Raw genomic sequence first — 57,671 nt, 5'->3', positions numbered from 1 at the left:
TGGGCGCGGCCCCGCCGGAGGGGCACGGCGTGCACCACTACTACTTCGTGGTGCACGCGGTCGACGTGCCGCGGATCGGGATCCCTCGTGACGCCGGTGGGTCCTACCTCGGGTTCCTGCTGTTCTCGCACACGCTCGCCCGGGCGACGGTGGTCGCCGAGTACGAGCGCTGAGGCGGCCGGCGCCGCTCGTGAGTGGTCGTGGCGGCCAGGACCGCCACGGCCACTCACGAGTGGCGGAGCCGCTCCAGCGCGGCCAGCACGAGGTCCGCGTCCGGCCCGAGGGCGTCGTGGACCTCGCGCTCGACCGCGTCGACACCGGCGCGCAGCGATCCGTGCAGCTCGCGGCCCCGCGCGGCCAGCAGCACCAGCACCCGTCGCCGGTCGATCTCGTCCGGGCGGCGGTAGACCAGGCCGCGTTCCACCAGCCGGTCGACGATCTTCGTCAGCGTCGGCGCCGGCACCATCGCGTGCGCGGCGATCTCCGACATCGGGTGGCCCTCGCCGTCGGCGAGCAGGTCCAGCACCCGCCAGGCGTCCAGGCCCGGGCCGTGCGGCGGCCGCACGAGCTCCTCGATGCGCCGCTCCACCCGGTTCGCGGCGCGGCCCAGCGCGGCGGCGGCACCGGCGGTGCGCGGCTCGGCGGCGCTCAACACGTCCTCCTCGGCAGTCGGGCGTAGTGACGTGGTCGCTGTCATCGTAAACACTGTCACCTCGAACGGATCCGGAGGTGACGCCCGTGACCACCACGCTCGACGTCGCCTTCGTGGTCCCGCGCAGCGGGCCCGCCGGCCTGTTCGGGCCGGCCTGCGAGGCCTGCGGGGACCTCGCCGCCGCCGAGCTGAACGAGGCCGGGGGAGTGCTCGGGCGGGAGGTCCGCCTGCACCCGGTCGACGGCGGCCGCGCACCCGCCGCCGTCGCGGCCGAGGTGGCGGGGCTGCTCGACGCCGGCGTCGTCGGCGCGGTCTCGGGCTGGCACATCTCGGCGGTCCGCCAGGCGCTCGCACCGGTCGTCGGCGGCCGGGTGCCCTACGTCTACGCGCCGCTCTACGAGGGCGGCGAGCGGACGCCGGGGATCTTCCTCACCGGCGAGACACCGGAGAACCAGGTGCTCCCCGGGCTGCGCTGGATGGCCGCGGAGCTCGGCGTCCGCACGTGGTGCGTGGTCGGGAACGACTACGTCTGGCCGCGGGGCTCCGCCCGGGTGGTACGGCGCTGGGCCCGCGGGACGCCGGACGTCCGGGTGCTCGACGAGACCTTCCTCCCGCTGGGCACCGACGACTTCGGTCCCGCGGTCGAACGGGTGCGCCGCTCCGGTGCGCAGGGCGTGCTCATGTTCCTGGTCGGCTCCGACGCGGTCGGGTTCAACCGGGCCTTCGCCGCGGCGGGCGCGGACCGCGGCCGGGTGCGGTTCTCCCCGCTGATGGAGGAGAACATGCTGCTCGCGACCGGGGCGGAGGCCACCCGCGAGCTCTACGCGGCGGCCGGCTGGTTCGAGACGCTCGCGACGGCGTCGGCGCTGGAGTTCTCCGGCCGCTACGCCGCGCGGTTCGGCGTCCGGGCGCCGGTGCCCGGGGCGCTCGCCGAGTCGTGCTTCGAGGCGGTCACCCTGCTCGGCGCGCTCGCCGGGCGCGCCCGGTCGACCGATCCGGCCGCGCTGCTGGCCGTCGCCGAGTCCACGGGGTTCGACGGTCCCCGCGGCGCGGTGTCGCTGCACGACGGGCACCTGCGCCAGGACGTCTACCTGGCCCGTGCGGACGGCCTGTCCTTCGACGTTCTCGACCGGCTCGCTTGACACCAGGTCGTATCGATCGACATATTTCCATCTGACAGTAACTGCGTCGGATGGGGCCCCGCGTGCCGACCTACACCCACCACTGCCCGGACTGCGGCGAGTTCGACCTGGTCCGTCCGATGGCCCGCTCCGGCGCCGGGGCGTCCTGCCCGGGCTGCGGCGCGGACGCGCGGCGGGTCTTCGGGGCACCGGCGCTGCGCGGCGTCGATCCCGCCCTGCGCCGCGCACTCGACGACTCCGCCGCGAGCGCCGACGCCCCGGCCGTCGTGTCCTCGGTGCCCGGCCGGTCGCGGCGCGCCACCCCGGTGACCCGGGACCCGCGCCACGCCCGCCTGCCGCGCCCCTGAGCCCAGCACAGACAGGAGTACCGCCGTGCCCGATGTCGTGTTCACCGTCGACCAGGCGAAGTCCATGCGCGACCAGGCCGTTCCCGGCCACAACCGCTGGCACCCGGACATCCCGCCCGCCGTCACCGTCCGGCCCGACTCGACGATCCGCGTGGAGTGCCGGGAGTGGACCGACGGGCAGATCGGCAACAACGACTCCGCGAACGACGTCCGCGACGTCGACCTGCGCGGCGCGCACATGCTGTCCGGGCCGATTGCGATCGAAGGGGCCGAGCCGGGTGACCTGCTCGTCGTCGACATCCTCGATCTCGGGCCGGTGCCGCAGGAGACCGGCCCGGCACCCGGTCAGGGCTGGGGCTACACCGGGATCTTCTCCAAGCAGAACGGCGGCGGGTTCCTGACCGACACGTTCCCGGACGCCTACAAGGCCATCTGGGACTTCGCCGGCCAGAAGGCCACCTCCCGGCACGTCCCCGGCGTGTCCTACACCGGGATCACGCACCCCGGGCTGTTCGGGACCGCGCCGTCCCCGGAGCTGCTGGCCCGCTGGAACGCCCGGGAGCGGGCGCTGATCGCGACCGACCCGGACCGGGTGCCGGCGCTGGCCCTGCCGCCGCTGGAGGACGAGGTGCTCGGCGGGACGGCGTCGGGTGACGTGCTGGCCGGGATCGCCCGGGACGGCGCACGGACCGTCCCCGCCCGGGAGAACGGCGGCAACCACGACATCAAGAACTTCACCCGCGGCTCCCGGGTGTTCTACCCGGTGCACGTGCCCGGCGCCCTGTTCTCGGGCGGTGACCTGCACTTCTCCCAGGGCGACGGCGAGATCACCTTCTGCGGCGCCATCGAGATGGGCGGGTTCATCGACTTCCACGTCGACCTGATCAAGGGCGGGATGGCGACCTACGGCGTCACCACCAACCCGATCCTGATGCCCGGCAACGTCGAGCCGCGCTACTCCGAGTTCGTGACCTTCATCGGGATCGGCGTCGACCACACCACCGACACCCAGCTCTACAACGACGCGACCGTCGCCTACCGCAACGCGTGCCTCAACGCCGTCACCTACCTGGAGAAGTTCGGGTACTCGGGCCCGCAGGCGTATCTGCTGCTCGGGTCGGCGCCGATCGAGGGCCGGGTGTCGGGCGTCGTCGACATCCCGAACGCGTGCTGCTCGCTCTACCTGCCGACCGCGATCTTCGACGACGACATCCGCCCGTCGGCGGCCGGCCCGGCCCGGCGGGACCGGGGGAGCTGCGCGGTGTCGTCGTGACGCACTACGGCCGCGAGGTCCCGCACGAGGTCTTCGAGATCCGGGAGCTCGAACTGGCCTGCGGCCGGACCCTGCGCCCGGCCCGGATCGCCTACCGCACCTACGGCCAGCTGAACGCCGACCGGAGCAACGCGGTCCTGTACCCGACCTGGTACTCGGGCCGGCACTGGGACAACGAGTGGCTGATCGGCGAGGGCCGGGCGCTCGACCCGGCGCGCTGGTTCGTGATCGTGCCGAACATGCTGGGCAACGGCCTGTCGACGTCACCGTCGACCGTGCCGCACCCCGACGACGGGCCGAGCTTCCCGCCGATCCGGGTGATCGACAACGTCGCGGCCCAGCACCGTCTGGTCACCGAGCTGTTCGGGATCGAGCGGCTCGCGCTCGTGCTGGGCTGGTCGATGGGTGCCGGGCAGACCTATCAGTGGGCCGTCAGCCACCCGGAGATGGTGCAGCGGATGCTGCCGTTCTGCGGGTCGCCGCGCACCGCACCGCACAACCGCGTCTTCCTCGACTCGCTGCGGGCTGCCCTGACCGCCTCGGCCGGGTTCGACGGCGGCCGCTACACGACGCCGCCGGTCCAGGGGCTGCGCGCCTTCGCCCGGATCTATGCGGGCTGGGGGTTCTCCCAGGCGTTCTACTGGGAGGAGCGCTGGCGCGAGCTCGGGTTCACCTCGCTGGAGGACTTCGTCGTCGGCTTCTGGGAGGGGTTCTTCCTGGACGGGCGGGACCCGAACAACCTGCTCACGATGCTCGACACCTGGTGGCACGGCGACGTCGGTGCGACGCCCGGTTTCGGCTCCACCGAGGAGGCGCTCGCCTCGATCCGGGCGAGGGCGATCGTCATGCCGGCCGAGAAGGACCTCTACTTCCCGCCCGAGGACGAGGCCTGGGCGGTGTCGCAGATGACCAACGGCGCGGAGCTGCGGGTGATCCCGGGCGTCTGGGGGCACTTCGCCGGCGGCGGGCCGGGGGAGCGGGCGCCGGACAACCCCGACACGCTGTTCATCGACGCCGCCGTCGCCGAGCTCCTGGCCGGGCCCTCCGGGATCTGACGGCGGATCCGACGGCGGATCAGCCGGGGAGGCGGGTGCGGGAGGCGGTCGCGGCGCCGGTCAGGGCCAGGACCGCCACCGCCCCGAGCAGCACCGGCATCGCGACGGCCGGGGAGGCCAGCAGCACCAGCAGCGCACCGCCCAGCCCGACGAACGACGCGTTCGCCAGCTGGTCGAGCAGCTGCGCGGCCGACGAGTGGCCGCCGACGTCGGCCGGGGCGGAGTGCGCCAGCGTCAGGTAGGCGACCGCGGAGAACGCGACGCCCATCCCGAGCCCCGCGCACCCCCAGGCGACGACCGCGACCCAGCCCGGCAGCCAGCCGGCGGCGACCGGGAGGAGACCCACCTGACCGACCGCGATCATCACGAACCCGGCGCGCAGCATCGCCGACCGGTCCCGGTCCGGGTGGCGGCCCTGCCAGGCCGCGGCCGCGGACCAGCCGAGCGAGGCGACGATCAGCGGGATCCCGGCGGCGGAGAGCGACCAGCCGTGCGTCGCGGTGAGGATCAACGGCAGGAACGACACCACGGAGAGGAACGCGCCCGCGACCAGGCCCCGGGCGGCGACGACGGCCGGTATCCCGGGACGGGCCGTGAACGTCCCGCGCGGCAGCAGCCGCCGCAGCGACGGGACGAGCAGCACCAGCGCGACCGTCCCCACCACGGCGCCGTGGACGTCGACGTTCTCGAACGCCCAGCTCAGCCCGGCCACGCCGAGCGCGGCACCGGCCGCGGCGAGCACCGTCGGCGTCTCGGCGGGGCCGGGCGGGCGCGGGGCCGGTGGACCGAGCCGGCGCACCGCGGGCAGGACCAGGACCAGCGCCGACCCGACGACGGGCAGCAGCCCGAGGAACACCCAGTGCCAGGAGAACCGCTCGGTGACGACGGCCGCGAGCGGCGGGCCGACCAGCGACGGCAGCACCCACGCCGAGGAGATCAGCCCGAACACCGCGGGCCGCAGCCGCGCCGGGTACACCTCGGCGACCAGCACGTACACCGCGACGCCCTGCACCCCGGCGCCGAGCCCCTGCAACACGCGCCCGGTCAGCAGCGCGCCCATCGCCTCCGCGGACCCGGCGACCAGCAGCCCGGCGCCGAACACCACCGGGGCCACGACGAGCGCCACGCGGGGGCCGCGGGCGTCGCACCAGCGGCCGCCGGCGACCGTCCCGAACACCGCGGCGGCGAGGAACAGCACGAACGGCCAGGCGTAGAGGGTGACGCCGCCGAGATCGGCGACGATCTCCGGCATCGCCGTGCCGACGCCCATCGCCTCGAACGCGGTGAGGCTGATCAGCAGCAGGATCCCGACGGTCGTCGGGGCCCGGTCCGCCGACCAGACGCCGGGCTCCTGACCTGCTCGCCCCCCGACCGTCCCGACCACACGGGACACCCTGCGCCCTGCACCCCGGTCCAGGTCAAGCCGGTTACGGCGGCCCCGTCGGCCTCAGCCCGGCGCCGGGACGATCGCCTCGATCAGGTGCGGTCCCGGCTCGGCGCGCGCCCAGCACAGCGCCTCGAGGAGCTCCTCGGTCGTCGTGACCCGCCGGGCCGGGACGCCGAGGCCGGTCGCCAGCGCGGTGAAGTCCGGGGTCGGGTCGGTCAGGCTCAGCATCCGCCCGGCACGCCCGGAGTGCGCGGCCTCCCCGGCCCCGGTGCGGGCCAGCTCGACCCGCAGGATCGCGTACGCCGCGTTGTTGATCAGCACCGTGGTGACGTCGAGCTGCTCACGGGCCTGGGTCCACAGCGCCTGCAGGGTGTAGAGCGCGCTGCCGTCGGCCTGGACCGCCACCACCGGACGGTCCGGGGCGGCGATCGCGGCCCCCACCGCGGCCGGCGGGCCCTGCCCGATCGCACCGCCGGTCAGCGCGAGCTGGGTGTGCGGGGCGGCGGTCTGCAGGGCGGGCGCGAGCACCGCGGAGGCGGTGAGCGACTCGTCGACGACGATCGCGTCGTCCGGCAGGGTCGCCGCGACCGCCGCGCACAGCGACCGGACGTCGAGCGGGCCCGGCCCGGGCTCGGCCGCCGCCCGTGGTGCCGGCTCGGCGACGGCGTCGGCGGCGACCCGGTCGGCGAGCGCCACCAGCGCGGCCTCCGCGTCCGACGACGGGTCGGCCAGCCCCACCACCGGGCAGTTGTCCGGCACGAGGTCGCCCGGCACACCGGGGTAGCCGAAGAACGACACCGGCGACCGCGCACCGGCCAGGACCAGCGAGGACGCGCCGGAGAGCTGGTCGATCGCCTGCTCGGCGAAGTACCCGAGCTTGTCGATGCGGGGGCGCCCGGCACCGGTCTCCCAGCGTCGGGGGAACGTCTCCACCAGCAGCCGGGTCCCGGTCGCGGCGGCGATCCGGCCGGCCGCGTCGACCCCGCGGGCGGTCAGGCCCGGACCGCCCAGCAGGATCACCGCGCCCGGCGTGCCGACGGCCGTCGCCGCGTCCGCGACCCGCTGCTCCGACGGTGGCTCGGGGACGGCGGCCGTCCGGGCCGGTGCGGGCGCGCCGCCCTCGGACCACGAGACGTCGGCGGGCAGTACGAGGGTCGCGACCTGCCCGCCGCGCTCCGAGGTCGCCGCGACCGCGCGGACGGCGTCGTCGGCGACGTCGCGGACGTCGCCGGAGGTGTGCACCCACCCCGACACGGTCCGCGCGACGGAGGTGATGTCGGACTCCAGCGGCGCGTCGTGCCGGACGTGGTCGGTCGCGTGCGCACCCACCACGCACAGCAGGGGGGTGCCGGCCCGGCGCGCGTTGTGCAGGTTCGCCAGTCCGTTCCCGAGGCCCGGCCCGAGGTGCAGCAGGACGGCCGCCGGTCGCCCCGCGATGCGCGCGTAGGCGTCCGCCGCCCCGGTGGCGACCCCCTCGAACAGGGTCAGCACGCCCCGCATCCCCGGGACGTCGTCCAGTGCCTGCACGAAGTGCATCTCCGAGGTGCCGGGGTTCATGAAGCACACCTCGACACCCGCCCCGACCAGCGATCCGACCAGCGCCTGGGCGCCCCTCACCGGACGGCCCTCACCCACGTCGTCGTCATGATCCCCAGTCCACACCCTGTGACACCGCCCGGAGAACCCGGGTCCCGAGTTGCGCCGAGCACCGTGACGGCGGGGAATGGACCCCTGTGAGTACCGAACCCGACCCGCGGCGCTGGCGGGCCCTGTCCGTCTGCCTCGTCGCGGGCTTCATGAGCCTGCTCGACGTCAGCATCGTCAACGTGGCGCTGCCGTCGATGCAGGCGGGCCTGGGCGCGTCCGCAGCACAGCTGTCCTGGGTGGTGTCGGGCTACGCGCTGACGTTCGGCCTGGTCCTGGTTGCCGCGGGGCGCCTCGGCGACGACCGCGGCCGCCGCCGGATGTTCCTGCTCGGCCTCGGGCTGTTCACCCTCACCAGCGCCGCAGCCGGTCTCGCGCCGACCCCCGAGGTCCTGGTCGCGGTGCGCCTGCTGCAGGGGGTGTCGGCCGGGCTGCTGTCCCCGCAGGTCGTCGGGTTCATCCAGGACCTGTTCCGCGGCCCCGAGCGCGGGACGGCGTTCGGGATGTTCGGCGCCGTCGTCGGGATCTCGACAGCGGTCGGGCCGCTGCTCGGCGGCCTGCTGCTGGCGTGGACCGGCGACGCGGGCGGCTGGCGGTGGGTGTTCTTCGTGAACATCCCGATCGGCGTGGCCGCGCTGGTCTTCGCGGCCCGGCTGCTCCCGGCGGACGGGGTCGGCCGCGCCGCCCGCCGGCCGCTGGACCTGCCCGGGGCGGTGCTGCTCGGCGTCGGTGTGGTGAGCCTGATGCTGCCGCTGGTGCTCTCCGAACGAGACCCGGCGAGCGCCCCGTGGTGGCTGCTCGCGGTCTCGGTGGCGGCGCTGGCCGCGTTCGTGGCCTGGGAACGGCGGGCGAAGCGGAGCCACGGGCACCCGCTGGTCGACTTCGCGCTGCTGCGGACCCGCAGCTACGCGGCGGGCGCCACGCTCGGCATGACCTACTTCGCCGGGTTCACCTCGATCTTCTTCGTGCTCACGCTCTACCTGCAGAACGGTCTCGGCTACACGCCGCTGCAGACCGGCCTGGCGATGACGCCGTTCGCGCTCGGGTCCGCCGTGACGTCCGCGCTGGGCGGCCGCCTGGTGTCGCGGTTCGGGCAGCCGATGGTGGTCGTCGGGCTGGCCGTCGTCCTGCTGGGGCTGGTCGCCACCGACGTGGCACTCGCCGCCACCGCGGGCGACGCGACGGCGACCGGCGCCGCGATCGCCGGCACCCTGCTGGTGGCCGGCGCGGGCGGCGGGCTCGTCGTCGCACCGAACCAGACCCTCGCGCTCGCCGAGATCCCGCCGGCGTCCGGCGGCACCGCGGCCGGCGTGCTGCAGACCGGGCAGCGGATCGGGACGGCGGTGGGCCTGTCCGCCGTCGGCGCGGTCTTCTTCGGCCGGCTGAGCGCGACCGGCGACTGGGCGTCGGCGATCTCCCGCGGCCTCATGATCACCGTCGGGCTGGTCGCGGTCGCGCTCGTCCTCGGCGTGGCCGATCTCGTCGCGGCGCGCCGCCGCGGACGGACGCCGGCCGGGGCCGCCCACGAGCCCGGGCCACCCTCGCCGACCGGCGGCGACTGACCCGGGACTCTCGTGTCCCCCGGATCCCGGCCGGGCCGGCACCTCGCCGGCCCGCGCCGCGACGATCATCCATCCGGGGGGCGGGACGCCGGTCAGGGGGTGCCGGTACGGCCGTCGACGGCGGCCGGGGTGGCCGTCTCGTCGCGCAGCCCCGTCCGCAGGGTCTCGGTCATCAGGTACGAGCAGCCCATCGACACCAGTGCGATGAACGCGACGTACCCGGCGACCGCGTAGAGCGACCCGGTCCAGGCCACCAGCGCGGTGCACAGCAGCGGCGCGACCCCACCCAGGATCGAGGCGATCTGGTAGGCCAGCGACGCCCCGGAGTACCGCATCCGGGTCGAGAACTGCTCCGCGAAGAACGCCGACTGCGGTCCGTAGACGGCGGACCGGCAGGCCTGCACGACGAGCCCGCCGAGGATGAACAGCCACACGTTCGACGTCGAGACCAGCCAGAAGTACGGCACCGCGAACAGCGCCAGGCACCCCATCCCGGCCAGGAACATCGGCCGTCTCCCGAGCCGGTCCGACAGCAGCCCGAACAGCAGGATCATCGGGATGTCGGACAGCGACAGGAACGCGTTCGCGGTGAGGATCGTCGTCCGCTCGTAGGCGAGCTCCTGGGTGGCGTAGGTGACCAGCCAGACCGAGCCGACGTAGAACGTCGAGTTCGTCGCGAGGAACGACCCGGCGGCGAGCAGGATCTCCTTCGGGTAGGTGCGCAGCGCCTCGACCACCGGCATCCGGTTCGCGGACTTCTCGTCCATCGTCTTCTGGAACACCGGCGACTCGTGGACGCCGAGCCGGATCCACATGCCGACGCCGATCAGCGCGATGCTGCCGATAAAGGGCACCCGCCAGCCCCAGGCCAGGAACTGCTCGTCGGTGAGCACCGCCGACAGCACGGCGAAGGTCGCCGTCCCCATCACCAGGCCGAGCGGGACGCCGACCTGCGGCCAGCTGCCGTAGTACCCGCGGCGGTGCGCCGGGGCGTGCTCGACGGCCATCAGCGCCGCCCCGCCCCACTCACCGCCGACACCGAAGCCCTGCAGGAACCGCAGGGTCACCAGCAGGATCGGCGCCCAGATGCCGAGCGTGTCGTACCCCGGCAGCAGGCCCATGCCGACGGTCGCCGCCCCCATCAGGAGCAGCGAGTACACGAGCATCGGTTTCCGGCCGACCCGGTCACCGAAGTGCGCGAACACCGCGCCGCCGACCGGGCGGGCGATGAAGCCGACCGCGAACGCGCCGAACGCCGACAGCGTGCCGGTCAGCGGATCGACGGACGGGAAGAACACCTGGCCGAACACCAGTGCGGCGGCCGTGCCGAAGATGAAGAAGTCGTACCACTCGATGGTGGTACCGATGAGGCTGGCGGTGGCGACCTTGCGGGACGACCGGAGCGCAGGTGCTGCGGGCTGTCCCGGCGACGCCGGCGGGACGGTGGCGGACATGGCCGAGGACGGTATGTCCGCGCCCGGATCATGTCGAGATGCACGGCTGATCCTGTCGCAGCGGGTCGCGATGCTGTCGATCGGCGTACACGCCGCGTCAGCGGTTCGCGGACCGGCCCGTCAGCACCCCCGCGACGAGCAGGACGACGAGCCCCGCGAGCGGAACGACGAGCAGCCCGGTGCGCAGCTCGGTGGCGTCCGCGATCACGCCGACGACCGGGGGAGAGGCCAGGAACCCGATCCGCATCAGCCAGGTGACGACGGTCAGCCCGGTGCCCGGGGCGAGGCCGGGCAGCGCGTCGGCGGCCGTCATCGCGGCCGGGACCAGCGTCGCGACGCCGAACCCGGCGATCCCGAACCCGGCGATCGTGCCGGGCACCGTCGGGAACGCCAGCGCGAGTCCCATCCCGGCCAGCACCAGCGCGCCACCGGTCCGGGCGACCAGCCGTTGCCCGAAGCGGTCCACCATCCGGTCGCCGAGCAGCCGCCCGACGAACTGACAGCCCTGCAGCGCGACGAACCCGAGGCCGGCGACCGCCGCGCCTGCGCCCAGCCCCTGGAGGTACACGGCGGCCCAGGTGGCCCCGGAGTCCTCGACGAGGGTCCCCGAGTTGGCGATCACGCCGAACACGAGCAGCAGCAGCACGGTGCGCCCGGCGAGGCCGGCCCACGGACGCCGCGTCCGCCCGGTGGCGGCGGGCTCGTCCTCGTCGGCCGGGCGTTCGGTCTCCTCCGGGCCCGGCAGCAGCAGCGGGTACACCGAGACGGCGATCAGCACCGACAGCAGCGACGACAGGCCCAGGTGCAGGCCGAGCGGCACCCCGGTCCCGGCCGCCGCCGAACCCATCAGCCCGCCGGTCACCGCCCCGACCGACCACACCGCGTGGAACGAGTTGAGGATGGACCGCCCGTACCGGCGCTGCACCCGCAGACCGTGCGCGTTCTGCGCCACGTCGACGACGGCGTCCGCCGCGCCCACCAGGAACATCGCGGCGGCGAACAGCCCCCACGACGGGGCGAACGCCACCAGCACCACGCCGACCGCGATCGCGGCCATCCCGAACGACGCGACCCGCGACGAACGGAACCGGGCGATCAGCGCGCCCGCCGTGAGACCCGCGAGCAGCGCGCCGAACGGCATCGCGGCCACCGCGACGCCCAGCTGGGCGTTGCTCAGCCCCAGGTCGTCCTTGATCTCCGGGAACCGCGGCAGGAGGTTCGCGTAGACGAGCCCGTTGGTGAGGAACACCAGCCCGACGCCGGCCCGCGCGCGTCGCTCGGTCCGTCCGGGTGGCGGCGCGGTCGTTCGTCCCGTCACGGCACCGATGATGCAGGACGCACCGGGCGGCCCCGCATCCGGTTTTCCCGGGCGGTCACCCGCGCATCGAGTTGATCCTCCCGGCGGTGCGCAGCGCGCCGGACATCCCCTTGTAGGCGCCGCTGCGGGCGCCGTCGCGCAGGTTGCGCAGCTGGGCGCGGCGCTCCCGGCCCGCGCTGCTCCACGCCAGCAGCGACCGGCCCCACGAGTCGCGGGCGAGCTCCTTCGCGCCGGCCTCGCGGGCCAGCAGCGACCAGCGGTCGCCGAAGTCGTCGAGCCCGTCGCGGTAGGCGAACACCGCGGGCCGGATGTAGGCCAGGCCCGGGTGCTTGCGGCGCATCGACGGCGCGTACTCGGCGATCACCTTGTCCAGGCACTCGAAGCGGCGCTGGCGGTTCGAGCTGATCGACCCGGCCCGCATCAGGCGCATGTCGAGCAGGAACCGGCGGGTGCCCCACATCAGCGGGTAGTTCGACCCGGCCGCGATCCGCAGCCACATCTCGAAGTCGACGGCCGAGGGCAGCGACGAGTCGAAGCCGCCGACCTGGTCGAAGCAGGCCCGTCGGATCATCAGCGAGCTGCCGTTGTGCGGCGGGTTGTTCTCCACCAGCTGCTTGTCGATGTCGACGACGCCGGAGGGCTGCCAGCGCAGCGCCACGACCTGCCCGCTCTCCAGCATCACGCGGGTGTGGCAGTACGCCATGCCGACCCCGGGCGGCGCGGTGTACATCGTCTCGAGCATGTGCCGCAGGAACTGCGGGTGCCAGCGGTCGTCGCCGTCGAGGAACGCGACGAACGGGGCGGCGCTCTCGGCCAGTGCCCGGTTGCGCGCGGCGCCGGACCCGCCGTTCTCGACCTGCAGGAGCCGGATCCGGGGGTCGCGCTCCGCGCGGGCCCGCACGATCTCGGCGGTGTCGTCGGTCGAGCCGTCGTCGACGATCAGGTACTCGAAGCGTGACTCGGTCTGCGCGAGCACGGAATCGATCGACTCGCCGATCCACGGGCCCACGTTGTAGGCAGGGGTGATCACCGTCACCAGAACGTCGCGGTTCCGCACGATCGGCACGTTATCAAGACTCCCTCGGGATCACGCTCGGCCGATACCACCCCGGGCGGACGGACGAACAGGTGTGACGCAGCGGCATGGCCGACGCCGGCCGCTGGGCCGACGAGGTGACCATTCCCTGCAATTCACAACGGATCCCGGCTCCGGAGGGTTACGCCCCCCGCGGCGAAAGCACCGTCCGGTGCGGTGACCGGGCGTCACCGGACCTCCGCGGGGTGCGCCGAGCGGCGCACGCTATCGTCCACAGAATGTCGTTCGACGCCCGGGTGATGCTGTCCCGCCGGCTCCGATTCCTGCCGCACCGCGCATTCGCGATCATGCACCATGCGCTGTTCCAGGGTGAAATATCGACGCTGCGGAAACCGAGGACCTACGCGCAACTCCTCGCGAAGAAGAATCTCGGTGAACAGTCCGAACTCGTCCACATCACGGCGGACAAGTACCGGGTGCGCGAGCACGTCGCCGACCGGATCGGGGCCGAGCACCTCATCCCGCTGGTCCAGGTCGTCGAGCGCGCGGAGGACCTCGACCTGGAGGCACCGCAGCAGCCCTACGTCGTGAAGGGCACCCACGGCTGCGACATGACGATCCTCGTGCCGCACCCGGCCGCCGCCGACCACGCGAAGATCCGTTCGGCGGTGGCCCGGTGGCTGAACACCGACTTCTTCCGGCACGGCTGGCGGGAGCGGCCCTACGAGGGGCTCACCCCGCGGGCGGTCGTCGAGGAGATGATCGGCGACGGGACGGGCGCGCCGAACGACTACAAGTTCTTCGTCTTCCACGGCGAGCCGGCGATGGTCGTCGTCGACCAGAACCGGTTCGTCGCGCACACCTCCACGATGCTGCACCCCGACTGGGTGCCGTTCCGGATCGCCGGGCGGTTCGCGCAGGCGGAGGCGCTCCCGGAGAAGCCGGCCTGTTACGACCGGATGCTGGAGATCGCGCGCACCCTCGGCAAGGACTTCACCTTCGCCCGGATCGACCTCTACGACGTCGACGGCCACGTCTACTTCGGCGAGATCACGCACAACCCCGGCGGGGGCCTGGTCCGGCTGCGCCCGCGGGCGTTCGACCGGGCACTGGGGAACCTGTGGCGCCACGGCACCCCGATCCCCGAGAAGTTCATCGACCGGGCCGCCGCGACCCGCTGAGCGGCTCCGGCCCGCCCGGGCCGGAGCCCGTCGGTCCTCGCCGGCCCGTCAGTCCTCGACGCGGGGGAACTCGTGGGTGCGCTCGTCGGGGCCACCGATCGGGCGGGTGTCGTCGTCCGCCGGGCGGGTCGGTGGGGCCGGCCGGCGCAGCCAGCGGATCACCGACGGGGCGAACACGATCGCGAGCAGCAGCTCGCCGGCCAGCCATGCCCAGCCGACGGCGTCGACGCCCAGCGTGGGTGCGAGCAGCGGGATCCCGCCGAGCACGATGGTCGCGTGCACGAGCTGCTGCACGGCCAGCCCGCCGGTGCGGTTCGCGAGCCGGGACTTGGTCATCCACAGCGTGACGACGACCCGCGGGAACATCGACACCATCAGCAGCTGCAGCACCAGCGTCGAGTTCTCGACGTACTCCGGTCCGTAGAACCACAGCAGCAGCGGTGCCGCCAGCCCGATCACCACGGCCGAGGGCAGCACGATCACGCAGATCCGCCGCAGCACGGCCCGGGCGAACACGTGCGCCCGCTCGGGGTCGCGCGCACCCTCGACGACCAGCGCCGAGGTGATCGCGACCGACAGCATGCTCATGGCGAGGAAGACGGTCTGGGCGGGCAGCAGGAATGCGCTCGCCTGCTGGCTGATCACGATGACGACCAGGACCGGCAGGAACGACGACATGGCCTGGTTGAAGACCTGGCCGAGGTAGTCGCCCGCCATGTAGCGGCTCAGGGTCCGCCGGTCCGGTGCGCCCGCGTCGGCCATCGCCGCGGACTCCTCGGAGTGCCGCGGGAGCAGCCGCCGGGCGATCAGCAGGGCGAAGGGCACCAGCATGGCGATCACCGGTGCGGACCACGACGTGAACACGCCGTCCTCGACGGCGAGCAGCGCCACGACCACGAGCAGGCCCAGCTTGACCAGGCCGTAGACCCCGTTCTTGAGCACCACCCACATCGCGGAGCGCAGCCCGGTGAACATCTGGTCCTGCAGGCTCCAGATCGACCAGGCGGCGGTGGAGACGACGAACCAGGCACCGAACCCGGGCGCCACGTACAGCGGGTCACCGGGCGCGTAGGCGAGGTGGCAGTAGATCATCGCCCCGGCCGAGCCGAGTACGGCCGTGCCCGTCGAGATCGCGTAGGCGAGCCGGACCAGCGACGCCGAGTCGCGCCCGGCGGTCGGCAGGAAGCGGACGATCGCCTGGCCGAAGTTCAGCGAGGTCAGCACCGAGATCATCATCATGAGGTTGACCAGGGCGTTGCCCCGGCCGACCTCCTCGGTGGTGAACACCCGCGCGGCGAAGATCCAGTACAGCAGGCCGAACCCGGAGTTGACGATCGTGTTCAGCATCAACGCGTAGGCGTTGCGGTACAGCGGGTTGGCCATCTCCCGGCGCGCCGAGCGCACGCGCCCGGCGACCACGGTCCCGACGCTCACCGGTCACCCGCCCCGCGGGGGGCGCGTCGGATCACGGCGTTGCTGGTGTGCACCACCCGACCACGCTAACCGTGACGCTCCGGGGTCGGCCGTTCGGGTGCGCGCAACCGGCCGGGTCGCGCCGCACCGTGCCCGACCCGGGCCGACCTCGGGCGCCGTCCCCTGTGGAGCGGCCCGGCACAGCACACCCGATCGGGTACCGCAAGTGCTGCGCTACGGTCCCTCCGTTGGAGTGAAGCGGTGAACCGGAGGGGGTTCGCGTGCGTATCGCGTGCGTAGGAGGGGGGCCCGCGGGCCTCTACTTCGCGATTCTCGCCAAGTTGCGGTCCGGTGGCCGCGACGAGGTCGTCGTCCACGAGCGGAACCGGCCCGGCGAGACACACGGCTTCGCCGTGACCTTCGGCGAGGACCTGCTCGACGACGCGTTCCGGAACGATCCCGACGGCGGGCAGGCCCTGCGCCGCGCCGCGCGGTTGTGGAACGCCCAGGAGATCCGCGTCGGTGACGCCCGGCCGGTGCACGTCGGCGGCAAGTACGGCTACTCGATCGCCCGGGTGGAGCTGCTCGACGTGCTGGCGCGCCGGGCCGAGCAGCTCGGGGTCGACGTGCGCTACGCGGCGCCGGCCGGCCGTGAGGACGTCGACGCCGACATCGTCGTCGCCGCGGACGGGATCTCCAGCAGGCTGCGGACCCGGCGGGCCGAGCACTTCGGCACGACGATCGACGAGGGCACGAACCGCTACATCTGGCTCGGCGCGGACAGCGACTCGGACACCTTCGTCTGGGACTTCCAGCGGACCGACGCCGGGTGGATCTGGATCCACCTCTACCCGTCGTCCAACGGGCTGAGCACCTGCATCGTCGAGTGCGAGCCGGACACCTGGACCGGCCTGGGGCTGGACACCATGGCGGCGGACGAGGGCGTCCGCATGATCACGTCGCTGTTCCCGCGGACGCTGGGCGGGCACCGGCTGGTCGAGCCGCCGGGCGGGCTCGCCGAGAAGCCCTGGCTGCGGTTCCGCGAGGTCCGCAACCGCACCTGGCGCGACGGCGATCTCGTCCTGGTCGGCGACGCCGCGCACACCACGCACTTCGGCATCGGCTCGGGCACCGTGCTGGCGATGCAGGACTCGCTGGCGCTGGCCGACTCCCTCTACGGGGCCCCGGGCAGCCCGCGGGACGTCGTCGAGCTGGACCGGCCCGACGGCCGCGGCGCCGCACTGGCCGCCTACGACGCGCGCCGCCGTGCCGTCGTCCGCCCGGTGCAGGACGCCGCCCGCCGCAACATGCAGTGGTTCGAGCAGGCGGGCCGGCAGCTGGAGCAGGTCGGTGACCCCGTCGAGTTCGCCTGGTCGCTGACCGACCGGCGCGGTGACATGGGCCGGCTGCACTACCAGCTGCACAAGGCCACCCAGATCGGGCCGCTGCGCCAGGTGCGCCGCGGTCTGACGACCGCCCGCCGGGTCCGCCGTGCCGCGCTCCGTGAGGGGAGCAGCCGGCCGTCCGGCGAGAGTCACGGACAGTGACCATCAGGGGGCGGTGCCCCGCTCGCCGTCTCCCGATCACGGTCTCGTAACGTGCGTCCGGACGGTCGCCGGACGGATGCCGATTGGGGTCTTGCGTGAAGATCGTATGTGTCGGCGGTGGGCCCGCCGGGCTCTACCTGTCGATCCTGGCTCGCCTGTGGTCCGGTGGTCGCGACGAGGTCGTCCTCGTCGAACGCAACGCACCGGGCACGGCGTCCGGCTTCGCCGTGACCCTCGGTGAGGACATTCTCGACGAGCTCTACCGGACCGATCCGGTCGGCGCCGACCGGGTGCGGGCCGCCGCGCACGTCTGGGACTCGCAGGTCGTCGAGATCGCCGGCCGGACGGTGCACCTCGGCGGGCGCTACGGCTACTCGATCGGCCGCTCCCGGTTGCTGGAGGTGCTCGCCGAGCGGGCCCGCCAGGTCGGGGTCCGGCTGCACTTCGAGACGGCGGCCGCCGCCGACGGTGACACCGCGGCCGACCCGCTCACCGCGGACGCGGACGTCGTCGTCGCCGCGGACGGGGTGGGCTCGGCGATCCGCCAGCGCCGCACGGACGCGTTCGGCACCCGGGTCGCGCACGGCGCGAACCGCTACGTGTGGTTCGGCACCACCAAGGCGTTCCGGCCCTTCACGTTCGCCTTCGAGCGCACCGCGGCCGGCTGGATCTGGTTCCACGCGTACCCGGCCGCGGACTGCGTCAGCACCTGCATCGTCGAGTGCACGCCGGAGACCTGGACCGGGCTCGGCCTCGACGCGATGGACCCGCAGGAGGCGATGCGGTTCCTGGAGCGGATCTTCGAGCGCTCGCTGGACGGCCACTCGCTGATCGCACCGCCCGGCATGGGTGCCTCGCCGTGGCTGACCTTCCGCGAGGTCCGCAACATGTCCTGGCGGGACGGCGGGGTCGTGCTCCTCGGCGACGCCGCGCACACCACGCACTTCGCGATCGGCTCGGGCACCGTCCTCGCCGTCGCGGACGCGATCGCGCTGGCCGAGGAGCTGTACCCCGGCGGGCTGCCCGGCACCGACGACGTCGAGGCCGCGCTCGCCGGCTACGACGCCCGGCGCCGGGCGACGATGGCGCCGATCCAGCGGATGGCCCGGCGCAGCATGGAGTGGTTCGAGACGGTCCCGCAGCGGCTCGACGGCACCGACCCGATCGACTTCGCCTGGTCGCTGCTGGACCGCCGCGGGGACCAGGGCCGGCTGCACCGCCGCCTGCACGACATCACCCAGATCGAACCGGTCCGCGAGGTCCGGCGCCGGCTCACCACCGCGCGACGGGTGCGGCGCGCCGTCGGGCGGGGCGAGATCGGCCGGTCCCAGGCCCCGTCGGAGCTCCTGAACGGCTGAGGCCCGGGCCTCAGGCCGGGGTGTCCTCCTCGGCCTCCCGGCGGTCCCGGGCCAGGAACGAGTGCTTCCGGCCGTAGAACGCGTAGACGACCAGCCCGAGGACCAGCCAGCCGACGAACCGGATCCAGGTGTCGAGGTTGAGGTTCAGCATCAGGTAGAGGCACGCGACGGCGGTGATCGCCGGGACCACCGGCGAGAACGGGACCCGGAACGGGCGGTCCAGGTCCGGACGCCTGCGTCGCAGGACCGGGACCGCGATCGCCACGATGATCATCGCCGAGAGGGCGCCGATCGAGACCATGTCGGCGAGCGCGGTGATCGGGGTGAAGGCCGCGATCACGGCGCAGACGGCGCCGCCGATGATCGTCATCCGGTGCGGGGTGCCCCAGCGCGGGTGCGCCGTCCCGATCGACTCCGGGAGCAGGCCGTCCCGGCCCATCGCGAACCCGATCCGGCCGATCGTGACCAGCTCGACCATCATGACCGACGTCAGGCCGGTGACGGCGCCGATCGCGATCAGGGCGCCGATCCACTGCAGCCCGACCGACGAGAAGGCCGCGGCGAGGGGAGCACCGGTGTCGATCTCGGTGTAGGGGACCATCCCGGTCAGCACCAGCGAGACGCCGACGTAGAGCACCGCGCAGACGGCGAGCGCGCCGAGCAGGCCGATCTTCAGGTCGCGGTCCGGCCGCTCCGCCTCCTCGCCGAGGTTGGCGAGTGCCTCGAACCCGGTGTAGGCGAAGAACACGACCGCGGCGGCGGTGAGCATGCCGCCGACGCCGAAGACCGTCGGCTCCAGCCCGAACACCCCGGAGATGATCGGCTGGGTGAACACGGTGCCCCCGCCCTCGGGCGGCTGGGCCGGCGGGACGAACGGCGTGAGGTTGTCCGGGTTCACGTAGAACGCGCCGATGCCCAGGATCAGCACGCACACCGCGAGCTTCACGAGCACGAGCAGGTTCGTCAGCCGGGACGACTCCCGGATACCGGACACGGCGACCGCGGTGAGGACCGCGATGATCGCGACGGCGCCGACGTTCACCGTCGCGTCCTCGCCGAACCAGGCGGCCGGCAGCCCGAACAGCTCGGCGAGGTAGCCCGACCAGCTGCGCGAGACGACGGCGAGGCCCAGCCCGAACTCCAGCAGCAGGTCCCAGCCGATGATCCACGCGAAGACCTCACCGAGCGTCGCGAACGCGTAGGTGTAGGCCGACCCGGCGGTCGGGACCGAGGAGGCGAGCTCGGCGTAGCAGATCGCGGCCAGGCCGGCGACGACGGCGCCGACGAGGAACGACAACGTGACGGCCGGTCCGGCGTGCTGCCTGGCCTCCACCCCGGCCAGGGTGAAGATCCCCGTGCCGATGATGATCCCGACCCCGAACCCGACCAGGTCGCGGGCCTTCAGCGTGCGTCGCAGATCGCTGCCGGACCCGTCCCCGGTGCGCGCCAGGATCCGTTCCACCGGCATCGTGCGCGTCCATCCCACCCGACATCCCCCGTTCGCTCGACTGTTGCGTGACGGTATGCCGACCGGCCCCCGCACGCCGGACGGGCCCGGGACGGTGTCCGGATCATCACGCGGTGTCCGGTGGCGGACGCTGTCGGTGATCGTTCCTGATAATCCTGTGTGAACGTTCCGTGCCCGCTGTCCGGAACCCCCCGGGCCGCGTCACGATCGGGTGGTATCGGTGTCCCGCGCGGCGTCCCCGCCGCCTGCCGGTCGGGAACGGGGGAGCGGTGCCCCGAGGTCGCCTACGGACCTGTGCCGGCGTCCTGGCCGTGGTCGTCGCGGTCACGACGCCGGTCCTCGTGGCCGGTGGACCTCCGTCGCCCGGGCCGGTCACGGTCGGTGCGGCGGCCGAGGCGCCACGGGTCGCCGGGCCGGTGGCCCCGGCCGGGCTCGCCGGGGCGCTGAGCGGTGTGGAGGCCGTCGACGTCGTCACCCGCCCGCCCGGCTCGGTCGCGGTGTCCCGCGCGGACGAGGACGGCCTGGCACTGTCCTGGGCGCTGCTCGACACCGCGACGGGGGAGTGGACCGGTTCCGCGGACGCCGCCGAACGCCGCACCGAGGCCGAGTCGACGATCAAGGCATGGCTCGCCGCGGACACCCTGCGCGCCGCGGCGGAGGCCGGCCGGCCGGTCACGGCGGCCGAGCGCGCCGACATCACGGCCGCCGTCCGTGCCAGCGACGACGACGCGGCCGAGCGGCTCTACCGGCGGCTGGGCCGGGACGCGAGCACCGCCCGCCTGGACGACGAGTGCGGGGTCGAGGTGTCGACGTCGCGCCGGGGGTGGTGGTCGTTCACCCAGCTCACCGCCGTCGACGCGGCCCGGATCCTGGCGTGCGTCCGCGACCGGGCACCCGAGTGGCCGGGTGGCGGCGACCTGCTCGCCGACCTGGCCTCGATCACCCCGGACGGCCGTTCCGGGATCGGTGCGACCCTGCCGGGCCCCGTCGCCGAGAAGAACGGCTGGACGCTGCACGGCGTCGGGACCTGGAACGTCAACTGCGTGCTGGCCTGGGAGGACCGGGCGCTCGCGGTGCTGCTGAGCTATCCGGCCGACCGGGGCGTCGAGCACGGCTGGGCGGCCTGCCGCGACGTCGCCGACGACGTGCTGGCCGTCGCAGCCGGCTGAACCTCGGGGCCCTCCCCGTTTCGGCGCGGCGGGCGCGGGGAAACCACCTCGGCGTCCGTCCCCGACGAGAGGTGACCCATGACCGGCTTCTTCGGCCCGGGCGACCCGCGTGGGCCCGTCCACCGGATCGACCTGACCCGCCTGATGAGCGCGGGCGCGCGGGAGATCATGGCCCGCGCCGCGCAGGAGTCCGTGCAGCGCGGGGACACCGATCTGGACGCCACGCACATCCTCCTCGCGTGCGCGCGCAGCGAGACGACCCGGCGGTGGATCACCCGGGCAGGCGGCGATCCCGACGCCATCGCCCGCACGCTGGAGGAGCGGCTCCCGCGCCCCGGGGCCGAGGTCGACCCGAGCCGGCCGCCGTCGCTGACCCCGTCGGCGAAGCGCGCGCTGCTCGACGCCCACCAGGTCTCGCGGTCGCTGGGGTCCACCTACATCGGACCCGAGCACCTGCTGCTGGCCCTCGCCGCGAACGAGGAGTCCGCGGCGGGACGGCTGCTCGCCCGGTCCCGGTTCAGCCCCGGCTCGATGACCACCGGTGGCGGCACCCCGGCCCCGCAGGCGGGGCCGGCGGGCGGCGCGACGGCCGCGGAGCAGGAGCCGACGTCGACCCCGACCGTCGACCAGTACGGCCAGGACCTCACCGTGGCCGCGCGCGGCGGGCGGCTGGACCCGGTGATCGGCCGCGAGGAGGAGATCGAGCAGACGATCGAGGTCCTGTCCCGGCGGACCAAGAACAACCCCGTCCTGATCGGCGAGGCGGGTGTCGGCAAGACCGCCGTCGTCGAGGGCATCGCGCAGCGCATCGCGGACGGCGAGGTCCCCGACACCCTGCGCGGCCGCCGGGTCGTGCAGCTGGACCTGGCCGGTGTGGTCGCGGGCACGAAGTACCGCGGCGACTTCGAGGAGCGGATGCGGACCCTGATCGAGGAGATCCGCGAGCACTCGAACGACCTCGTCGTGTTCATCGACGAGCTGCACACCATGGTCGGCGCCGGTACCGGCGGCGGCGAGGGCGGCGGCGCGATGGACGCCGGCAACCTGCTCAAACCCGCCCTGTCCCGCGGCGAGCTGCACGTCATCGGCGCGACGACGCTCGACGAGTACCGCCGCTACATCGAGTCCGACTCGGCCCTCGCCCGCCGGTTCCAGCCGGTGCTCGTGCCGGAGCCGTCGATCGAGGACTCCGTCGCGATCCTGCGCGGGCTGGCGGACCGCTACGAGGCCCACCACCAGGTGCGCTACACGCCGGAGGCGCTGCGCGCCGCGGTCGAGATGTCCGACCGCTACGTCACCGAGCGTTTCCTGCCCGACAAGGCGATCGACCTGCTCGACCAGGCCGGCGCCCGGGTGCGGCTGCGTACCCGCACGCCGACCGTGGACCACCGCGAGATCGAGCAGCAGATCGACCAGCTGACCCGGGACAAGGACCAGGCCGTCGCGCACGAGGACTACGAGCGGGCCTCGCAGCTGCGCGACGAGATCACCGTCGCCCGGGACAAACTCTCCGCCGACCCGGCGGACCCGCAGGGCAAGGCGCCGGTGGTCGGCGTCGACGAGATCGCCGAGGTCGTCTCGCGGGCGACCGGCATCCCGGCCACCCAGCTCACGGAGGCCGAGCGGGACCGGCTGCTGCGGCTGGAGGACGAGCTGCACCGTCGCGTCGTCGGTCAGGACGCGGCCGTCACCGCGGTCGCCGAGGCGATCCGGCGCTCGCGCTCCGGTCTCGGGGACACCGACCGGCCGGTCGGCAGCTTCCTGTTCCTCGGCCCGACCGGCGTCGGGAAGACCGAGCTGGCACGGGCGCTCGCCGTCGCGCTGTTCGGCGAGGAGGACCGGATGGTCCGCCTCGACATGAGCGAGTACGGCGAGAAGCACACCGTCGCGCGGATGGTCGGCGCCCCGCCCGGCTACGTCGGGTACGGCGAGTCCGGCGAGCTCACCGAGGCCGTCCGCCGCCGGCCGTACTCGGTGCTGCTGCTCGACGAGGTCGAGAAGGCGCACCCCGACGTGTTCAACACCCTGCTGCAGGTACTCGACGACGGCAGGCTCACCGACGGCCAGGGACGCACCGTCGACTTCCGGCACACCGTGATCATCATGACGTCGAACGTCGGGTCCGAGCTGATCACCGGGCACGGCATGACCCTCGGGTTCGGCTCGGCGGCCTCGCAGGAGTCGACGGCCTCCGAGCGCGAGGACGCGGTGCTCCGCGAGCGGCTCACCCCGCGGCTGCGCGAGGTGTTCCGGCCGGAGTTCCTCAACCGGATCGACGAGACCATCGTGTTCCGCAGGCTCGACACCGAGCAGCTCACCGAGATCACCGGGCTGCTGCTCGACGACACCCGGGAGCGGCTCGCCGCCCGCGAGATCGGCTTCGAGATCTCCGGCGAGGCCGTGCGGCTGCTCGCCGAGCGCGGCCACCAGCCGGAGTTCGGGGCCCGTCCGCTGCGCCGGACGATCCGGCGGGAGCTCGACAACCCGCTGTCGTCGATGCTGCTGGACGGCCGGATCGGCCCCGGGACGACCGTCCGGGTCGGGGTGCGGGACGGCGAGCTGGAGATCGAGGCCGCGGCGTAGTCCACCCGTCCCACCGGTCAGGTGCCGATCAGCCGGAGCCCCATCCGTTTAGACATGCGAATACGTGCATGTATAGGGTGTCGTGCATGGGTCACGGACACGGTCACGGCGGGCAGCCGCACGGCGGCCACGGGCACGCCGGTGCGGGGACCGACCGGCGGCGGCTGGCGGTCGCGCTCGGCGTCACCCTGGTGACGGCGGTGCTGGGCGCGGCCGGGGCGGTGCTCACCGGCTCGCTGGCACTGCTCGCGGACCTCGGGCACCTGCTGACCGACGCCGGCGCGCTCGTCGCCGCGCTCATCGCCACGATCCTCGCGGCCCGGCCGGCGACCGCCCGGCGGACCTACGGGATGGGCCGGGCGGAAGTGCTGGTCGCGGCGCTGAACGCGCTGACGCTGGTGGCCGTCGTCGTCTGGGTGGCGGTCGAGGGCGTGCAGCGGCTGTTCGAGCCGGTCGAGATCCCCGGCGTCCCGCTGCTGGTCATCGGTGCGCTCGGCCTGGTCGGCAACCTGGTCTCGCTGGCCGTGCTGTCCGGCGGGGACCGCGGCAACATGAACATGCGCGGCGCCATGCTGCACGTCCTCGGCGACGCGCTCGGCTCCGTCGGCGTGCTCGCCGCGGCCGTGGTGCTGATGACGACCGGCTGGCCCTGGGCCGACACCGTCGCGTCGCTGTTCATCGTCGCGCTGATCCTGCCGCGCGCGGTGTCGCTGCTGCGCGAGGCGGCGCACGTGCTGCTGGAGGGTGCCCCGAAGGGCGTCGACGCCGACGAGGTCCGCGACGCACTGCTCGCACTGCCCGGGGTCACCGAGGTGCACGACCTGCACCTGTGGGCGATCAACGACCGGACCCCGGCGATGTCGGCGCACCTCGTCGTCGCCGAGGAGCACTCCGTGCACTGCGGGGACGCGTCGGTGCTCGACACCGCGACGCACGTCCTGCGGGAGCGGTTCGGGCTGGACCACTCGACCCTGCAGGTCGAGCACGCGGCCCACGTGGGGCACGAGAACCACTGCGGCTGAGGACCGAGCGCCTCGGGGCGTCCGGGAGAACGGTGGCCGTCGTGCCCCGCCGGTCCCTGCGCTGGAATCGCTGCGCGAGGAAGCGATTTCGGAGAGGGCACCGAGGGCGGCACTCAAGGCGGCACCGACGACCGATCGGCCGACGACGGCCTCGACCGGGCCGGGCACACCGCCGGACTACCGTGGTCCCCATGATCCAGAGAGTGGGCCCGGGGGAGCGGGCGGTCGCGCCGGACGGCACCCGCATCGGGTTCGACGTCCGCGAGCCGGACGGCTCCGGGCCCGGCGAACCACTGGTGCTGCTGGCCGGGCAGGCGAACAGCCGCGCCTGGTGGGACACGGTCCGGTCGTCGTTCGGCGGGTACCGCACCGTCGTCCTGGACCATGCCGGCACCGGGACCAGCGACGACGCCGGGGACGACGGATGGAGCACCCGCCGGTTCGCCGGTGACGTCGTCGCCGTCCTCGACGCGGCCGGGATCGGTCGGGCGCACGTCTACGGCACGTCGATGGGCGGGCGGCTCGCACAGTGGCTCGCCGCCGACCACCCGGGACGCGTCGGCGCGCTCGTGCTCGGCTGCACCACCGGCGGCGGCGCGGGCGCCGTCCCCGCCGACCCGGCCGTGCTCGAGCGGCTCGCCGACCCGGCGACCGGCGCGCGGGAGCTGCGCCGGCTGATGGCCGGTCCGGACTGGACCGGCCCGCTGCCGGTGCTCGGCGACCTCCGCATGAGCCGGCGGGCCCGCGCCGGTCACCGGCGCGCCAGCGCGCAGCACGACGCCTGGGACGTCCTGCCCGGCGTCACCGCACCGACGCTCGTCCTGCACGGCGCCGGCGACGAGTTCACCCCGCAGGAGAACGGCCGTCGCCTCGCCGGGCGCATCCCCGGCGCCGCGTTCGTCGCGTTCGACGGTGCCCGGCACGCGTTCTTCCTGGAGGAGCGGGCCACAGCGGAGGTGCAGCGGTTCCTCGCGGCGCACCCGCTCCCACCGGGCTGACCGGGCCCGGCGGCCGCGGCTCAGCCCGCCAGGTGCGACCAGCGCGCCGCCAGCTCCGACCAGGGGCCCTCGTCGGCGACCCGGCCCCGCTCCAGCACGACGACCCGGTCGGCCCGGGCCAGCGCGGCCCGTTTCGTGCTGGCCCCCACGACCGTCCCGCCCCGGCGTCGCAGCGCCGCCCACAGCTCGATCTCGGTGCGGACGTCGAGCGCCGACGACACGTCGTCGGCGACGATCAGCTCCGCGCCGGTGGCCAGCGCCCGCGCCATCGCGAGCCGCTGCACCTGCCCGCCGGAGAGCCGGATTCCCCGGTGCCCGACGACGGCGTCCGGCCCGCCCGCCGCCTCGACGTCGCGCCCGAGCCGGGCGTCGTCGACGGCGGCGGCGACCGGCCGCCGGTGGCCGAGCGCCACGTTCTCGCCGAACGTCCCGGACAGCACCCGGGGGACCTGGCCGACGTAGGCGACCTGCCCGGGACGCAGGAACCGCTGCGGATCGGACACCGCGCGCCCGTTCCACCGGATCACGCCCTCGTGCGCGACCAGGCCGGCGAGGCCTGCCAGCAGGCTGGACTTGCCCGACCCGACCTCACCGGTCAGCAGCACCAGCGCACCGGCGTCGATGTCGAGGTCCACCCCCTCGACGCCGACGGTGCCGTCGTGGTGGACGGCCGTGACCTTCTCCAGGCTCAACCGGCGCAGCGGCTCCCGCGGTGCGGGCTCCGGTTCCGGCGCGGCGCCCGACACCAGGTCGACACCGTCGGGCAGCCGGGTGAGGTCCGCGGGCCCGGCGAACGGGGCGACCGCGCGCAGCCAGCGCCGGGCGATCGGCGCCTCGGTGACCGCGGCCGCGCACACCTGGCCGAGGAACCCGGCACCGCCGAGCGCCGTCGACAGCAGCAGCGCCGTCGCGAGGGTCCAGCCGCCGGTCAGGTACACCGACCAGGTCAGGACGACCGCGGCCTGCATCAGCAGGCCGGGCACGCCCTCGAGGAGCGTGCGGACCCGGTACTCGCGCACGGTGGCCCGGACCCGATGCGCGTCCACCCGGCCCAGGTGCGCCCGCACCGCACCGGTCGCGGCGGCGAGCTTCACCGTCCGCACCGACTCCAGCGCCGACCCCAGCGCCGTGCCGAACCGTGCCCGGGCGTCGGCCGCGACCCGCCCGGCCCGCCCCGCGAACGGGGCCCCGAGCGCCGCGACCGCCGCACAGAGCGCGAGGAAGCCGCCGATGACGAGGGCGGCCCGGACGTCGCCGGACACCAGCCCGGCCACGACCACCACGAGGACGGCGTTGGTGACGTCCACCCAGCGGTCGACGTAGAGCACCATCCGGTCCGAGTCCAGGGCACGGGCGACGACCTCACCGGCGGGCGCCCGCCCGGAGTGGTGCTGCATGGTCTGCCCGCGGAGCACCGCCAGCCGCAGCCGCAGGGTCACCGCCGACCACCAGCGCGGGTAGGTCCGGAACGCGATCGCGATCCACAGCGGGAACAGCAGCAGGACGCCGGTGAGGCCCAGTGCCGGACCCCAGGGGGCCGCCCCCGACTGCAAGGACTCCGCGACCAGTCCCCACAGCCAGCCCGTCACGACGCCGGTCGCGCCGGCGAGCGTCGCCAGGGTGAACATCAGGCCGCCGGTCAGGCCCCACCGTTTGTGCGCGAACGCCAGCCGCAGCACGGTCCGCCACAGCGCGGGCGGGCGCGGGCCCTGCTCCGCCGTGACCGTGCGGCGGGCGCTGCGGTGGAGGAGGGGGGTCTCCAGCGTCGCCGTCGCCCCGGGCCGCGTCGCGGTCGCCGTCGCGGTGTGACCGCCTCCGTGGGCGACGTGCCCGAGCACCTCGCCACCGGTTCCGCCGTCGTCGTCACGGTCCGCGGCGAGCAGGTCGGCGTAGCGGCCCGGCTCGACGGCCAGCCGCTCCCGGGCACCGTGCTGCAGGAGCCGACCGTCCTCCAGGACGGCGACGGCGTCGGCCCGCCGGATCGTCGACAGCCGGTGCGCGACGACGATCCCGGTCCGGTCCGCCAGCAACGCCCGTGACGCCCGGGTCACCCGCATCTCGGTGCGCGGGTCCATCCGGGCGGTCGCCTCGTCGAGCACGACCACCGCGACGTCGCGGACCAGCAGCCGGGCGAACGCCACCAGCTGCTCCTCACCCGCCGACAGCGTCACCCCGCCGCTGCCGAGGCGGGTGTCCAGCCCGTCGGGCAGGGCGGCGACCCACTCGTCGAGCCCCAGCGCGGACACCGCCCGCTCGATCGCGGAGCGCGGCACCGCGGGATCGTGCAGCGCGACGTTCTCCGCCAGCGACGCCGCCAGGATCTCGGTGCGCTGGGTGACGACGCCGACCGCACGCCGCAGGTCGTCGAGACCGGTGTCGCGGACGTCCTGCCCGCCGACGAACACCTGCCCCCGGTCCGGCTCGACCGCCCGCGACAGCACCTTCGCCACCGTCGACTTGCCGGACCCGGTCCGGCCGAGCAGCGCGCACGTCGTGCCGGCCGGGACGTCGAGATCGATCCCGCCCAGCCGGAACCCGCCGTCGTAGCCCGCGGTGAGCCCGCGCAGCCGGACGCCGGCCGGGCCGGACGGCACCGGGCGCCCGCCCGCGGGCTCCTGCTCGGCCCGCAGCAGCGACGCGACCCGGGTGAGCGCGCCGACCCCGGCCTGGATGTCCGGCATGCGGTCGACGATCGCGTCCACCTGCGACACGAACGCGGTCACCAGGATCCACAGCGACACCAGCGCCGCGACGCCCCCGGGGTCGCCCGCCACGAGCCAGACCCCGCCGACCGCGACCACCCCGAGCAGGGCGTGCGCGACGAACCCGGTGCGCAGCCCGACGGTCGTCGCGGCGAGGCTGACGACCTGCACCCGGCGCAGCACCTCGGCCGCCCGGGCCGCGGAACCGGCGATCACGTGCGGCTGGCCCAGCGAGGTACGTACGTCGTCCTGCCCGGCGATCGCCTCCTCGAGCTGGGCGGAGTGGTCCGACCAGGCGACCTCCTCGGCGACCTTGGCCCGCGCGATCACCCCCGTCAACGGCCGCGCCACGAGCACGATCAGGCCCGCCACCAGCGGGAACGCGATCCAGGCCGGCCAGAACACCAGACCGGCGACGATCCAGGCGAGGACCGAGCGGAGCAGCGCGCGCCCGGTCTCCCACCCGATCCGGCGGAACAGCTGGGCGAGCTGGCGGGAGTCGTCGTCGACGCGGTCGAGCAGCTCACCGACCGCCTGGTCCTCGAGGCGCGGGAGCGGCTGGCCGAGCGCGGCGTCGAGCAGGTCGGCCCGCAGCCGGCCCTCGGCCCGGCTGACGACCGTGGAGAACAGCACCCGGCCCGCGGTGTCCAGGACGGCGGAACCGAGCAGGAGGACCGCGAGCACACCGACCAGGGCGGACGTCGGTCCGGCCGCGACCTCGCCGACCACGGTCGCGGCGACCGCCTCCGCGACGGCGGCGACCACCGCCGCCGTCACCGCGACGGCCGACGCCGCCCCACCCAGCCGTCGCCACGACAGCGCGCGCACCCTCGACACCCCCGGAGACGGACCGCGGTACGGGATCTCCGGCGCCGGTCCGGAGATCGACGCTAGCCGGGACCCCCGACGGTTTCCGCCGGTTTTCGGTCCGGGCAGAGCGCAGCGATGTCACGCAGCCGTCCACGCAGGTCCGCGTTCTGCACCAGCTGCTCGACGAGCACACCGAGCAGGTCGGCGACCGCCCCGACGACCTGCAGCTCGCCGGGCAGCGGGGCGCGGCCGGGGCGCGTCACGAGGAACAGGGCACCGTGCACGCGGTCGGGGGCGCGGACCCGGACGGCGACACCGTGCCCGGGTGACCGGGCGTCGGGGAACCCGGTCACCCGGGGGTCGAACAGCCGGGGCCCACCGGACTGCAGGGCCTCCGTCACGGGCGCGGGCGGTGCCGAGGAGGCCAGGCGCTCGGCGAGCCAGCGGGGAACGCCTGCGGTGCCCGCGAGCTGCCACCGGCCGTCGTCGTGGAGGTAGAACCCCGCGCACTCCGCGTCGAGCGAGCGGGCCAGCGGGCGCACCGCGTCCCGGACGACGGCGGTGAAGGTCGCGTCCACGGCGGTGGCGGCCCGCCCGGCCGGGCGGGGACCCGGGTCCGGTCGCAACGGGACACCGGCCCCCAGGTAGCGCTCCAGCTGCCCGGCCGAGTAGCGGCGGTGCCCGCCGGGCGTGCGCGACGGCGTGATGACGGCCGCGCTCTCGGCGGCGAGCAACGTCGTGCGGCTGATCCCGAGGATCCGGCAGGCCTCACTCACCGAGAACCAGCGGTCCGACTGCATGCGAGCCCCCATCCCACCGGAACCGTCCGGGAACGATTCGTCCGGATTCCCCCACCGGTGCTACACCTCACATACCGGGTCTGTCGACGGGGACGGCTCGCGGATCCGTACGGATCCGGACGGTTCCGCATGTTTCGGGGGTGGCGGCGATGGCACCCGATCTGACCGGTCAGGTCGCGCTGGTGACCGGCGGTGCGAGGGGGCAGGGGCGCGGGCACTGCCTGGCGCTGGCCGCCGCCGGTGCCGCGGTCGGCGTGCTGGACGTCTGCCGTGACCTGGACGTCCCGGCCTACCCACTCGCCACCGAGGACGAGCTCCGGGAGGTCGTCGCGGCGGTCACCGCCGCGGGTGGCCGGGCCGTGCCCCTGGTCGCCGACGTGCGCGACAGCGCCCGGGTCGGCGCGGCGGTGGAGACCCTCGTCGCGGAGTTCGGGCGGCTGGACATCGTCGTCAACAACGCGGCCGTCGTCACCAGCGCACCGTTCTGGGAGATCACCGACGCCGAGTGGGACGCCGTCGTCGACATCGGCCTCACCGGGACGTGGCGGGTCGCGCGGGCCGCGGCCGCGCACGTCCGCCGCTCGCCACGGGGCCGGATCGTCAACATCGCCTCCACCGGAGGGGTGCGCGCGGTGCCGGAGTTCGCGCACTACGTGGCGGCCAAGCACGGCGTCGTCGGGCTGACCAGGGCGATGGCGGTCGAGCTCGCCCCGGCAGGCGTCACGGTCAACGCGATCCTGCCGGGCGCCGTCGACTCGCCGATGCTGGCCGGTCTCGCCGACGAGCTCGGCCTCGCACCCGACGAGGTGCACAAGCGCTGGCTGCACGACCAGCTGCTCGCCGAGGTGCTGAGCATCGGCGAGATCACCGGCGCACTGATGTGGCTGCTCGGCGACGACGCACGGCGCGTCACCGGGCACTGCCTGGCGGTCGACGGGGGAGCGCTCGCCCGCTGAACGGACACCGACATCCACCGACGCTCGAGGAGGAGCGATGGGACGGTTCGACGGCAAGGTCGTTCTGATCACCGGGGGAGCCCGGGGGCAGGGGCGCTCGCACGCCCTGGCCTTCGCCCGGGAGGGCGCGGACATCGCGTTCTGCGACATCTCCGAACAGCTCGGCACGGTCCCGTACCCGACGTCGCGCCAGGCGGACCTCGACGAGACGGTGAAGCTCGTCGAGGAGCTCGACCGCCGGTGCGTCGCCGTGCGGGCCGACGTCCGGGACCGCGACCAGGTCCAGGACGTCGCCGACCGGACCCGCGCCGAGCTCGGCCGGATCGACGTGCTGCTGGCCAACGCGGGGATCTTCTCCTTCGGCACGGTCGCCGAGATGTCCGAGGACATGTGGCAGGAGATGATCGCGGTCAACCTCACGGGCGTCTTCCACGCGTTCCGGGCCGTGCTGCCCACCATGATCGATCAGGGGTACGGGCGGATCGTCGCGACGTCGTCGATGGCCGGGAAGATGGGCCAGGCCAACATCGCCCACTACGTCGCGGCCAAGTGGGGCGTGATCGGGCTGGTCAAGTCGACCGCGATCGAGGTCGCGGGCAACGGCGTCACGGTCAACGCGGTCTGCCCGACCGGCGTGGACACCGACATGATCCAGAACTCGGCCGCGTACGAGCTGTTCCTGCCCGGCACGGCGAACCCCACCCGGGACGACGCGGCCCCGGCGTTCCAGTCGCTGAACCACGTCCCGATCCCGTGGGTCGAGCCGGTCGACATCTCGAACACGATGCTGTTCCTGGCCTCCGAGGAGGCGCGCTACGTCACCGGTGAGTCCGTCGCGGTCGCGGCGGGCATGAACGCGAACAACGCTGCCTGAGAGGGGAACGACGATGCCCGGACGCCTGGAGGGAAAGGTCGCGCTGGTCTCGGGGGCCGCGCGCGGACAGGGCCGGTCGCACGCGGTGCGGCTGGCGGAGGAGGGTGCCGACGTCATCGCCTTCGACGTCTGCCACCCGCTCGACACCGTGCACTACCCGCTGTCGCGCCGCGAGGACCTCGACGAGACCGTGAAGCTGGTCGAGGAGCTGGACCGGCGGATCGTCGCCCGGGAGGCCGACGTGCGGGACACCGCCGCGGTGCAGGCCGTCGTCGACGCCGGGGTGGCGGAGTTCGGCCGGCTCGACATCGTGTGCGGCAACGCCGGCATCGCCGGGTTCGCCGACAACACGTGGTCGCTCACCGACGACGAGTGGGACGAGATGATCGGCGTCAACCTCACCGGGGTGTGGAAGACGGTCCGCGCCGCGGTCCCGGCGATGATCGCCGCGGGCAACGGCGGGGCGATCGTGCTCACCAGCTCGACGGCGGGGGTGAAGGGCATGAGCCGCACCGGTCACTACGTCGCCGCCAAGCACGGCGTCGTGGGGCTCATGCGCAACCTGGCGACCGAGCTGGCGCCGCACTCGATCCGGGTCAACACCATCCATCCGACCGGCGTGAACACGCCGATGGTCACCAACGACTACATCGGCGGGATCATCTCCGGGGACCCCTCGTTCGGCGAGAACCTGCAGAACATGCTGCCGGTGGAGATGGTCGAGCCGGTCGACATCTCGAACGCGGTCGTCTACCTCGCCTCGGACGAGGGCCGCTACGTCACCGGGACGATGCTGCCGGTCGACGCGGGGTTCCTGCAGAAGTGAGTGCGCGGGACGCGATCGCCCGCGCCGTGGTCGGACGCCGCCGTGAGCTCGATCTCGTGCTCGCGGCGGTGTCCGCCGGCCGGGACGTGATGCTGGAGGGCCCGCCCGGCGTGTCGAAGTCGACGATGCTGCGCGCGATCACCGCGCACTGGGGCGTCCCGTTCGTCCTCGTGGAGGGCAACGCCGAGCTCACCCCGGCCCGGCTGGTCGGGCACCACAACCCGGCGCGGGTGCTCCGCGAGGACTACGCGGTCGACAACTTCGTGCCGGGGCCGCTCGTGGGCGCCATGCAGGACGGCGGGTTCCTGTACATCGAGGAGCTCAACCGGGCCCCCGAGGACACCCTGAACGTGCTCCTCGCGGCCATGGCCGAGCGGGAGCTGACGGTGCCCCGGGTGGGGACGGTCACCGCGCTGCCGACCTTCCGGGTGCTGGCCTCGATGAACCCGTTCGACGACGTCGGCACCGCCCGGATCTCCGACTCGGTCTACGACCGCTGGTGCCGTCTCGTCGTCGGCTACCAGGACGCCGCCGAGGAGACCGAGATCGTGCGCGCCCGCACCGGGGTCACCGACGACGGGCTCGTCACCGACGCCGTCGCCCTCACCCGGGCGACCCGCTCGCACCCGGACCTGCGCCGCGGGTCGAGCGTGCGCGGCGCGATCGACCTGACCGCGATCGCGGTCGAGCTGCAGCGGCTCGGGAGCCATGACGGGGACCGTTCCCGGCTCGTGCTGGACGCCGCCCTGCTGGCGCTGTCCGCGCGGATCGCGGTGGACGACGCCGTCGACACCACCCCGGAGGAGGTGATCACCCGGATCTGGGAGGACCATTTTTTCTCCGGCCCCGGCGTGCGGCGCCGGGTCCCCACGTCCTGGACGTCGACGGTGCCGTGACCCTGCCCGCGGCCGACGAGCGGTCGCGGGCCCTCGCGCCGCTGCGCCGCAGGCCGAAGCAGCTCACCGCCGCGCCGGAGCTGTTCCGCACCGGGCCGGGCGCACCGGTCGTCGTCGAGCGGGTGGACGGGGACCGCGGCGACCCCGGCGACGGCGAGACCGGCGGACAGGGATCGCTCACCACGTCCCGCACCGCCCGGGCCCGGACCCTGTCCGAGCTGCTGGAGGACCGGCCACCCGACCGGGAGGTGACGGCGATGGCCCGCCGGATCGCCCGGCGCCTGGCCCTGCGGCGGCCCCGGGACCCGCGCGCGGCCCGTGGACGCGGGGCGCCCGCGCCGCAGCCCTACCGCTACCGGTCCGACGACATCGACCTCGACCGCACCGTGGAGGTGCTCACCGAGCGCCCGGTGCCCGAGGACACCGACATCGTCGTCCGGGAACGGACCGGCTCCCCGCGGGCGATCACGCTGGTCGTCGACGTCTCCGGGTCGATGCGCGGGGAGAAGGTGCGGATCGCCGCCGCGACGGTCGCGGCGCTGTCCGGCGACGCCGGGGCGACGGGGGACCGGCTCGCACTCGTCGCGTTCTGGTCCGACGCCGCCGTGCTGTCCCCGCTCGACGAACCCGCGACACCGGGGGTACTGCTCGACCGGCTCGTGCGGATTCCCGCCCGCGGGCTGACCGACGTCGGGTTCGGGCTGTCCGTCGCCCACTCCGAGCTCGCCGGGGCCCGGGAGCGGCGCCGGGTCGCGGTGCTGCTCAGCGACGTCGTGCACAACGCCGGGCCGGATCCGCGCACCGTCGCGCGGCGGTTCGGGGAGCTGCACGTGCTGCTGGAGACCGACGGCGAGCACGACGCCGCGCTCGGGCGGGACGTCGCACGGCTCGGGGGCGGACGGCTGGCCACGGTCCGCACACACCGTGACGTGGCCCCCGCACTGAACCGGCTCCTGCGGAGCTGAGGTCCGACAGGCGACCCGGACGCTCACCGGACCCGGCCACGCTCACGCGATCGCCTGAGCGTCGCCGCAACCGGTGAGCGTCGTCGGCCGACCGTTGCCGCGACGGGGCCGGGAACGCGACAGGCCCCGCCGGTGGACACCGGCGGGGCCTGTCGGCGGGACGTGTCAGTCCAGGTAGTCGCGCAGGACCTGGGAACGGCTCGGGTGCCGCAGCTTCGACATCGTCTTCGACTCGATCTGGCGGATCCGCTCGCGGGTCACGCCGTAGACCTGGCCGATCTCGTCGAGGGTGCGCGGCTGGCCGTCGGTCAGCCCGAACCGCAGCCGGACGACGCCCGCCTCGCGCTCGGACAGCGTCGCCAGCACCGACTGGAGCTGGTCCTGCAGCAGCGTGAAGGACACCGCGTCGACCGCGACGACCGCCTCGGAGTCCTCGATGAAGTCACCGAGCTGCGAGTCGCCCTCGTCACCGATGGTCTGGTCCAGCGAGATGGGCTCCCGGGCGTACTGCTGGATCTCCAGCACCTTCTCCGGGGTGATGTCCATCTCCTTGGCGAGCTCCTCGGGAGTGGGCTCGCGCCCGAGGTCCTGGAGCAGCTCACGCTGTATACGGCCGAGCTTGTTGATGACCTCGACCATGTGCACCGGGATACGGATGGTGCGGGCCTGGTCGGCCATCGCGCGGGTGATGGCCTGCCGGATCCACCACGTCGCGTACGTCGAGAACTTGTAGCCCTTGGTGTAGTCGAACTTCTCGACCGCGCGGATCAGGCCCAGGTTGCCCTCCTGGATCAGGTCCAGGAACGCCATCCCACGGCCGGTGTAGCGCTTGGCCAGCGACACCACGAGCCGGAGGTTCGCCTCCAGCAGGTGGTTCTTCGCGCGCTCGCCGTCGCGGACGATCCAGCGCAGGTCGCGCCGCATCTGCGGGGAGAGCTTGTCGTTCGACTCGAAGAGCTTGCGGATGCGCTCCGCGCCGTAGAGGCCGGCCTCGATCCGCTTGGCGAGCTCGACCTCCTCCTCGGCGTTGAGCAGCGCCACCTTGCCGATCTGCTTGAGGTAGGCGCGGACCGAGTCGGCGGAGGCGGTGAGCTCGGCGTCCTTGCGGGCCTGCCGCAGCGCCTCGGACTCCTCCTCGTCCCAGACGAAGTCGGCCGACTTCTGCTGCGACGACCGGGTGGTCGGGGCGACCCGGTTCTTGCCGGTGTTGGTGTCGTCGTCCTCGTCGTCGTCGGACGCGTCCTCGGCGTCGACCTCCTGGGCCGCCTCGGCGATGTCGGCCTCGATGTCGGCTTCCTCGAGCTCGCCGTCCTCGATCTCGACGTCGCCGTCCTCGAGTTCGGCGTCCTCGCCGTCGGCCTTCTTCGTGGAGGCCTTCTTGGCGGCCGGCTTCTTCGGGCCGGTGCCGGGTGCGGCCTTCGTCGCGGTGCCCGGCTTGCGGGTGCGTGCGGCCGGCTTCTTGGCGGTCGCCGCCCCGGTCGTGCCGGCCGCGGAGGTGCGGCGGCTGCGGGGTGCGGTGCCCGACGTCGGCTCGATGGTCGAGTCGGTGCGTGCTGCGGAGTCTGCGGCTGCCACCTGGGCCCTCTCGCTACGTGCGCTGGAGTCGTTACTCGGGCCGGTCGCGGCGCACTCGTCGGGGGAGACGAGGCCACGGACCGCCCCGGAATTCTGTCCTGGCACCACCTCGGTCGCCGGCGTCGGTCGAAGGTCGCCGCGCGTCCCGGAGGTGGGGTCTGCGTTCCATTGTAACTGCGCACCGCGGGACGGGGCGCACCTCACGCCGCCCCGCGCGTCCGAGGGCCCGCGAACGTGGTCGGATGGAGCCGTGACGCCGCACGAGACCAGCGATCCCGCCACCCTGCGCGCCGTGGCCGAGCAGGTCGCCGCCGAGGCCGCAGAGCACCTGCGCACCCTGCCCGCGCCGCGGGACGGGGGAGTGTCGACCAAGTCCTCGCCGACCGACGTCGTGACCGAGTCGGACGCGTCGGTGGAGAAGTTCGTCCGGGACCGGCTCGCCGCGCTGCGGCCGGGCGACCCGGTCTACGGCGAGGAGGGCGCGGGCGACGCGGCGACCGCCCGCTGGGTCGTCGACCCCATCGACGGCACCGTGAACTACCTCTACGGCCTGCCCTGGTACGCCATCTCGATCGCCGCCGTCGCCGACGGCGAGTCGGTCGCGGGCGCGGTCGCCGAACCCGCGGCGGGACGGCTGTGGTCGGCCGGGCGGGGCCTCGGCGCGACCTGTGACGGCCGCCCGCTCGCCGTCGCGGGGACCACCGAGCTCGGGCAGTCGCTGGTCGGGACCGGGTTCGCCTACCGCGCGGAGCGCCGGGCCCGGCAGGCCCGGATGGTCGCGGCGATGCTGCCCGAGGTGCGGGACGTCCGCCGCGCCGGTGCCGCCGCGCTGGACCTGTGCGCCGTCGCCGCCGGCTGGCTGGACGGCTACGTGGAGCACGGCAGCAACTGGTGGGACTGGGCCGCCGGAGCGCTCATCGCCCGTGAGGCGGGCGCGCTGGTGCACATCACCGTCCCGCCCGGGGTGCGCGACCTCGGCGCCGACGGCGACGGGCTGGGCGACGACGTGTCGCTCGCCGCCGCACCGGGCATCGCCCGCGAGCTGGCCGGTCTCGCCCGCCGCAGCGGCGCCGCCGGGGTCTGACCCCGGCTCAGCTCGCGCAGGCCGACTCGCGGGCCTGGGCCATCAGTGTCGGGTCGGCACGGGCGCCGCCCTCGTTGCCCGGCGACGCCAGCTGGTCCAGCGCGTCCCGGGCACCCCGGCCCGGTGCGACGTCGGTGAACGCCGTCCCGACGACGACGTCGACCACCGGGCCCCGCCGGTCGTCCCGGATCAGCTCCACGCACGGCAGGGCCAGCGTCAGCGCGGCGGCCGCGGCCTCGCCGTCGGGCCCGAACCGCAGCTGCCCGATGCAGCCCAGGTCGCCGTCCGGGAACGCCGGGTCGTTGCCCGGGGAGCTCGCCTCGCCGAACTCCAGGTCCCGCAGCTGGGCGGACACCAGGTTCGCCTGCCCGCGCTGACCGCCCGCGTTGAGCACCTGGAAGCGCGCGTCGCGCGGCGCCGCCGCGCCGACGCCGTCCAGCTCGGTGCGGGTGATCTCGCTGCCCGGCAGCGACCCGGAGGCGGGGGCGGAGCAGTTCGTCGACGACGGCCCCTCGGACGCGGTGCTCAGCACGACGGTCCAGGTCACCACCAGGGCGGCGGCCAGCACCGCGGAGGTGATCGCGATCGGCCGGCGCCTCCGGCGCTCGTAGGGCCGGGCGGAACGGGAGAGCGGCAGCCGCATCAGAAGGAGCCTCCGTCGAGCACGTGGTGGCCGAGCGCGACGAGCGGGCCGACCGAGCCGTCGAGGCCCTCCGCCATGTCCGCGGGGACCGAGCCCGCCCGGACCCGGGCGAGGATCCCGGCGAGGACCACGGCCAGCTTGAACGCGCCGAACGCGACGTACCAGGGCAGCGGGGTGACGTCGAGGCCGGTGCGGGCGGCGTAGGCCCGGACCAGCTCGTCGCGCCGGGGGAAGCCGGGGAGCGCGGTGGGGGAGGGCAGCGGCTGCGCGCTCGACCAGACCGCGTCGTCGCCGTCCTGCTGCCAGTAGACGAGCAGCAGGCCCAGATCGGCGAGCGGATCGCCGAGGGTCGACATCTCCCAGTCCAGGACGGCCAGGATCCGGCCCGGGTCGCCGGCGTCGAACACGCAGTTGTCGAGCCGGTAGTCGCCGTGCACGATCGTGTGCCGCTGGGCGGCCGGGACGTCCTCGCCGAGTCGCCCGGCGAGCCGGGTGAGTTCGCTCTCGACCTCGGCGGAGACCGGGACCGGGTCGTCGCCGTCGCGGGCCGTCGCCCACTGGGTGCTCCAGCGGCGGATCTGGCGCTCCATGAACCCGTCGGGACGGCCGAAGCCCTCGAGCCCGACCGTGGCCGGGTCGACGGCGTGCAGCTCCGCCAGGACGTCGACGAGTGCCTCCCCGGCCGCCCGGCGCCCGGCCCCGGTCGCCGCCCAGCCCTCGGGCAGCTCGTCGAGCGGGACGACGCCGTCGACGAGCTCCATCACGAAACAGGGCGCGTCGACCGGGCCGCCGTCGCCGCCGTCGTGGGTGGCGAGAACGGCGGGCACCGGCACCGCGGTCGGGGCGAGCGCCGCGATCACCCGCTGCTCCCGGCCCATGTCGTGGGCGGTCGCCGCGACCGTCCCGACCGGCGGTCGGCGCAGCACGACCGCGCCGGCGGGGGAGGACACCCGGTAGGTCAGGTTCGACCGGCCCGCGCCGATCGGGGCCAGCTCGGAGTCCGCCCACCGCTCGTCGTCCAGGACCGTCGCGAGCCAGCGTCCGACCGCCGTGGGATCGGCGCCGGGGGTGGGCGTGCGGGCGCTCGTCGTCACGCCGACCGACCCTAGTGCGCGTGGCCGCCGGAGCCGTGGCGTGACACCCCGGGGGTCACCCGGGGGGACTCCCTGCGCGACCAGCCGGACCCTGGGTTACCCTCCCCGCCGCCGGTGGCGGACCGGTCCCTCCGGGACGGAAGCGAATCGATCACCGCCGAACCGCAGGCGGAGTGAGACCGGCGTCACTACCGCACCGGGCACAAACCCGGTCGCCGCGTCGTTCCCCTGCGGCACGCGACGACCGACAGATGCGAAGGACCTGCTGTTCAGCGGCGACCTGAACAGCACAGACGTGAATGGCAAGGGTGAGACCCATGGCGACCGACTACGACGCCCCGCGTCGCAACGAGGCCGATGAGATGGCCGAGGACTCGCTCGACGAGCTCAAGCAGCGCCGCAACGAGGCGCAGTCCGCGGTCGTCGACGTCGAGGAGACCGACACCGCGGAGAGCTACGAGCTCCCGGGTGCCGACCTGTCCGGCGAGGAGCTGACGGTGAACGTCCTGCCGAAGCAGGCGGACGAGTTCACCTGTGCCAGCTGCTTCCTGGTGCACCACCGGAGCCGGCTGGCGAGCACCTCCGGCGGGCAGTTCCTCTGCCGCGACTGCGCGGCCTGACACGGCGCACGACCAGCACCACCAGGACGGGCCCGGCGGAATCCGCCGGGCCCGTCCTGTCGTGCGGGACGGCTCAGGGCACCTGCGGGTGCGGCGCCTGCGCCGCGATGGCCGCGCGCAGCGCGTCGGGACGGCGGGTGCTCAGCACCCAGTACGGCTCGTCCGACGAGGGGTCGGTGACCTCCACCCGGACCAGCGGGCCGACCCAGGCGCGGTGCAGCACGTAGGCGCGCGGATCGAGGTCCGGCCCCATCGCCTGCTGCTTGTCCCGCCTGGCCACGGTGTCGGTCACCCCGGCCACGGCCAGCGGCAGCTCGCGGCCGTTCGACACCAGCACACCGGGCCGCACCGTGGTGCGGCTGCGGCCCATCCACCACAGCGTCCCGACGCACAGCGGGATCATCACGGCGTAGCCGATCCAGGACCGCAGCCCCGGGTACCCCATGTGGATCTGGGCGCCCAGCAGGACGCCGAGACCGACGGCCAGGAGGTACCACCACACCGGGACGGACAACCGCTCGTCGAACGCAGTGGGGCCGGACGTCGCAGAGTCCGGCTCCGGAACCCGATCGCTCACGTGTTCCAGGGTAGCGTCGCCCGCCGTGCCCGGTTCCGCCCCCGCTCCCCCGGACGAGCCGCTGGTCGCACCGTCCGTCGACGTGCTGCTGACCAGGCTCGACCCCGGCGTCCCGCTGCCCGCCTACGCGCGGCCCGGTGACGCCGGTGCCGATCTCGTGACGACGTCCGACCTCGAACTCGCCCCCGGCGAGCGCGCGCTGGTCGGTACCGGCGTCGCGATCGCCCTGCCGGCGGGCCACGCCGGGTTCGTGCACCCCCGGTCGGGCCTCGCGGCCCGCTGCGGGCTCTCGATCGTGAACGCGCCCGGCACCGTCGACGCGGGCTACCGCGGCGAGATCAAGGTGTGCCTGGTGAACCTGGACCCGGCCGAGCCGGTCCGGCTGAGCCGCGGCGACCGGATCGCGCAGCTGGTCGTGCAGCGGGTCGAGACGGCCCGGTTCGTCGAGGTCACAGAACTGCCCGGGTCCGAGCGCGGAACCGCGGGACACGGCTCGACCGGCGGGAACGCCGCGCTCGGGCACGGGGGAGGCAGCCACTGATGCCCGGACGCGCGCGCGGCAAGATGTTCGACATCCGTCCCGAGCACGGTGTCGAGGACTCCGGCACCGGGGCCTATCCCGGGTATCCGGGCTACGGCGACTCCGACATCGAGTCCTACGACGAGTACGACGAGCACTACGCCGAGTTCGACGCCCGCCGCGACGGACGGGGCGCCGGCGGCGGGCCGGTCCCGCCGGGCCGGCCCGCGAACGGCGCGGCCCGTGGCGACGGCGCGCCGGGTGCCGCCGGGCGCAACGGCGCAGGCCGCAACGGTTCCGGGCACCCGGACGCACCCCGGGACGGAGCCGGACGGAACGGGTCCGGCCGCGGCGGTGCGGCGAACGGGCGGGCGACGAACGGGCGGGCGGCGAACGGCGCCGGCCCGCGCACCGGTGCCGGTCGCGTGGGCGGCGACCCGGGTGCGACCGCGGCGACGACGGCGGTCCGCGCCGTCCGCGGCGGGACCGGCCGCACCCCCGTCCCCGGTCCGGACCGGCCGGACGACCGCGACGACCGCGACGACCGGGTCGCCCCGGACGGCCGGTGGGACGACGACGAGCCCCCGCTGCTGAGCCACCGCGGCGAGTCCGAGGAGCCGGCCTACGCCCGGGACCGGACCCCGCAGGGCTTCGACGGTGGCGACCCCGACGCCCCGGACTGGGGCCGTCCCGGCCGTCCCGCCGCCGACGAGTACGAGTACGACGAGGCGGGGGACGACGACCCCGACGACTCCGACCCCTACGACGAGGACGAGTACGGCGTCGGCGACGCGCCGCTGTCCGTCCCGCCGCCGGGCAGCGGCGGCCGCCCGCTGGGCCCGGCCGACGTCGAGGAGCTCGACCCGTCGATGACCGACGCGCTCGCCCGCGTCGATCTCGGAGCCGTCCACGTGCCGGTGCCCTACGGCGCCGAGCTGAAGCTGGAACCCGCCGGCGCCGAGCGCCCGCAGGCCGTCCACCTCCTCCTGCCCGAGGGCCGGATCGCGGTGAGCGCGCTGGCCGCGCCCCGCTCGTCGGGTCTGTGGCCGGACCTGTCCGCCGAGATCGAGCAGTCGCTGCGCAAGGGCGGCGCCCGCGTCCGCAACGCCCGCGGTGACTGGGGCCGTGAGCTGCACGCCCGCACCGAGAACGCGGCGTCGGTGTTCGTCGGCTGCGACGGTCCGCGCTGGATGGTCTACGGCGTCGCGACCGCGTCGCTGGAGACCGTCGAGGCGCTCGACGTCGAGCTGCGCCGGGTCCTGCGGGGGATCATCGTCGTCCGCGGGAAGTCGCCGTACCCGCCGCGGACGGTGCTGCCGCTGGAGCTGCCCGAGCACCTGCGCGAGGCGCAGCCCGACGTCGCACCGCAGAAGCCGAGCATCACCGTGTCGGTGCCGCGCCCGGCCGGGGAGACCGGGTCCACGAGGGCACCCGCGAGCGGTGCGACGCCGCTGCCCACCACCGGCGCGACCCCGGCGGCCACGACCGGCGCGACCCCGCGCCCGGCCGCCGACGAGCCGGTCCGCCGTGCCCCCGCTGCCGGCCCGGCGCCGAGTGCCCCGGCCCGCCGTCCCGCCGATGCCGATCCCGCCACCCGGGCGCTGCCGCAGGTGCCGCGCCGCCCCGCCGCGGCGGCCGGTCCCGCCCCGGCCGAGGCCGAGCGGACCGCGCTGTCCCGCCCGGTCCCGCGTGAGGAGCCCGGCGAGCGCACCGCGATCGCCCCGCTCACCCCGGCCGCCGACGCGGAGGCCCCCGCGGGCCGCGCCGGCCGCCGCCGCGGCCGTCCGGACCGGCCGGACCGCTCCACCGGGGCGACCCGGCGCGGCCCGGCACCCGGGGTCCGCCCGGAGGCCGACGAGCCGGTCCGCCGCCCGGCCGCCGACGAGCCGGTCCGCCGCCCAGCGGCCGACGAGCCGGTCCGCCGCCCCGCGGCCGACCTGGCCGGACCCGCCGGCACCGGTGCGTACGCGCGTCCGGCGGCCGGCGTCCCCGACCCGCTCGACGCGCGCACCCCGCTCCCGGCCGCCGAGCCGGAGCGCGCGCCCGCGCCGGAACCGCCGGTCCGGCGTGACCCGGCGGTCACCACGCTGTCGGTCGCCGACCTGCTGGCCGGTACCGAGGCCGATCCGGCCCTGGGTGCCGGGCCCGCCACCGGCGACCGCACGGCGGAGACCCGGCGTCCGGCCCGTCGTACCCGCCGGGAGGAGCGCTCCGCGTCCGGCGACGGTGACGTCCCGGCCCCGGCCCCCGCCCGGCGGCGCCGGTCCGCCGACCGGGACGCCGCGGACCGCGTCGACGCCGCCGACCTGCTGGCCGCCCGCGACACCGGGTCCCCGGCCGCCGGCCCCGGCCGTTCCACGGCGGAGCGGCTGTCGTCGGCGATCGAGGACATCCCGCTCTCGGACATACCGCTGATGGAGGCGACGCTCGACCGCGAGCCCGAGCCCGAGCCGCTGCCGGAACCGGTGCCCGAGCCGCAGCCGCGGTCGGCGGCCGAACCGTTGCCCCGCCGGACGCGCCGCCGCGGCGCGCCCGCCGACACCGTCCCCGGGGCCGGCACCGGCTCCGGCACCGCGGACGACTGGCTGTCCTCGGAGATCGCTGCGAGCAGGCGGGCCGGGCGGCACGGCGGCGGCCGGGGCACCTCGGTCGCGGACCTGCTCGCGTCGTCCGGACTCGACGGTCACGGCGGCCATCGACGCGCTGACGCCGGAGACACCGGCCGGCCGTCGGCCTCGGCCGCCCACGCCGAGCCCGCCGCCCTTGCCGAGCCCGCCGGACCGGCCGGGTCCTCGTGGCCCGCGGGGGACGACGACCTGTTCCGGTCGCCGTCGGTCGCCGACGGGGTGCCCGGCCGGGGCTACCTGGAGGGCGGCCCCACCTCGGCCGACGAGGCCCGCAGCGCGCTGCAGGACCTCCTGCGCAGCGCGTCGGGCGCACCGGACGACGACGGGACCGGCGTCACCGGTCTCGCCGACTACCGGGCGAGCCGCGCCGCCGCCGGGCGCCGCAACGGACGGGACCGGCACGGCGACGACGCGGACCACGCGGACGGTCCGGACGACGCCGAGCCCGGCCGGCGTGCCGCGGCCGGCGACGGCACCGGCGACCTGCCCGGCGACCCGGGCCGTGCCGCCGGTGGGACCGGTCTGACCGGCCGCTGGCCGGCCGGTCGGCGCGCCGCCGGGACCGATCCCCGCGATCTCGGACGGCACCGGCGGGACTGACACCGCGGGGCGATCCGCGCACCGGCCGCGGAACGCCCGCGGTGCCGCCGGCCCCGACCACCGGGCGCGTCCGGGAGACCGGTCGGCGTGGCCCGGCGCACGGGCCGATCCGCTGGTGAGGGCACAAACCGCGGCGTCCGCGCGTTACCCTGACGTCGAGATAACACGACACCCTGTCGGGTCGCCACACGAGTGCGGGACACCGGAGGGTCCGGGGCCGCGCGGGCCGAGGAGAGACATGGGCAGCACGGATGGCGGGGCGTTCCGCCGGATGCTCCGCAAACTCACCAGCGACGTCGACGAGCTCGACGCACGCGATCTCGCCGAGGACGTCGAGGAGACCGGCGCACGACCGGCCCGCGACTGCGCCTGCGGCGAGGAGGTGACGATGCTCGGCCGGATCCGCAGCGTGGAGCTCTGCCCCCAGAGCGCCGACGCCACGCTCAAGGCCGAGCTGTTCGACGGCACCGAGGGCGTCACACTGGTCTGGATGGGCCGGCGTCGCATCCCCGGGATCGAGGCCGGTCGCACCATGCGCGTCCGCGGGCGGATCTCCGTCCGCGACGGGCGGAAGGTGCTCTACAACCCGTACTACGAGATCTGCCAGGCGCAGTAGACCCGATCGGACAGGCTTGAGCGACCACCACGACGCCCCCACCACCCGGCTCCCGCGGATCGAGGAGTCCCCGCAGGAACGGACCGGCCCCATCGGGGCCCCGGTCCCCGGCGGGGCCCCCGAGCGGGCGCCGACGCTGATGGAGCAGATGGGCGGCGTGCCGGGCATCGTCGCGTCGACGGTCCCGGTGATCGTCTTCGTCGTGGCGAACATCGTCACCGAGCTGCGGACCGCCGTGTTCGCCGCGATCGGTGCGGGCGTGCTCGTCCTGCTGTGGCGCCTGGTCCGCCGGGACCCGGTGATGCCCGCGATCTCCGGGCTGATCGGCGTCGGGATCTGTGCGCTGGTGGCGAACCAGACGGGGGAGGCCCGCGGTTTCTACCTGCCGGGCCTGCTCTACAGCGGGTTCCTCGGCGTCGTCGCGCTCGTGTCGATCGTGGTGCGGTGGCCGCTGGCGGGCGCCATCTGGCACGGCATCAACGGGCACGGCACCGAGTGGCGGGAGGACCCGCGACTCGTCCGCGCCTACGGCTGGGCCACCGGCGTGTGGGCGGTGACGTTCCTGGCGAAGGTCGTCGTCCAGGGCGGGCTCTACCTCGCCGACTCCGAGACCTGGCTGGGCGTCGCCCGCCTGGCGATGGGCTACCCGCTGACGGCGGTGGCGATCCTCGCGACCGTCCTCATCGTCCGCCGGGTGCCCCGCACCGCGACCTGAGGGATGCGGCTCACGGCCGCGCCAGCGCCTCGCGGATCTCCTCCTCGACCGCCGCCGTCGCGACGAACAGCAGCTCGTCGCCCGGCTCCAGCGCGTCGTCCGGCTGCGGGACGATCACCCGTCCGCCGCGCAGGATCGTCACCAGCGCCGAGTCCGGGGGCAGGGTCACCGCCCGCACCGGACGCCCGGCGAGCGGGGTGTCGTCGGGCAGCGTCACCTCGACCAGGTTCGCCTGGCCCTGCCGCAGCGTGAGCAGCCGCACCAGGTCTCCGACGGCGACGGCCTCCTCGACCAGCGCCGCCAGCAGCCGTGGGGTGGACACCGCGACGTCGACGCCCCAGTTCTCGCCGAACAGCCACTCGTTGCGCGGGTCGTTCACCCGCGCCACCACCCGGCGCACCCCGAACTCGGTCTTCGCGAGCAACGACACCACGAGGTTGACCTTGTCGTCGCCGGTGGCGGCGATGACGACGTCGCAGCCCTCGATGCCGGCATCCTCCAGCGACGCGAGCTCGCAGGCGTCGGCGTGCACCCACTCGGCGTCCGGGACGGCGTTCGGGTCGATCTGGCCGAGCTCGCGCTCGATCAGCATCACCCGGTGCGCGGACTCCACCAGCTCCAGCGCGATGGACCGCCCGACGGCGCCCGCACCCGCGATCGCGACCCGCATCACTCCTCCTCCGGCGGCGCCGAGGCGGCCGCCGTCACGTCGCTGACCGTGCCGGAGATCGCCGCGACGTACACGGTGTCCTCGGCCTGCACGGTGGTGTCCTTCGTCGGCAGCACGCCGGTCCCGAACCGGACGACGAACGCCACCCGCGATCCCGTCGCCCGCTCCAGCTCCGCGATCGGGTGCCCGACCCACTCCTCGTGCAGCGGGAGCGGCAGCACCGCGACGGTGCCGGTCGGCTCCCGCCACGCGGTCGCGACGCCGTCGGGCAGCAGCATCCGCAGCAGCCGGTCGGTCGTCCACGGCACCGTCGCGACCGTGGGGATCCCGAGCCGCTCGTAGACCGCGGCCCGCTTGGCGTCGTAGATCCGGGCGACGACCTTGTCGACGCCGTAGCTCTCCCGGGCCACCCGGGCGGCGATGATGTTCGAGTTGTCCCCCGAGGAGACGGCGGCGAACGCGTCGGCCGACTCCAGGCCGGCCTCGTCGAGGACGCTGCGGTGGAAGCCGAAGCCGACCACCTGGCGTCCCCGGAAGTCCGGCCCGAGCCTGCGGAACGCCTGCGGGTCGCGGTCGATCACCGCGACCTCGTGGCCGAGCCGCTCCAGGCCCGAGGCCAGGGACGCGCCCACCCGGCCGCATCCCATGATCACGACGTGCATGGTGGAGTGGTCCTTCCGGCGGGCGGGGGCCCGGGATGTACGATTCGTTCCCGGTGCACCGAGCGCGCCGCACACCACGTGCGACGCCGGTGCGCCTGATCGCGCACGCTATCGCGTCGCCCGGAACGCGGGGGCCTAGGCTGCGCACCGTGTCCAAGCTCGCCGTCGCTCTCAAGCGGCTCGTGGTCGGACGACCGCAGCGCAGCGACCGCCTGACCAGCACGCTCCTCCCGAAGCGGGTCGCACTCCCGGTGTTCGCCTCGGACGCGATGTCGTCCGTCGCCTACGCGCCCGAGGAGATCTTCCTGACGCTGTCGGTCGCCGGGGTCGCCTCCTACGTGATGTCGCCGTGGATCGGGCTCGCGGTCGTCGTCGTCCTGCTGACGGTCGTCGCGAGCTACCGGCAGAACGTCCACGCCTACCCGTCCGGCGGCGGCGACTACGAGGTCGCGACCGTCAATCTCGGCAAGAACGCCGGGCTCACCGTCGCGAGCGCCCTGCTCGTCGACTACACGCTCACCGTCGCGGTCTCGATCTCCGCTGCGGCCGCGAACATCGGCGCGCTGGTGCCGTTCGTCGCCGAGCACAAGGTGCTGTTCGCGGTGTCGGCGATCGCCGTGCTCACGGCGATCAACCTGCGGGGCATCCGGGAGTCCGGTACCGCGTTCGCGATCCCGGTGTACGCCTTCGTGCTGGGCGTCGGCACGATGATCGTCTGGGGCCTGACCCGGATCCTGATCCTCGGCGACGACGTCCGCGCCGCCAGCGCCGACCTCGATCTCGTCGCCGAGGGCGACACCTTCACCGGCCTCGCGCTGGTGCTGCTGGTGCTGCGGTCCTTCACCCAGGGCGCGGCCGCGCTGACCGGTGTCGAGGCGATCTCCAACGGGGTGCCGGCGTTCCGCAAGCCGAAGTCCCGGAACGCCGCGACGACCCTGCTGCTGCTCGGCGGGATGTCGGTCACGCTGTTCATGGGCCTGATCGCGCTGGCCCAGCTGACCCACGTGCAGATCGCCGAGGACCCGGCCCGCCAGTTCCCGGACGCACCGCCCGGCTACCAGCAGCAGACGATGGTCGCGCAGCTCGCGGACGCGGTGTTCGACAACTTCCCGCCCGGCTACTTCTTCGTGATCGTCATGACGGCGCTGATCCTGGTGCTGGCGGCGAACACCGCGTTCAACGGCTTCCCGGTGCTCGGGTCGATCCTCTCCCAGGACCGCTACCTGCCCCGCCAGCTGCACACCCGCGGCGACCGGCTCGCGTTCTCGAACGGGATCGTGCTGCTGGCGCTGTTCGCGATCCTGCTGGTGATCGGTTTCCAGGCCGAGGTCACGAAGCTGATCCCGCTCTACACGGTCGGCGTCTTCGTGTCCTTCACGCTGTCCCAGGCCGGGATGGTCCGGCACTGGAACCGGGAGCTGGAGCTCGGCCCGGGGGTCCGCGAGCGGCGCCGGATCCGCCGCAGCCAGGCGATCAACGGGTTCGGGGCCTGCATGACCGGTGTCGTGCTGATCACCGTGCTGATCACTAAGTTCGCGCTCGGCGCCTGGATCGCGATCGTCGCGATGGGTGCGTTCTTCGTGCTGATGCGCGCGATCCAGCTGCACTACGACCGGGTCGCCGCCGCGCTCGTCGCCGACGAGGACGACGACGTCCTGCCCTCGCGCAACCACGCCGTCGTGCTGGTGTCGACGCTGCACAAGCCGACCCTCCGCGCGCTCGCCTACGCCCGCGCCACCCGGCCGGACATCCTCGAGGCGGTCACGGTCAACGTCGACGACTCCGACACCAAGAAGCTCGTCGAGCAGTGGCACAAGCGGAGGCTCCCGGTCCCGCTGAAGGTGGTGGAGTCCCCGTACCGGGAGATCACCCGGCCCGTGCTGGACTACGTGAAGCGGATCCGCTCCGACTCCCCGCGCAACGTCGTGACCGTCTACATCCCGGAGTACGTCGTCGGGCACTGGTGGGAGCAGGTCCTGCACAACCAGAGTGCGCTGCGGCTCAAGACGCGGCTGCTGTTCCAGCCGGGGGTGATGGTGACGAGCGTGCCGTGGCAGCTGCCGTCGTCGTCGCGGACCCGGGCGCTCTCGCCGCTGGACGCGCCGGGAGCCTCCCGGCGCGGCTACCCGGGGCTGGAACAGCTCCCCGGCGAGCGCCGCGACGGCCCGCCGGCGACGGGGACGAGCACCGCGGGGGCGACCCGCGGTACGAAGGGGGACACGTGAGCTCCGCTCCGGCGACGGACTGGACCGACCGGATGCTCGAGGTGACCGTCGGGCCGGTGGCGCACGGCGGCCACTGCGTCGCCCGTGCCGGTGAGGACGGTCTCCCGGCCACCGACGGCCGGGTCGTCTTCGTGCGGCACGCGCTGCCCGGCGAGCGGGTGCGCGCGGTCGTGACGGAGGACCCGGGCGGGGCCTTCTGCCGCGCCGACGCCGTCGCCGTCCTGGAGGCCTCCCCGGACCGGGTCGAACCGGGCTGCGTGTGGGCGGGCCCCGGCGGGTGCGGTGGCTGCGACTTCCAGCACGCGACGCCCGGCGCGCAGCGGGACCTGAAGACGGCGGTGCTCCGCGAGCAGCTGGCCCGGCTCGCCGGTGCGGCGGCCCCGCTGTCGCTCCTCCCGTTCGACGAGGTCGTCGTCGAGGAGCTGCCGGGCGGTGCGCTGGGCTGGCGCACCCGGGTGCGGCTCGCCGTCGACGACGCCGGTGTCCCGGGCCTGCGCGCGCACCGCAGCCACGACGTCTGCGAGATCGCCGACTGCCCGCTGGTCCCGGACGGCGCGCTCGGCCCGGTCCTGGAGCAGCGGTTCCGCCCGGAGTCCGAGGTGGACGTGACCGTCGGCGACGACGGTGCCGCGCGGGTCGGCTCCGGGGCGACCGCGCACGCCGCGGGCCGGACCTGGGAGCTGTCCGCGGGCACGTTCTGGCAGGTGCACCCGGCGCTCGCGGACACCCTCGCCACGCTGGTGGACGAGTGGGCGGGCGCGCCGCGCGGGGGAGTGGCCTGGGACCTCTACGGCGGCGTCGGGCTGCTCGGGTCGGTGCTCGCCCGCCAGGTCGGCCCGGACGGGACGGTGCTGGTGGTGGAGTCGTCGCCGTCGGCGGTGGCCGACGGTGCGGCGGCGCTGGCCGACCTGCCGCAGGTGTCGTTCGTGCGGGGACGCGCGGAGCGCGAGATCGCACGGCTCCGGCCGGACCCGGACGTCGTCGTCACCGACCCGCCGCGGACCGGGCTGGGCCGTGCCGCGGTCCGGGCGCTGGCCACCCGCGGGCCCCGCCGGGTCGTGCACGTCGCCTGCGACCCCGCCGCGCTCGGCCGCGACCTCGCGCTGTTCGCGGAGCACGGGTACCGGGTGGCGGGGCTGCGGGCGTTCGACGCGTTCCCGATGACCCACCACATGGAGGCCGTCGCGCTGCTGGAGCGGCCGGACCGATGATCACGGTCGTCCAGCTGTCCGACCTGCACCTCGGGGTGCCGGGCAACCGGGAGCGGGCCGTGCGCGCCGTCGCCGGTGCCCGCGCGCTCGGGGCGGACCTCCTGCTCGTCACGGGCGACGTCGCCGACCACGGCGATCTCGCGGAGTACGCGGAGGCCGCGGAGCTCCTCGGCGGGGTCGCGGTGCTGCCGGTGCCCGGCAACCACGACGACCGTGACGCGATGGGCACCGTCCTCGGGCCGGTGGGCGACCGGGTGCACCGCGCGGGCGGGGTGAACGTCGTGCTGCTCGAGTCGCTGGTGCCCGGCGCGCCGGAGGGCGCGCTCTCCGCCGGGGCGGTCGACCTGCTCGCCGACACCGCCCGGGACCCGGCCCCGCTGCTGGTGGCGCTGCACCATCCGCCGGTGCCGGTCGGGCACCCGTTCATGGACGGGATCCGGCTGCGTGACGCGGAGCCGTTCGCGGCGGTGCTGGCCGCGCGGACGGAACCCGCGCTGGTGGTGTGCGGGCACGTGCACCGGCCGGTCGCGACGACCGTCGGCGGGCACCCGCTGGTCGTCGCGCCGTCGGTGGGACCCGCGATCCGGTTCCCCGGCGAGCCGGGGGAGGAGTTCCTGCTGCCGGACTCCGTGCCCGGAGGAGCGCTCCACGTGCTGGGGGACGGGCCGCCGCGCACCCGGTTCCTGGCCTGGCCGTGAGCCCGGGCCGGGTCCCGCGGCGGGCCCCGGGGCCGCTAGAGTGGAAAAAGCGCTGAATGCGCTGATCGCAGTACGCCCCTGTAGGCCAATCGGCAGAGCCAGTGCACTCAAAATGCATACAGTGTGGGTTCGAGTCCCACCAGGGGCACACCGCATCCGCCGCAGGGCGGATCCGCCGCCACCGCGGCCGTTCCGGCGTCGTGTCGCCGCACGTCCCGGGCCCGCACGGTGACGTGCGCCGTGATGTGCACCGTGACCCGCGCCATGCCGGGCGGGGGCGCCCTCTCCGGCCGGACGGGTAACGCGCCCCACGGAGGGTGTTTCCGCACACGAAAGGCCGAAGTGGTTCGGTCGTGGGCGGCACCGCCGGTAGCCTGAAGTCTCCGGTCGCAGTTCCCGTTTCGTTCGTGAGGAGATCCCCGGTGACCGACAACGTTCCCGCAGACACGCCGGCCGAGGACGGCCCGCAGCCCGGGTGGCGGGTGCTGGTCGTCGAGGACGAGGCCCTGATCCGGATGGACCTGGCCGAGATGCTCTCCGAGGAGGGCTACCAGGTCGCCGGCGAGGCCGGCGACGGCGAGGCCGCCATCACCCAGGCCCGCGAGCTGGAGCCGGACCTGGTGATCATGGACGTCAAGATGCCCAAGAAGGACGGCATCGAGGCCGCGGCCGTGATCGTCGAGGAGAAGATCGCCCCGGTCGTCATGCTGACCGCGTTCAGCCAGCGCGACCTCATCGAGCGTGCCCGCGACGCCGGCGCCATGGCCTACCTGGTCAAGCCGTTCGCCCGGCACGAGCTCGTGCCGGCGATCGAGCTCGCGGTCTCCCGGTTCTCGGAGAAGAAGGCGCTCGAGGACGAGGTCGCCTCGCTCAACGAGCGCTTCGAGACCCGCAAGGTCGTCGACCGGGCCAAGGGCCTGCTCATGACGCACCAGAAGATGTCCGAGCCCGAGGCCTTCCGCTGGATCCAGCGGACCGCCATGGACCGGCGGACGACGATGAAGGCGGTCGCCGACGCCGTCGTCGACGGGCTGGCACCCGCCAAGTCCTCCTGACACCCGGGCCCCGGTCCCGCACCGACGGCCCCGTCGCGCCCTCCGCGCGGCGGGGCCGTCGTGCGTCGTGACACGGGCGCGAGCGCATCGCTCGGACGGGTGGAAACGTTACGGTTCCGACGGTTCCGGAATGGCTTCGATCGTGGACGTGGTCCGGTTCACAGAGCAACGAAATCGTCACCCCGCGTCGCACGGCCGACACATCGAAAGATCCGTTCGTGACATCTGTGCGTCGAATCATCACATTCGTGTCACGAGCGGTGACCGGACCCCATTTCCTGGTGCGGGCGTACTAGTTTTCCGCCATCCTCCCTCGCCACGTCGACGGCGGGGGAGCGCTCGAAGGGGAACTTGTATGACGCGATCAATGTGGCGAGTCGCCGCCCTGGCCGGGGTGGCGTCGCTGGTTCTGGCCGGATGCGGCGGTGGTGGGGACGCCGGCTCCGGTGGAGAGGCAGGTGGATCGGAGGCTCCGTCCGCCGCCGGTGCCGACTGCACCCCGCCGCAGGCCCAGGCGACCGGGACACCCAGCACCGCGCCGCTGAAGATCGGCTCCCTGCTGCCGGAGACCGGCAGCCTCGCCTTCCTCGGCCCGCCGGAGTTCGCGGGCGTCGAGGTGGCGCTGAAGGAGATCAACGACGCGGGCGGTGTCCTGGGCAACCCGGTCCAGCACCTGCGCGGCGACTCCGGTGACGACACCACCGACATCGCCAACCAGACCGTCGACCGGCACCTCGCGGCCGGCTCGCAGGTCATCGTGGGTGCTGCGGCGTCCGGTGTGTCCAAGCTGGTCATCGACAAGGTCACCGGCGCCGGGGTGGTGCAGTTCTCGCCGGCGAACACCTCCGACGAGTTCACCTGCTGGCAGGACCGCGGGCTGTACTTCCGGACCGCACCGCCGGACGTCCTGCAGGCGCAGGCGCTCGCGCAGCTGATCACCGCCGACGGCGGCCAGCGGGTGAGCATCATGGCCCGGAACGACCCGTACGGTGCGGGTCTCGCCGACAACACCGAGCAGAACCTGGTCTCGGCCGGCATTCCGCAGGACCAGATCCAGAAGATCATCTACGACCCGAACGCGGCGTCGTTCAACCCGGAGATCGACCAGGTCGCGCAGTTCAACCCGGACTCGATCGCGGTGATCGGTTTCGACGAGTCGAAGCGGATCATCACCCGCATGAACGAGGTGCAGATCGGCCCGGCACAGAAGCGCCTCTACGGGACCGACGGCAACATGGGCAACGCCCTCGGCGAGGGCCTTCCGCCCGGGCTGCTCAACGGGATGAAGGGCACCACCCCGCTGACCGAGCTCTCCGGAGACTTCGAGCAGCGGCTGCGTGCCGAGGACCCGGCGCTGACCGACGTCAACTACGCCGGTGAGTCCTACGACGCCGTCGTGGTCTCCGCGCTGGCGGCGGAGGCGGCCAAGTCCACCAACGGCGCCGACATCGGGACGCAGATCAACGCGGTCACCAAGGAGGGCGAGAAGTGCACCACCTTCGCGGCCTGCAAGGCGATCCTCGACCGGGGCGGCGACGTCGACTACGACGGCGTCACCGGCACGCTGGACTTCACCGACGCCGGTGAGCCCGGTTCCGGTTCCTACGGCGTCCTGACCTTCACGCCGCAGAACGAGCTCAGCGACGACACCACCTACATCAAGGTGGGCGCGCAGGGCTGACGCACCGCGCACGACGATCCCGAGGGGCGGTCCGCCATGGCGGTCCGCCCCTCGGGCGTCCGCGGGCCGGCGACCTGGTTCCGGGAACGACGAACGGCCCCGCACCCCTTCGAAGGGGTGCGGGGCCGTCCGTCGCCGGAGGAGCGGCTCAGTCCTTCTTCTCGCTGCTCCCGGCCAGCGTGCCGAGGTACAGCTCGATGACCTTCGGGTCGTTCAGCAGCTCCCGGCCACCCGCGGTGTAGGCGGCCCGGCCCTGGTCCAGGACGTAGCCGCGGTCGCAGATCTGCAGGCACCGGCGGGCGTTCTGCTCGACCATGATCACCGAGACGCCGGCGGCGTTGATCCGCTTGCAGCGCACGAAGACCTCGTCCTGCAACATCGGCGACAGGCCCGCGGAGGGCTCGTCGAGCAGCAGGACCGACGGCTCCATCATCAGCGCCCGGCCCATCGCGACCATCTGGCGCTCACCGCCGGACAGCGACCCGGCCTTGGTCTTCCGGCGCTGTCCCAGCATCGGGAACAGGTCCGCGACGACCTCGAACCGCTTCGCGAAGGTCCGGGGGCGCAGGTACACGCCCATCTCCAGGTTCTCCTCGATCGAGAGCGAGGGGAACACGTTGTCCCGCTGGGGCACGTAGCCGAGCCCCTTGGTGACCAGGGCGTGCGCCTTGGCGCCGGTGATGTCGGCGTCGCGCAGCCGGACCGTGCCCCGGCGCACCGGGATCAGCCCGAACATCGCCTTGAGCAGCGTGGACTTGCCGGCGCCGTTCGGGCCGATGATCCCGACGATCTCCCCGTCGCGCAGGAAGAAGTCGCTGTCGTTGAGGATGTCGACCCCCGGCACGTACCCCGCGACGAGCGAGTCGACGCGCAGCAGCGCCCCCTCGGCCAGCTCGCGGTGTGCCTCCGGCGTCGCCGCCTGCTCCGCGTCCCGGGTCGTGCCCGGGCCGGGGTTCTCGGTCATGTGCGCTTCTCCTCGTCGGACCGGGCGTCCCGGCCGTGCTCGGCCTCCCCGAGCTCCTCGGCCTCCATCTCGGCGACCAGGTCGGCGGTCTCGCCCACCGGGTTGCCGTCGGCGTCGAACTCGAGCACCTGGTCGTGGTGGGCGCCCAGGTAGGCGTCGACGACGGCCTGGTTCGACGACAGCGCCGCCGGCGGCCCCTCCGCGATGACCTGCCCCTGGGCCATGACGACGACCCAGTCGGAGATGTCGCGGATGACGTCCATGTCGTGCTCGACGAACACCACGCTCATGCCCTCGTCGCGCAGCGACTTCACGTGACCCAGCAGGCTCTGGGTGAGCGCCGGGTTCACGCCCGCCATCGGCTCGTCGAGCATGACGACCTTCGGCTGCATCATCAGCGCGCGCGCCATCTCGAGCAGCTTGCGCTGCCCGCCGGAGAGCGAGCCCGCCAGGTCGTCGGCCTTGGTGTCGAGCTTGAAGCGGGCCAGCAGCTCGTGGGCCCGCTCGGTGATCTGCCGTTCCTGGGCGCCCCAGCCGGTGAACAGCGCGCCGAGGAAGCTCTCCCCGCGCTGGCCGGTGGCGCCGAGGCGCATGTTCTCGATGACGGTCATGCCGGCCAGGGCCTTGGTCAGCTGGAACGTGCGGACGACGCCGCGGCGTGCCACCCGGTGCGGCGGCAGCTTCTGCAGCGGCGTGCCGTCGTAGACCCACGAGCCGGAGTCGGCCCGGTCGAAGCCGGTGAGCAGGTTGAACAGGGTGGTCTTCCCGGCGCCGTTCGGCCCGATCAGGCCGGTGATGGCGCCGCGCTGGAACTCGAGGTGCCCCACGTCGACGGCGGTGAGGCCGCCGAAGGTGCGGGTCACCCCGTCCACGGTGAGCACCGCGTCCGGCTTGGCGACCCCCGGCTCGGGGGACACGCCGGCCAGCGCGCGGCCCGGGTCGGGGCGGTCGGCAGGGGCGTTCCCGGTGTCCGTGGTGTCCGCGCCGGTGAGCGCGGTGTCCCGGGTGATCTCGGTGTCGTCAGTGCTGTCTGGGCTGTCGTCCCCGTGGGGACCGCGGTCAGCGGCCATCGCCGAGCACCTCCCTCCGGCGTCCGAAGATGCCCTGTGGTCGGTACACCATCATGAGGCCCAGGAAGGCGCCGACGAGCACGAACCGGATCGCGCCGACGTCCTGGGACGAGATGAAGGGCAGCAGCGGGTTCTCGCCCGCCGTCGCCTGGCGCAGGAACGCGTCGGCGATGGAGAGCAGGAACCAGAACAGCATCGCACCGATCACCGGCCCGAAGACGCGGCCCGCGCCGCCGAGGATGAGCGCGGCGTAGGCGAAGAACGTCTGCGGCGGGGAGTAGAAGTCCGGCGTGAGGGACTGGGTCGCCAGGGCGAAGAAGATCCCGCCGAGGGCGCCGAACACGCCACCGAGGGAGAGCGCCTGCATCTTGTAGGCGAACACGTTCTTGCCCAGCGCCCGCGCGGCGTCCTCGTCCTCGCGGATCGCCTTGAGGACGCGGCCCCACGGGCTCCGCACGAGCAGCCAGGTGAGCAGCACGCACAGCCCGACGATCGTCCAGCCCACGAGGATCGCCCACAGGTCCGGCCCGCGGACCTCGAGTCCCAGGATGTCGTAGGACGGCTGGGTGAACGGGTTCGCCGCGGCGAACGCGTCGGCGAAGCCGGTGAGGCCCTGGGTGCCGCCGGTGAAGTCGGTCTGCGAGGTGGAGCGGGTGACGAGCCGCAGGATCTCGGCGGCCGCGATCGTCACGATCGCGAGGTAGTCCGCCCGCAGCCGCAGTGTCGGGATGCCCAGGATCAGCGCCAGCGCGACGCCGCAGGCCATACCGATGATCACACCGAGCCAGAGCGGGGCACCGAAGTTGGCCACGGAGATGCCCATGCCGTAGGCGCCGACCAGCGCGAAGCCGATCTGGCCGAAGTTCAGCAGTCCGGTGTAGCCGAAGTGGATGTTCAGGCCGAGTGCCAGCAGCGCGAAGAAGATGGCCGAGGGGCCGATCAGCTGCGAGAACCCGACGGTCAGGAGTTGTCCGACATCGATCACGGTGTCCCCCCTCAGCCGATCCGGGCCTTGGACCCGAGCAGGCCCTGCGGACGGAACACCAGGATCACGATCAGCACCGCCAGACCGCCGAGGTACTTGAGGTCGAGCGGCAGCACGAGCGTGGACAGCTGCACGAGGATGCCGACGATGAGGCATCCGAGCAGCGCGCCGTAGGCCGTGCCCAGGCCGCCGAGGATGACGCCGGCGAACATCAGCAGCAGGAGCCGGAAGCCCATCTCGTACTGCACCGTGCTGGAGAGCTCGGACAGCGCGAACAGCACACCGCCGAGGGTGGCCAGCCCGCCGCCGAGCATCCAGACGAACAGGATGACCCGGTCCACGTTGATGCCCGAGGACGCCGCGAGGTCCCGGTTGTCCGACACCGCGCGCATCGCCTTGCCGATCCGGGTGCGCTGCAGGAGCAGCGCCACCCCGAGGAGCACGACGACGGCGATGACGATCGCCGACAGGTCCTTGTCGGTGAGCGCGATCGGGCCGTAGTTGCGCACCTGCTGGGCGGTGTAGTCGGTGAAGGACTCCGACCGGCCACCGAAGAAGATCAGGATCAGGTAGCGGAGCGCGATCGACAGGCCGATCGAGACGACGAGCTGGGCGATCAGCCCGGCGCCCCGCCTCCGGAGCCTGCGCCAGATCCCGAGGTCGTTGGCGGCGCCGAGCGCCGCTCCGACGAGCACCGCGATGATCGTCGCCGGGATCAGCTGGACCCCGCCGACGACGTTGATGTACCAGGCGACGACGGCTCCGATGGTGACCATCTCGCCGTGCGCGAAGTTGGTCAGGCCGGTGGTGCCGAAGATCAGCGACAGGCCGATCGCGGAGATCCCGATGACCAGGCCGAACCGGATGCCGTCGACCAGCAGCCGCAGGAACGTCGCGAAGCCGCCGGTGGCGGCCCCCTGGACCTCCTCGCCGAACCGGAAGACGACGGTGTTCAGCGAGCCCTCGGCGACCTCGCGGGTCGTCTCGCCCTGGAGCACCTGGGTGCCCGGCGGGAGGGTGGCCTCGTCGAGGCGGAAGGTGTAGCTCCCCGCCGCCGGGACGGTGAGCTCCCACCGGCCGTTCGCCTGCGAGGTGGCCTGGGCGACCGGGGCGCCGTCGCGGGCCGCGACGATCGTGACGCCGGCGAGCGGCTGACCGTTCTGGTCGCGCAGCGTGCCGCTGACGTCGATGCCGTCCTGGGACTGGGCGGGGAGTGCCGCCGCGGGCGCGGCGGCCGGGGCGGGTGCGGGCGCGGCGGCGGCGAGCGCGGTGCCGGACAGCGTGATCGTGCCGATCAGCGCGATCATCAGCCCGATCAGCCAGCGGACCGCGGCCGGGGTC

49 protein-coding genes and 1 tRNA gene (1 of these 50 only partly in view) are annotated in these 57,671 nt (G+C 74.2%); 30 read left to right on the top strand and 20 right to left on the bottom strand.

All coding sequences use genetic code 11. The annotated features are described in order from the left end of the window. Positions 1 to 173, top strand: partial view of a YbhB/YbcL family Raf kinase inhibitor-like protein gene (locus tag AD017_RS01565; protein WP_010225983.1) — the 3' portion only. It extends 373 nt beyond the left edge of the window; only the last 173 of its 546 coding nucleotides appear in the window; the start codon falls outside the window, past its left edge; the stop codon is at positions 171 to 173. A gap of 53 nt (positions 174 to 226) precedes the next feature. Here the strand turns inward: AD017_RS01565 and AD017_RS01560 are convergent, their stop codons facing one another. Beyond that, a complete protein-coding gene (locus AD017_RS01560) occupies positions 227 to 652 on the bottom strand; it encodes a MarR family winged helix-turn-helix transcriptional regulator (RefSeq protein WP_033198908.1) in 426 nt (141 codons plus the stop codon). Positions 653 to 738: 86 nt separating this feature from the next. Here AD017_RS01560 and AD017_RS01555 point away from each other — a divergent pair, with 86 nt between their 5' ends. The 4 genes from AD017_RS01555 (at position 739) to AD017_RS01540 (ending at position 4,469) form a co-directional block, all read left to right on the top strand. After that, a complete protein-coding gene (locus AD017_RS01555) occupies positions 739 to 1,794 on the top strand; it encodes a substrate-binding domain-containing protein (RefSeq protein WP_060572422.1) in 1,056 nt (351 codons plus the stop codon). A gap of 62 nt (positions 1,795 to 1,856) precedes the next feature. Beyond that, positions 1,857 to 2,141, top strand: a complete 285-nt coding sequence (locus tag AD017_RS01550; protein ID WP_060576176.1) for a zinc ribbon domain-containing protein — start codon at positions 1,857 to 1,859, stop codon at positions 2,139 to 2,141. A 25-nt stretch (positions 2,142 to 2,166) separates the two neighbouring features. Beyond that, positions 2,167 to 3,414, top strand: a complete 1,248-nt coding sequence (fmdA, locus tag AD017_RS01545) for a formamidase (RefSeq protein WP_029239853.1) — start codon at positions 2,167 to 2,169, stop codon at positions 3,412 to 3,414. After that, positions 3,411 to 4,469 carry an alpha/beta fold hydrolase gene (locus tag AD017_RS01540; protein ID WP_060572420.1) on the top strand — a complete coding sequence of 353 codons (1,059 nt, stop codon included), beginning with the start codon at positions 3,411 to 3,413 and terminating at the stop codon, positions 4,467 to 4,469. Before fmdA ends, AD017_RS01540 begins: the two co-directional genes overlap by 4 nt. A 19-nt stretch (positions 4,470 to 4,488) precedes the next feature. On the opposite strand, the gene AD017_RS01535 is transcribed toward AD017_RS01540, so the two are convergent. Further along, on the bottom strand, positions 4,489 to 5,862 hold the full coding sequence (locus AD017_RS01535; RefSeq protein WP_060572418.1) for an MFS transporter: 1,374 nt from the start codon (positions 5,860 to 5,862) through the stop codon (positions 4,489 to 4,491). A 54-nt stretch (positions 5,863 to 5,916) separates the two neighbouring features. Continuing rightward, positions 5,917 to 7,473 (bottom strand): acetolactate synthase large subunit, encoded by a 1,557-nt coding sequence (locus AD017_RS01530; RefSeq protein ID WP_060576175.1) that lies wholly within the window; start codon positions 7,471 to 7,473, stop codon positions 5,917 to 5,919. A 116-nt stretch (positions 7,474 to 7,589) separates the two neighbouring features. Here AD017_RS01530 and AD017_RS01525 point away from each other — a divergent pair, with 116 nt between their 5' ends. After that, the gene (locus AD017_RS01525; RefSeq protein ID WP_060572416.1) at positions 7,590 to 9,062 is read left to right on the top strand and encodes an MFS transporter; all 1,473 of its coding nucleotides are present in this window, start codon (positions 7,590 to 7,592) and stop codon (positions 9,060 to 9,062) included. A gap of 92 nt (positions 9,063 to 9,154) precedes the next feature. Here AD017_RS01525 and AD017_RS01520 read toward each other — a convergent pair whose 3' ends face one another. From AD017_RS01520 to AD017_RS01510, 3 genes are all read right to left on the bottom strand, one after another. Next, positions 9,155 to 10,516, bottom strand: coding sequence for an MFS transporter (locus AD017_RS01520; RefSeq protein WP_060572414.1), 1,362 nt, complete (start codon positions 10,514 to 10,516; stop codon positions 9,155 to 9,157). A 97-nt stretch (positions 10,517 to 10,613) separates the two neighbouring features. Then, complete coding sequence (locus tag AD017_RS01515; RefSeq protein ID WP_060572412.1) at positions 10,614 to 11,834, bottom strand: MFS transporter; 1,221 nt, start codon at positions 11,832 to 11,834, stop codon at positions 10,614 to 10,616. 55 nt (positions 11,835 to 11,889) lie between these two features. Beyond that, on the bottom strand, positions 11,890 to 12,891 hold the full coding sequence (locus AD017_RS01510; protein ID WP_168170484.1) for a glycosyltransferase family 2 protein: 1,002 nt from the start codon (positions 12,889 to 12,891) through the stop codon (positions 11,890 to 11,892). A gap of 257 nt (positions 12,892 to 13,148) precedes the next feature. On the opposite strand from AD017_RS01510, the gene AD017_RS01505 reads away from it, so the two are divergent. Further along, positions 13,149 to 14,051, top strand: coding sequence for an ATP-grasp fold amidoligase family protein (locus AD017_RS01505; protein WP_010240318.1), 903 nt, complete (start codon positions 13,149 to 13,151; stop codon positions 14,049 to 14,051). A gap of 48 nt (positions 14,052 to 14,099) precedes the next feature. Here the strand turns inward: AD017_RS01505 and AD017_RS01500 are convergent, their stop codons facing one another. Next, a complete protein-coding gene (locus AD017_RS01500) occupies positions 14,100 to 15,485 on the bottom strand; it encodes a lipopolysaccharide biosynthesis protein (protein WP_010240316.1) in 1,386 nt (461 codons plus the stop codon). A 260-nt stretch (positions 15,486 to 15,745) separates the two neighbouring features. Here AD017_RS01500 and AD017_RS01495 point away from each other — a divergent pair, with 260 nt between their 5' ends. Continuing rightward, positions 15,746 to 17,011 carry an FAD-dependent monooxygenase gene (locus tag AD017_RS01495; protein ID WP_029239896.1) on the top strand — a complete coding sequence of 422 codons (1,266 nt, stop codon included), beginning with the start codon at positions 15,746 to 15,748 and terminating at the stop codon, positions 17,009 to 17,011. Between the two features lie 95 nt (positions 17,012 to 17,106). Next, complete coding sequence (locus tag AD017_RS01490) at positions 17,107 to 18,369, top strand: FAD-dependent monooxygenase (RefSeq protein ID WP_060572408.1); 1,263 nt, start codon at positions 17,107 to 17,109, stop codon at positions 18,367 to 18,369. 10 nt (positions 18,370 to 18,379) lie between these two features. Here AD017_RS01490 and AD017_RS01485 read toward each other — a convergent pair whose 3' ends face one another. Beyond that, positions 18,380 to 19,855: an amino acid permease gene (locus tag AD017_RS01485; RefSeq protein WP_227012632.1), complete on the bottom strand. Its 1,476-nt coding sequence runs from the start codon at positions 19,853 to 19,855 to the stop codon at positions 18,380 to 18,382. A gap of 293 nt (positions 19,856 to 20,148) precedes the next feature. Between AD017_RS01485 and AD017_RS01480 the strand changes: the two genes are divergently transcribed. From AD017_RS01480 to AD017_RS01465, 4 genes are all read left to right on the top strand, one after another. Further along, positions 20,149 to 21,006, top strand: coding sequence for a hypothetical protein (locus tag AD017_RS01480; RefSeq protein ID WP_060572405.1), 858 nt, complete (start codon positions 20,149 to 20,151; stop codon positions 21,004 to 21,006). Between the two features lie 78 nt (positions 21,007 to 21,084). Next, on the top strand, positions 21,085 to 23,589 hold the full coding sequence (locus AD017_RS01475) for an ATP-dependent Clp protease ATP-binding subunit (RefSeq protein WP_060572403.1): 2,505 nt from the start codon (positions 21,085 to 21,087) through the stop codon (positions 23,587 to 23,589). A gap of 86 nt (positions 23,590 to 23,675) precedes the next feature. Beyond that, the gene (locus AD017_RS01470; protein ID WP_010240302.1) at positions 23,676 to 24,611 is read left to right on the top strand and encodes a cation diffusion facilitator family transporter; all 936 of its coding nucleotides are present in this window, start codon (positions 23,676 to 23,678) and stop codon (positions 24,609 to 24,611) included. A gap of 191 nt (positions 24,612 to 24,802) precedes the next feature. Beyond that, positions 24,803 to 25,609 (top strand): alpha/beta fold hydrolase, encoded by an 807-nt coding sequence (locus tag AD017_RS01465; RefSeq protein ID WP_060572401.1) that lies wholly within the window; start codon positions 24,803 to 24,805, stop codon positions 25,607 to 25,609. Positions 25,610 to 25,629: 20 nt separating this feature from the next. Here the strand turns inward: AD017_RS01465 and AD017_RS01460 are convergent, their stop codons facing one another. Continuing rightward, positions 25,630 to 29,139 (bottom strand): ABC transporter ATP-binding protein, encoded by a 3,510-nt coding sequence (locus tag AD017_RS01460; RefSeq protein WP_202968820.1) that lies wholly within the window; start codon positions 29,137 to 29,139, stop codon positions 25,630 to 25,632. Between the two features lie 62 nt (positions 29,140 to 29,201). Next, positions 29,202 to 29,921: a helix-turn-helix domain-containing protein gene (locus tag AD017_RS01455; RefSeq protein WP_060572398.1), complete on the bottom strand. Its 720-nt coding sequence runs from the start codon at positions 29,919 to 29,921 to the stop codon at positions 29,202 to 29,204. Positions 29,922 to 30,070: 149 nt separating this feature from the next. Here AD017_RS01455 and AD017_RS01450 point away from each other — a divergent pair, with 149 nt between their 5' ends. Genes AD017_RS01450 through AD017_RS01430 form a run of 5 tightly spaced genes read left to right on the top strand, consistent with a single transcriptional unit; the run spans position 30,071 to position 34,438 of the window. Further along, positions 30,071 to 30,877: an SDR family oxidoreductase gene (locus tag AD017_RS01450; RefSeq protein WP_033199827.1), complete on the top strand. Its 807-nt coding sequence runs from the start codon at positions 30,071 to 30,073 to the stop codon at positions 30,875 to 30,877. 37 nt (positions 30,878 to 30,914) lie between these two features. Then, positions 30,915 to 31,751 carry a mycofactocin-coupled SDR family oxidoreductase gene (locus AD017_RS01445; RefSeq protein WP_010232312.1) on the top strand — a complete coding sequence of 279 codons (837 nt, stop codon included), beginning with the start codon at positions 30,915 to 30,917 and terminating at the stop codon, positions 31,749 to 31,751. A 13-nt stretch (positions 31,752 to 31,764) separates the two neighbouring features. Beyond that, entirely contained in the window at positions 31,765 to 32,577 is an 813-nt protein-coding gene (locus tag AD017_RS01440; RefSeq protein ID WP_010232311.1) for a mycofactocin-coupled SDR family oxidoreductase, read from the top strand. Continuing rightward, on the top strand, positions 32,574 to 33,473 hold the full coding sequence (locus AD017_RS01435; RefSeq protein WP_060572396.1) for a MoxR family ATPase: 900 nt from the start codon (positions 32,574 to 32,576) through the stop codon (positions 33,471 to 33,473). The genes AD017_RS01440 and AD017_RS01435 overlap by 4 nt, the downstream gene beginning before the upstream one ends. Beyond that, the gene (locus tag AD017_RS01430; RefSeq protein ID WP_227012631.1) at positions 33,470 to 34,438 is read left to right on the top strand and encodes a VWA domain-containing protein; all 969 of its coding nucleotides are present in this window, start codon (positions 33,470 to 33,472) and stop codon (positions 34,436 to 34,438) included. Before AD017_RS01435 ends, AD017_RS01430 begins: the two co-directional genes overlap by 4 nt. Before the next feature lie 165 nt (positions 34,439 to 34,603). Here the strand turns inward: AD017_RS01430 and AD017_RS01425 are convergent, their stop codons facing one another. Further along, positions 34,604 to 36,013: an RNA polymerase sigma factor gene (locus AD017_RS01425; protein ID WP_010223998.1), complete on the bottom strand. Its 1,410-nt coding sequence runs from the start codon at positions 36,011 to 36,013 to the stop codon at positions 34,604 to 34,606. Between the two features lie 250 nt (positions 36,014 to 36,263). On the opposite strand from AD017_RS01425, the gene AD017_RS01420 reads away from it, so the two are divergent. Beyond that, positions 36,264 to 37,097, top strand: coding sequence for an inositol monophosphatase family protein (locus AD017_RS01420; protein WP_060572395.1), 834 nt, complete (start codon positions 36,264 to 36,266; stop codon positions 37,095 to 37,097). Between the two features lie 7 nt (positions 37,098 to 37,104). On the opposite strand, the gene cei is transcribed toward AD017_RS01420, so the two are convergent. Together cei and AD017_RS01410 are read right to left on the bottom strand one after the other, a co-directional pair. Beyond that, positions 37,105 to 37,740 (bottom strand): envelope integrity protein Cei, encoded by a 636-nt coding sequence (gene cei, locus AD017_RS01415; RefSeq protein ID WP_060572393.1) that lies wholly within the window; start codon positions 37,738 to 37,740, stop codon positions 37,105 to 37,107. Then, positions 37,740 to 38,834, bottom strand: coding sequence for a phosphotransferase family protein (locus AD017_RS01410; RefSeq protein ID WP_010223991.1), 1,095 nt, complete (start codon positions 38,832 to 38,834; stop codon positions 37,740 to 37,742). Before AD017_RS01410 ends, cei begins: the two co-directional genes overlap by 1 nt. A 317-nt stretch (positions 38,835 to 39,151) precedes the next feature. Between AD017_RS01410 and AD017_RS01405 the strand changes: the two genes are divergently transcribed. After that, positions 39,152 to 39,454 carry a DUF4193 domain-containing protein gene (locus AD017_RS01405; RefSeq protein ID WP_010223990.1) on the top strand — a complete coding sequence of 101 codons (303 nt, stop codon included), beginning with the start codon at positions 39,152 to 39,154 and terminating at the stop codon, positions 39,452 to 39,454. 73 nt (positions 39,455 to 39,527) lie between these two features. On the opposite strand, the gene AD017_RS01400 is transcribed toward AD017_RS01405, so the two are convergent. Continuing rightward, a complete protein-coding gene (locus AD017_RS01400; protein WP_029239131.1) occupies positions 39,528 to 40,031 on the bottom strand; it encodes a DUF3093 domain-containing protein in 504 nt (167 codons plus the stop codon). A gap of 25 nt (positions 40,032 to 40,056) precedes the next feature. Between AD017_RS01400 and dut the strand changes: the two genes are divergently transcribed. The 4 genes from dut (at position 40,057) to AD017_RS01380 (ending at position 45,109) form a co-directional block, all read left to right on the top strand. Next, positions 40,057 to 40,572, top strand: a complete 516-nt coding sequence (gene dut / locus AD017_RS01395; RefSeq protein ID WP_010223986.1) for a dUTP diphosphatase — start codon at positions 40,057 to 40,059, stop codon at positions 40,570 to 40,572. Then, entirely contained in the window at positions 40,572 to 43,778 is a 3,207-nt protein-coding gene (locus tag AD017_RS01390; RefSeq protein WP_060572391.1) for a DUF3710 domain-containing protein, read from the top strand. Before dut ends, AD017_RS01390 begins: the two co-directional genes overlap by 1 nt. A gap of 238 nt (positions 43,779 to 44,016) precedes the next feature. Next, on the top strand, positions 44,017 to 44,394 hold the full coding sequence (locus AD017_RS01385; RefSeq protein ID WP_010223689.1) for an OB-fold nucleic acid binding domain-containing protein: 378 nt from the start codon (positions 44,017 to 44,019) through the stop codon (positions 44,392 to 44,394). A 16-nt stretch (positions 44,395 to 44,410) separates the two neighbouring features. Beyond that, a complete protein-coding gene (locus AD017_RS01380; protein ID WP_060572389.1) occupies positions 44,411 to 45,109 on the top strand; it encodes a DUF3159 domain-containing protein in 699 nt (232 codons plus the stop codon). 10 nt (positions 45,110 to 45,119) lie between these two features. On the opposite strand, the gene AD017_RS01375 is transcribed toward AD017_RS01380, so the two are convergent. Further along, a complete protein-coding gene (locus AD017_RS01375; protein WP_029239113.1) occupies positions 45,120 to 45,779 on the bottom strand; it encodes a TrkA family potassium uptake protein in 660 nt (219 codons plus the stop codon). Beyond that, positions 45,779 to 46,441 (bottom strand): TrkA family potassium uptake protein, encoded by a 663-nt coding sequence (locus AD017_RS01370; protein ID WP_010223695.1) that lies wholly within the window; start codon positions 46,439 to 46,441, stop codon positions 45,779 to 45,781. The genes AD017_RS01375 and AD017_RS01370 overlap by 1 nt, the downstream gene beginning before the upstream one ends. A gap of 149 nt (positions 46,442 to 46,590) precedes the next feature. Between AD017_RS01370 and AD017_RS01365 the strand changes: the two genes are divergently transcribed. From AD017_RS01365 to AD017_RS01340, 6 genes are all read left to right on the top strand, one after another. Beyond that, positions 46,591 to 48,666, top strand: a complete 2,076-nt coding sequence (locus AD017_RS01365; protein ID WP_010223697.1) for an APC family permease — start codon at positions 46,591 to 46,593, stop codon at positions 48,664 to 48,666. A 32-nt stretch (positions 48,667 to 48,698) separates the two neighbouring features. Next, positions 48,699 to 49,877 (top strand): class I SAM-dependent RNA methyltransferase, encoded by a 1,179-nt coding sequence (locus AD017_RS01360; RefSeq protein ID WP_033198554.1) that lies wholly within the window; start codon positions 48,699 to 48,701, stop codon positions 49,875 to 49,877. Beyond that, the gene (locus AD017_RS01355; RefSeq protein WP_060572388.1) at positions 49,874 to 50,575 is read left to right on the top strand and encodes a metallophosphoesterase; all 702 of its coding nucleotides are present in this window, start codon (positions 49,874 to 49,876) and stop codon (positions 50,573 to 50,575) included. Before AD017_RS01360 ends, AD017_RS01355 begins: the two co-directional genes overlap by 4 nt. A gap of 74 nt (positions 50,576 to 50,649) precedes the next feature. Continuing rightward, positions 50,650 to 50,723: transfer RNA gene (locus tag AD017_RS01350), tRNA-Leu, on the top strand. A gap of 274 nt (positions 50,724 to 50,997) precedes the next feature. Further along, positions 50,998 to 51,630 carry an ANTAR domain-containing response regulator gene (locus tag AD017_RS01345; RefSeq protein WP_010223703.1) on the top strand — a complete coding sequence of 211 codons (633 nt, stop codon included), beginning with the start codon at positions 50,998 to 51,000 and terminating at the stop codon, positions 51,628 to 51,630. 355 nt (positions 51,631 to 51,985) lie between these two features. Beyond that, positions 51,986 to 53,311 (top strand): ABC transporter substrate-binding protein, encoded by a 1,326-nt coding sequence (locus AD017_RS01340; protein WP_033198553.1) that lies wholly within the window; start codon positions 51,986 to 51,988, stop codon positions 53,309 to 53,311. A gap of 148 nt (positions 53,312 to 53,459) precedes the next feature. Here AD017_RS01340 and AD017_RS01335 read toward each other — a convergent pair whose 3' ends face one another. Genes AD017_RS01335 through AD017_RS01320 form a run of 4 tightly spaced genes read right to left on the bottom strand, consistent with a single transcriptional unit; the run spans position 53,460 to position 57,637 of the window. Further along, positions 53,460 to 54,275, bottom strand: a complete 816-nt coding sequence (locus AD017_RS01335) for an ABC transporter ATP-binding protein (protein WP_010223708.1) — start codon at positions 54,273 to 54,275, stop codon at positions 53,460 to 53,462. Next, positions 54,272 to 55,345: an ABC transporter ATP-binding protein gene (locus AD017_RS01330; protein ID WP_010223710.1), complete on the bottom strand. Its 1,074-nt coding sequence runs from the start codon at positions 55,343 to 55,345 to the stop codon at positions 54,272 to 54,274. Before AD017_RS01330 ends, AD017_RS01335 begins: the two co-directional genes overlap by 4 nt. Continuing rightward, positions 55,335 to 56,330, bottom strand: a complete 996-nt coding sequence (locus AD017_RS01325) for a branched-chain amino acid ABC transporter permease (protein ID WP_010223712.1) — start codon at positions 56,328 to 56,330, stop codon at positions 55,335 to 55,337. Before AD017_RS01325 ends, AD017_RS01330 begins: the two co-directional genes overlap by 11 nt. 11 nt (positions 56,331 to 56,341) lie before the next feature. Beyond that, the gene (locus tag AD017_RS01320; protein ID WP_060572386.1) at positions 56,342 to 57,637 is read right to left on the bottom strand and encodes a branched-chain amino acid ABC transporter permease; all 1,296 of its coding nucleotides are present in this window, start codon (positions 57,635 to 57,637) and stop codon (positions 56,342 to 56,344) included. Between the last annotated feature and the right edge of the window lie 34 nt (positions 57,638 to 57,671).

Origin of the sequence: Pseudonocardia sp. EC080619-01 (assembly GCF_001420995.1) — a bacterium.
In the GTDB taxonomy this organism is placed as follows: domain Bacteria; phylum Actinomycetota; class Actinomycetes; order Mycobacteriales; family Pseudonocardiaceae; genus Pseudonocardia.
This window is presented reverse-complemented; position numbering and strand designations above follow the sequence as displayed.

What these genes read in the sequence shown, in the direction of transcription:
- AD017_RS01445 (WP_010232312.1), top strand. Translation starts at nt 30,915, where the DNA reads ATGGGACGGTTCGACGGCAAGGTCGTTCTGATCACCGGGGGAGCCCGG.
- AD017_RS01405 (WP_010223990.1), top strand. Translation starts at nt 39,152, where the DNA reads ATGGCGACCGACTACGACGCCCCGCGTCGCAACGAGGCCGATGAGATG.
- AD017_RS01340 (WP_033198553.1), top strand. Translation starts at nt 51,986, where the DNA reads ATGACGCGATCAATGTGGCGAGTCGCCGCCCTGGCCGGGGTGGCGTCG.
- AD017_RS01370 (WP_010223695.1), bottom strand. Translation starts at nt 46,441, where the DNA reads ATGCACGTCGTGATCATGGGATGCGGCCGGGTGGGCGCGTCCCTGGCC.
- AD017_RS01465 (WP_060572401.1), top strand. Translation starts at nt 24,803, where the DNA reads ATGATCCAGAGAGTGGGCCCGGGGGAGCGGGCGGTCGCGCCGGACGGC.
- AD017_RS01360 (WP_033198554.1), top strand. Translation starts at nt 48,699, where the DNA reads ATGCTCGAGGTGACCGTCGGGCCGGTGGCGCACGGCGGCCACTGCGTC.
- AD017_RS01520 (WP_060572414.1), bottom strand. Translation starts at nt 10,516, where the DNA reads ATGTCCGCCACCGTCCCGCCGGCGTCGCCGGGACAGCCCGCAGCACCT.
- AD017_RS01330 (WP_010223710.1), bottom strand. Translation starts at nt 55,345, where the DNA reads ATGGCCGCTGACCGCGGTCCCCACGGGGACGACAGCCCAGACAGCACT.
- cei (WP_060572393.1), bottom strand. Translation starts at nt 37,740, where the DNA reads ATGCGGCTGCCGCTCTCCCGTTCCGCCCGGCCCTACGAGCGCCGGAGG.
- AD017_RS01355 (WP_060572388.1), top strand. Translation starts at nt 49,874, where the DNA reads ATGATCACGGTCGTCCAGCTGTCCGACCTGCACCTCGGGGTGCCGGGC.
- AD017_RS01335 (WP_010223708.1), bottom strand. Translation starts at nt 54,275, where the DNA reads ATGACCGAGAACCCCGGCCCGGGCACGACCCGGGACGCGGAGCAGGCG.
- AD017_RS01375 (WP_029239113.1), bottom strand. Translation starts at nt 45,779, where the DNA reads ATGCGGGTCGCGATCGCGGGTGCGGGCGCCGTCGGGCGGTCCATCGCG.
- AD017_RS01390 (WP_060572391.1), top strand. Translation starts at nt 40,572, where the DNA reads ATGCCCGGACGCGCGCGCGGCAAGATGTTCGACATCCGTCCCGAGCAC.
- AD017_RS01475 (WP_060572403.1), top strand. Translation starts at nt 21,085, where the DNA reads ATGACCGGCTTCTTCGGCCCGGGCGACCCGCGTGGGCCCGTCCACCGG.
- AD017_RS01450 (WP_033199827.1), top strand. Translation starts at nt 30,071, where the DNA reads ATGGCACCCGATCTGACCGGTCAGGTCGCGCTGGTGACCGGCGGTGCG.
- AD017_RS01505 (WP_010240318.1), top strand. Translation starts at nt 13,149, where the DNA reads ATGTCGTTCGACGCCCGGGTGATGCTGTCCCGCCGGCTCCGATTCCTG.
- AD017_RS01470 (WP_010240302.1), top strand. Translation starts at nt 23,676, where the DNA reads ATGGGTCACGGACACGGTCACGGCGGGCAGCCGCACGGCGGCCACGGG.
- AD017_RS01455 (WP_060572398.1), bottom strand. Translation starts at nt 29,921, where the DNA reads ATGCAGTCGGACCGCTGGTTCTCGGTGAGTGAGGCCTGCCGGATCCTC.
- AD017_RS01320 (WP_060572386.1), bottom strand. Translation starts at nt 57,637, where the DNA reads ATGATCGCGCTGATCGGCACGATCACGCTGTCCGGCACCGCGCTCGCC.
- AD017_RS01385 (WP_010223689.1), top strand. Translation starts at nt 44,017, where the DNA reads ATGGGCAGCACGGATGGCGGGGCGTTCCGCCGGATGCTCCGCAAACTC.
- AD017_RS01440 (WP_010232311.1), top strand. Translation starts at nt 31,765, where the DNA reads ATGCCCGGACGCCTGGAGGGAAAGGTCGCGCTGGTCTCGGGGGCCGCG.